Annotated in this window: 55 protein-coding genes and 2 pseudogenes (2 of these 57 only partly in view); 11 read left to right on the top strand and 46 right to left on the bottom strand. The window is 36.5% G+C overall.

Annotated features, from left to right (window positions below; translation table 11 throughout):
- Positions 1-291, bottom strand: the 5' end (the start) of a protein-coding gene (locus tag CUB63_RS14415; protein WP_109848353.1) for an acyl-CoA synthetase FdrA. The gene continues 1,377 nt to the left of window position 1, outside the view; the window shows 291 of its 1,668 coding nt (coding positions 1-291); it begins with the start codon at positions 289-291; its stop codon lies off the left edge, out of view.
- 1,057 nt (positions 292-1,348) lie between these two features.
- Here CUB63_RS14415 and CUB63_RS14420 point away from each other — a divergent pair.
- The gene (locus CUB63_RS14420; RefSeq protein ID WP_109400198.1) at positions 1,349-2,821 is read left to right on the top strand and encodes an anion permease; all 1,473 of its coding nucleotides are present in this window, start codon (positions 1,349-1,351) and stop codon (positions 2,819-2,821) included.
- Between the two features lie 96 nt (positions 2,822-2,917).
- On the opposite strand, the gene CUB63_RS14425 is transcribed toward CUB63_RS14420, so the two are convergent.
- The 8 genes from CUB63_RS14425 to CUB63_RS14460 form a co-directional block, all read right to left on the bottom strand.
- Positions 2,918-3,229 carry a helix-turn-helix domain-containing protein gene (locus tag CUB63_RS14425; protein ID WP_308340075.1) on the bottom strand — a complete coding sequence of 104 codons (312 nt, stop codon included), beginning with the start codon at positions 3,227-3,229 and terminating at the stop codon, positions 2,918-2,920.
- Between the two features lie 21 nt (positions 3,230-3,250).
- Positions 3,251-4,243: a fimbrial protein gene (locus CUB63_RS14430; RefSeq protein ID WP_109848354.1), complete on the bottom strand. Its 993-nt coding sequence runs from the start codon at positions 4,241-4,243 to the stop codon at positions 3,251-3,253.
- Positions 4,224-4,517, bottom strand: a complete 294-nt coding sequence (locus tag CUB63_RS14435) for a helix-turn-helix domain-containing protein (protein ID WP_082147392.1) — start codon at positions 4,515-4,517, stop codon at positions 4,224-4,226. The genes CUB63_RS14430 and CUB63_RS14435 overlap by 20 nt, the downstream gene beginning before the upstream one ends.
- Before the next feature lie 25 nt (positions 4,518-4,542).
- Positions 4,543-5,034: a fimbrial protein gene (locus tag CUB63_RS14440; protein ID WP_109848355.1), complete on the bottom strand. Its 492-nt coding sequence runs from the start codon at positions 5,032-5,034 to the stop codon at positions 4,543-4,545.
- A 12-nt stretch (positions 5,035-5,046) separates the two neighbouring features.
- Positions 5,047-5,562, bottom strand: a complete 516-nt coding sequence (locus tag CUB63_RS14445; protein WP_109848356.1) for a fimbrial protein — start codon at positions 5,560-5,562, stop codon at positions 5,047-5,049.
- 86 nt (positions 5,563-5,648) lie between these two features.
- On the bottom strand, positions 5,649-8,159 hold the full coding sequence (locus CUB63_RS14450) for a fimbria/pilus outer membrane usher protein (protein ID WP_109848357.1): 2,511 nt from the start codon (positions 8,157-8,159) through the stop codon (positions 5,649-5,651).
- Between the two features lie 24 nt (positions 8,160-8,183).
- Positions 8,184-8,852 carry a fimbrial biogenesis chaperone gene (locus tag CUB63_RS14455; RefSeq protein WP_109848358.1) on the bottom strand — a complete coding sequence of 223 codons (669 nt, stop codon included), beginning with the start codon at positions 8,850-8,852 and terminating at the stop codon, positions 8,184-8,186.
- A 66-nt stretch (positions 8,853-8,918) separates the two neighbouring features.
- On the bottom strand, positions 8,919-9,449 hold the full coding sequence (locus CUB63_RS14460) for a fimbrial protein (RefSeq protein ID WP_109848359.1): 531 nt from the start codon (positions 9,447-9,449) through the stop codon (positions 8,919-8,921).
- Between the two features lie 835 nt (positions 9,450-10,284).
- On the opposite strand from CUB63_RS14460, the gene CUB63_RS14465 reads away from it, so the two are divergent.
- Positions 10,285-11,109, top strand: a complete 825-nt coding sequence (locus CUB63_RS14465) for a VanW family protein (RefSeq protein ID WP_170110795.1) — start codon at positions 10,285-10,287, stop codon at positions 11,107-11,109.
- 144 nt (positions 11,110-11,253) lie between these two features.
- Positions 11,254-12,183, top strand: coding sequence for a Dyp-type peroxidase (locus CUB63_RS14470; protein WP_109848360.1), 930 nt, complete (start codon positions 11,254-11,256; stop codon positions 12,181-12,183).
- An 82-nt stretch (positions 12,184-12,265) separates the two neighbouring features.
- On the opposite strand, the gene CUB63_RS14475 is transcribed toward CUB63_RS14470, so the two are convergent.
- Positions 12,266-12,613 (bottom strand): hypothetical protein, encoded by a 348-nt coding sequence (locus tag CUB63_RS14475; protein ID WP_072065135.1) that lies wholly within the window; start codon positions 12,611-12,613, stop codon positions 12,266-12,268.
- Between the two features lie 954 nt (positions 12,614-13,567).
- Between CUB63_RS14475 and CUB63_RS14480 the strand changes: the two genes are divergently transcribed.
- A complete protein-coding gene (locus CUB63_RS14480) occupies positions 13,568-14,185 on the top strand; it encodes a Fic/DOC family protein (RefSeq protein WP_109848361.1) in 618 nt (205 codons plus the stop codon).
- Here the strand turns inward: CUB63_RS14480 and CUB63_RS17595 are convergent.
- From CUB63_RS17595 to CUB63_RS14515, 9 genes are all read right to left on the bottom strand, one after another.
- Complete coding sequence (locus tag CUB63_RS17595) at positions 14,182-14,346, bottom strand: hypothetical protein (protein WP_170110796.1); 165 nt, start codon at positions 14,344-14,346, stop codon at positions 14,182-14,184. The genes CUB63_RS14480 and CUB63_RS17595 overlap by 4 nt on opposite strands.
- Before the next feature lie 223 nt (positions 14,347-14,569).
- Positions 14,570-15,325: a DUF6602 domain-containing protein gene (locus CUB63_RS14485; RefSeq protein WP_109848362.1), complete on the bottom strand. Its 756-nt coding sequence runs from the start codon at positions 15,323-15,325 to the stop codon at positions 14,570-14,572.
- Entirely contained in the window at positions 15,322-16,074 is a 753-nt protein-coding gene (locus CUB63_RS14490; RefSeq protein ID WP_109848363.1) for a nucleotidyltransferase family protein, read from the bottom strand. Before CUB63_RS14490 ends, CUB63_RS14485 begins: the two co-directional genes overlap by 4 nt.
- Before the next feature lie 43 nt (positions 16,075-16,117).
- Complete coding sequence (locus CUB63_RS14495; RefSeq protein WP_109848364.1) at positions 16,118-17,245, bottom strand: helix-turn-helix domain-containing protein; 1,128 nt, start codon at positions 17,243-17,245, stop codon at positions 16,118-16,120.
- Positions 17,246-17,251: 6 nt separating this feature from the next.
- Positions 17,252-17,863 (bottom strand): hypothetical protein, encoded by a 612-nt coding sequence (locus CUB63_RS17795; RefSeq protein ID WP_232240017.1) that lies wholly within the window; start codon positions 17,861-17,863, stop codon positions 17,252-17,254.
- A 191-nt stretch (positions 17,864-18,054) separates the two neighbouring features.
- The gene (locus CUB63_RS17800; protein WP_170110797.1) at positions 18,055-19,560 is read right to left on the bottom strand and encodes a hypothetical protein; all 1,506 of its coding nucleotides are present in this window, start codon (positions 19,558-19,560) and stop codon (positions 18,055-18,057) included.
- Positions 19,561-19,931: 371 nt separating this feature from the next.
- On the bottom strand, positions 19,932-21,038 hold the full coding sequence (locus CUB63_RS14510) for a hypothetical protein (protein WP_109848365.1): 1,107 nt from the start codon (positions 21,036-21,038) through the stop codon (positions 19,932-19,934).
- The gene (locus tag CUB63_RS17605) at positions 21,025-21,225 is read right to left on the bottom strand and encodes a hypothetical protein (RefSeq protein WP_170110798.1); all 201 of its coding nucleotides are present in this window, start codon (positions 21,223-21,225) and stop codon (positions 21,025-21,027) included. The genes CUB63_RS14510 and CUB63_RS17605 overlap by 14 nt, the downstream gene beginning before the upstream one ends.
- Positions 21,201-21,398, bottom strand: coding sequence for a helix-turn-helix transcriptional regulator (locus tag CUB63_RS14515; protein WP_004910583.1), 198 nt, complete (start codon positions 21,396-21,398; stop codon positions 21,201-21,203). The genes CUB63_RS17605 and CUB63_RS14515 overlap by 25 nt, the downstream gene beginning before the upstream one ends.
- A gap of 267 nt (positions 21,399-21,665) precedes the next feature.
- Between CUB63_RS14515 and CUB63_RS14520 the strand changes: the two genes are divergently transcribed.
- Positions 21,666-22,259 (top strand): hypothetical protein, encoded by a 594-nt coding sequence (locus tag CUB63_RS14520; RefSeq protein WP_109848366.1) that lies wholly within the window; start codon positions 21,666-21,668, stop codon positions 22,257-22,259.
- An 11-nt stretch (positions 22,260-22,270) separates the two neighbouring features.
- Here CUB63_RS14520 and CUB63_RS14525 read toward each other — a convergent pair whose 3' ends face one another.
- From CUB63_RS14525 to CUB63_RS14545, 5 genes are all read right to left on the bottom strand, one after another.
- Positions 22,271-22,792, bottom strand: coding sequence for a hypothetical protein (locus tag CUB63_RS14525; protein WP_109848367.1), 522 nt, complete (start codon positions 22,790-22,792; stop codon positions 22,271-22,273).
- Positions 22,793-22,862: 70 nt separating this feature from the next.
- Entirely contained in the window at positions 22,863-23,297 is a 435-nt protein-coding gene (locus tag CUB63_RS14530; protein WP_109848368.1) for a DUF2787 family protein, read from the bottom strand.
- 280 nt (positions 23,298-23,577) lie between these two features.
- Entirely contained in the window at positions 23,578-23,889 is a 312-nt protein-coding gene (locus CUB63_RS14535) for a hypothetical protein (RefSeq protein WP_109848369.1), read from the bottom strand.
- Positions 23,890-23,904: 15 nt separating this feature from the next.
- The gene (locus CUB63_RS14540) at positions 23,905-24,246 is read right to left on the bottom strand and encodes a hypothetical protein (protein WP_109848370.1); all 342 of its coding nucleotides are present in this window, start codon (positions 24,244-24,246) and stop codon (positions 23,905-23,907) included.
- A gap of 98 nt (positions 24,247-24,344) precedes the next feature.
- Entirely contained in the window at positions 24,345-24,629 is a 285-nt protein-coding gene (locus tag CUB63_RS14545; protein WP_109848371.1) for a helix-turn-helix domain-containing protein, read from the bottom strand.
- Positions 24,630-24,766: 137 nt separating this feature from the next.
- Between CUB63_RS14545 and CUB63_RS14550 the strand changes: the two genes are divergently transcribed.
- The 3 genes from CUB63_RS14550 to CUB63_RS14560 all read left to right on the top strand — a co-directional run bounded on the left by CUB63_RS14550 (position 24,767) and on the right by CUB63_RS14560 (position 26,538).
- Complete coding sequence (locus CUB63_RS14550) at positions 24,767-25,183, top strand: hypothetical protein (protein ID WP_109848372.1); 417 nt, start codon at positions 24,767-24,769, stop codon at positions 25,181-25,183.
- A gap of 61 nt (positions 25,184-25,244) precedes the next feature.
- Positions 25,245-26,042 carry a DNA translocase FtsK gene (locus CUB63_RS14555; protein WP_109848373.1) on the top strand — a complete coding sequence of 266 codons (798 nt, stop codon included), beginning with the start codon at positions 25,245-25,247 and terminating at the stop codon, positions 26,040-26,042.
- A gap of 85 nt (positions 26,043-26,127) precedes the next feature.
- A complete protein-coding gene (locus CUB63_RS14560; protein WP_109848374.1) occupies positions 26,128-26,538 on the top strand; it encodes a hypothetical protein in 411 nt (136 codons plus the stop codon).
- A 185-nt stretch (positions 26,539-26,723) separates the two neighbouring features.
- Here the strand turns inward: CUB63_RS14560 and CUB63_RS14565 are convergent, their stop codons facing one another.
- The 4 genes from CUB63_RS14565 to CUB63_RS14580 all read right to left on the bottom strand — a co-directional run bounded on the left by CUB63_RS14565 (position 26,724) and on the right by CUB63_RS14580 (position 33,812).
- Positions 26,724-27,743, bottom strand: coding sequence for a restriction endonuclease (locus CUB63_RS14565; protein WP_109848375.1), 1,020 nt, complete (start codon positions 27,741-27,743; stop codon positions 26,724-26,726).
- Between the two features lie 44 nt (positions 27,744-27,787).
- Complete coding sequence (locus tag CUB63_RS14570) at positions 27,788-31,030, bottom strand: type I restriction endonuclease subunit R (protein ID WP_109848376.1); 3,243 nt, start codon at positions 31,028-31,030, stop codon at positions 27,788-27,790.
- Positions 31,031-31,095: 65 nt separating this feature from the next.
- A complete protein-coding gene (locus CUB63_RS14575) occupies positions 31,096-32,268 on the bottom strand; it encodes a restriction endonuclease subunit S (RefSeq protein WP_109848377.1) in 1,173 nt (390 codons plus the stop codon).
- Positions 32,265-33,812, bottom strand: a complete 1,548-nt coding sequence (locus tag CUB63_RS14580; protein WP_109848378.1) for a type I restriction-modification system subunit M — start codon at positions 33,810-33,812, stop codon at positions 32,265-32,267. Before CUB63_RS14580 ends, CUB63_RS14575 begins: the two co-directional genes overlap by 4 nt.
- Before the next feature lie 213 nt (positions 33,813-34,025).
- Here CUB63_RS14580 and CUB63_RS14585 point away from each other — a divergent pair.
- A pseudogene (locus CUB63_RS14585) lies at positions 34,026-34,109 on the top strand (IS1595 family transposase); the annotation flags it as partial.
- Between the two features lie 64 nt (positions 34,110-34,173).
- Here CUB63_RS14585 and CUB63_RS14590 read toward each other — a convergent pair.
- Positions 34,174-35,454, bottom strand: coding sequence for a tyrosine-type recombinase/integrase (locus tag CUB63_RS14590; protein ID WP_109848379.1), 1,281 nt, complete (start codon positions 35,452-35,454; stop codon positions 34,174-34,176).
- Positions 35,455-35,684: 230 nt separating this feature from the next.
- On the opposite strand from CUB63_RS14590, the gene mutS reads away from it, so the two are divergent.
- On the top strand, positions 35,685-38,249 hold the full coding sequence (gene mutS / locus CUB63_RS14595) for a DNA mismatch repair protein MutS (RefSeq protein ID WP_109848380.1): 2,565 nt from the start codon (positions 35,685-35,687) through the stop codon (positions 38,247-38,249).
- An 80-nt stretch (positions 38,250-38,329) separates the two neighbouring features.
- Here mutS and CUB63_RS14600 read toward each other — a convergent pair whose 3' ends face one another.
- The 17 genes and pseudogenes from CUB63_RS14600 to cysJ form a co-directional block, all read right to left on the bottom strand.
- The gene (locus CUB63_RS14600; protein ID WP_109848381.1) at positions 38,330-39,484 is read right to left on the bottom strand and encodes a hypothetical protein; all 1,155 of its coding nucleotides are present in this window, start codon (positions 39,482-39,484) and stop codon (positions 38,330-38,332) included.
- Complete coding sequence (locus CUB63_RS14605) at positions 39,481-40,740, bottom strand: hypothetical protein (protein ID WP_109848382.1); 1,260 nt, start codon at positions 40,738-40,740, stop codon at positions 39,481-39,483. Before CUB63_RS14605 ends, CUB63_RS14600 begins: the two co-directional genes overlap by 4 nt.
- A 164-nt stretch (positions 40,741-40,904) precedes the next feature.
- Entirely contained in the window at positions 40,905-41,888 is a 984-nt protein-coding gene (gene rpoS, locus CUB63_RS14610) for an RNA polymerase sigma factor RpoS (protein ID WP_006534072.1), read from the bottom strand.
- A 678-nt stretch (positions 41,889-42,566) separates the two neighbouring features.
- Positions 42,567-43,685 carry a murein hydrolase activator NlpD gene (gene nlpD, locus CUB63_RS14615; protein ID WP_109848383.1) on the bottom strand — a complete coding sequence of 373 codons (1,119 nt, stop codon included), beginning with the start codon at positions 43,683-43,685 and terminating at the stop codon, positions 42,567-42,569.
- Between the two features lie 153 nt (positions 43,686-43,838).
- The gene (locus CUB63_RS14620; RefSeq protein ID WP_109848384.1) at positions 43,839-44,465 is read right to left on the bottom strand and encodes a protein-L-isoaspartate(D-aspartate) O-methyltransferase; all 627 of its coding nucleotides are present in this window, start codon (positions 44,463-44,465) and stop codon (positions 43,839-43,841) included.
- Entirely contained in the window at positions 44,459-45,223 is a 765-nt protein-coding gene (gene surE, locus CUB63_RS14625; RefSeq protein ID WP_072065141.1) for a 5'/3'-nucleotidase SurE, read from the bottom strand. The genes CUB63_RS14620 and surE overlap by 7 nt, the downstream gene beginning before the upstream one ends.
- Positions 45,201-46,253 carry a tRNA pseudouridine(13) synthase TruD gene (gene truD, locus CUB63_RS14630; RefSeq protein WP_109848385.1) on the bottom strand — a complete coding sequence of 351 codons (1,053 nt, stop codon included), beginning with the start codon at positions 46,251-46,253 and terminating at the stop codon, positions 45,201-45,203. Before truD ends, surE begins: the two co-directional genes overlap by 23 nt.
- On the bottom strand, positions 46,250-46,735 hold the full coding sequence (gene ispF, locus CUB63_RS14635; RefSeq protein ID WP_006534077.1) for a 2-C-methyl-D-erythritol 2,4-cyclodiphosphate synthase: 486 nt from the start codon (positions 46,733-46,735) through the stop codon (positions 46,250-46,252). The genes truD and ispF overlap by 4 nt, the downstream gene beginning before the upstream one ends.
- A 4-nt stretch (positions 46,736-46,739) precedes the next feature.
- Positions 46,740-47,486 (bottom strand): 2-C-methyl-D-erythritol 4-phosphate cytidylyltransferase, encoded by a 747-nt coding sequence (gene ispD / locus CUB63_RS14640; RefSeq protein ID WP_006534078.1) that lies wholly within the window; start codon positions 47,484-47,486, stop codon positions 46,740-46,742.
- A gap of 39 nt (positions 47,487-47,525) precedes the next feature.
- A complete protein-coding gene (gene ftsB, locus CUB63_RS14645; RefSeq protein ID WP_036913758.1) occupies positions 47,526-47,816 on the bottom strand; it encodes a cell division protein FtsB in 291 nt (96 codons plus the stop codon).
- 330 nt (positions 47,817-48,146) lie between these two features.
- Positions 48,147-48,761, bottom strand: a complete 615-nt coding sequence (gene cysC / locus CUB63_RS14650) for an adenylyl-sulfate kinase (protein ID WP_082147393.1) — start codon at positions 48,759-48,761, stop codon at positions 48,147-48,149.
- Complete coding sequence (gene cysN, locus CUB63_RS14655) at positions 48,761-50,212, bottom strand: sulfate adenylyltransferase subunit CysN (protein WP_109848386.1); 1,452 nt, start codon at positions 50,210-50,212, stop codon at positions 48,761-48,763. The genes cysC and cysN overlap by 1 nt, the downstream gene beginning before the upstream one ends.
- Positions 50,213-50,223: 11 nt before the next feature.
- Entirely contained in the window at positions 50,224-51,132 is a 909-nt protein-coding gene (gene cysD / locus CUB63_RS14660) for a sulfate adenylyltransferase subunit CysD (protein ID WP_109848387.1), read from the bottom strand.
- Between the two features lie 11 nt (positions 51,133-51,143).
- Positions 51,144-52,568, bottom strand: a complete 1,425-nt coding sequence (gene cysG / locus CUB63_RS14665; protein WP_109848388.1) for a siroheme synthase CysG — start codon at positions 52,566-52,568, stop codon at positions 51,144-51,146.
- Positions 52,569-52,772: 204 nt separating this feature from the next.
- A complete protein-coding gene (locus tag CUB63_RS14670) occupies positions 52,773-53,504 on the bottom strand; it encodes a phosphoadenylyl-sulfate reductase (protein ID WP_109848389.1) in 732 nt (243 codons plus the stop codon).
- A pseudogene (gene cysI / locus CUB63_RS14675) lies at positions 53,501-55,232 on the bottom strand (assimilatory sulfite reductase (NADPH) hemoprotein subunit). The gene CUB63_RS14670 and the pseudogene cysI overlap by 4 nt, the downstream one beginning before the upstream one ends.
- Entirely contained in the window at positions 55,233-57,044 is a 1,812-nt protein-coding gene (gene cysJ / locus CUB63_RS14680; protein WP_109848390.1) for an NADPH-dependent assimilatory sulfite reductase flavoprotein subunit, read from the bottom strand. It abuts the pseudogene before it with no gap.
- 298 nt (positions 57,045-57,342) lie between these two features.
- Here cysJ and queD point away from each other — a divergent pair, with 298 nt between their 5' ends.
- Positions 57,343-57,671, top strand: the 5' portion of a protein-coding gene (gene queD / locus CUB63_RS14685; RefSeq protein ID WP_109400217.1) for a 6-carboxytetrahydropterin synthase QueD. The gene runs 37 nt beyond the window's last position; only the first 329 of its 366 coding nucleotides appear in the window; its start codon is at positions 57,343-57,345; its stop codon lies beyond the right edge, outside the window.

The following is a 57,671-nucleotide window of genomic DNA, read 5'->3' on the forward strand; positions in this document are numbered from 1 at the left end:
TTTTTGACCACTTGCAATTTCTGCAAGAGCTTCTTCTAATGCCGTAGAGATCATATCGATAATGGCAGGATCGTCTGATTCCGCTTTAATCGAAACACAAATGTCATTCGGTGTTGCTTCGTTAAACATGTCATGCCAGAAACCGGTGACATCGAGAAGAGATTTATTCGCTGGTGTTCCCATCATGACGGAAATTTCTTCCACCTCTGGGGCTTCACTTAATTTTCGGGAAATAATCATCAGGCTTACTGAATCCTGAAAGCTCCCTTTTTTAATAAAAGCATGGATCATTATGATATCCTTAACGCATTTAATATATGTAACAGCACATATCTATTTGCATTTCGTTTTTTTGATAATAAGAAGCCTATTTGCTTAAATTATTAAGCAATATAAATAAATGTCTGATTTATTAATTTCTAATCTCTGCGTATAAACATACTGAAGAAATATTGAAAAGTAGAGTGACAGAAGTCACACTTATTTATTGTAAAAAATTTTTATTTAATCGAACGGTATTTATTAAATAAATTATGATGAGAAAAGTTTATTAATTCAGGAATAGAACCTAAAAACAAAGAGATGAATTTAACAATAAGGAAACATTTGTTGCAATAAAAAGCTCATATAAAACAAATATAAACGATAATGAGTTTACAATTTTACAACATACAATAGTAAGAAATTATTATCAACAAATAAAAAAATATATTTTTATTTTAACTTTTTAAATTATCCATTATTTTTAGTTTCATTTAAATCCATAAGATAAAACCTTGTATTTAACATGGGTTTAAAATAAAAAGAATATAAATTTTATGATTTAAGTTACTGCTTAATAGTTTTAAATTAAATTCTTAATTTCATATTGTTAGTAAAACATTCACAGACAAACTGTATAGCTTATTCTTTTAAAAAAGTTAACTTAGTTACATCTTAATTATTTTGGTAAAATAGCGTTGAAAAATATTATGTAAAACAATAAATCAGCAACCCAATGACTTTCAAAAATAGTAGAGACCATTCATTGTGTATCACCTATTAGGTTATTTTCAATATTTTGCTGAATTGTTTCAGGTGCCGATATTACGTCAAAAAATAGTAGAAAATATTATTTCCGATTATTCATCCATTGTTAATAACATTATAATCACCCTATATTTTAATAACATTAAGTTACATAAACCTGCTTATTTTAAAATTAAGTTAATAAATAATTTTGTTTTTATGACACCAGTCAATGAATATTTAATAATATGTTAATAAGATTATCTTTAATAAAATACTTATTAACTTTACTTTTTACTTCTGATTATTTATTTAACCTGCAACTTAATGGAATAACCTGATGAATAAATTAACTCCATTACGTCCCATCTCTACATTAATCGCCGTTTCTATTACCCTCATTATCTGGTTTCTTATCCCCGTACCACAAGGTGTTGACCCCAATGCTTGGCATTTATTAGCACTCTTTGTCGGTACTATCGCTGCTATTATCGGTAAAGCACTTCCTATCGGTGCTGTTTCTATTATTGCTATTGCATTAGTGGCTGTTACAGGTGTTACTAATCCAAATTCAACTAAAGCTGCTATCGGTGATGCATTAAGTGGTTTTTCCAATGATCTTATCTGGTTAATTGGTATTTCCATTATGGTCTCTATGAGCCTAAATAAAACTGGGCTTGGTGCCAGAATTGGTTATTATTTTATTTCACTATTTGGCAAAAAAACGATTGGAATAGCCTATTCATTAGCCATTGCCGAAACAATATTAGCACCAGTAACGCCAAGTAATACTGCACGGGGTGGTGGTATTATTCACCCAATTATGCGTTCAATTTCAGACAGTTTTAACTCTAAAGTAGAAGATGGTACAAGTGGTAAAATAGGTCGTTACCTCTCTTTAGTGAACTACAATATAAATCCAATTACTTCTGCCATGTTTATTACGGCAACCGCCCCTAACCCACTTATTGTAAGTTTAATTATCAGTGAAACTGATCCTACACATGAGCTTAGTTGGTCTATGTGGGCAATTGCTGCGTTTGTGCCCGCTATTGTTTCATTAATATTAATGCCAATTGTTATCTATCTTCTTTATAAACCTGAAATAACCAGTACCCCGAATGCTCCTCATTTTGCTAAAGAGCGTTTAGCGCAATTAGGGCCTATTTCATTACCTGAAAAAATAACCCTTGCCGTCTTCGCCTTATTATTAATTATGTGGGCTGGTGTCCCAGCATTATTATTTGGTGATGGATTTAGCATTAATGCAACAACAGCAGCATTTATTGGTTTGTCGATTTTATTATGTACAGGCGTTTTAAACTGGGATGATATTTTAAAAAATAAAGGTGCATGGGATACCGTAGTTTGGTTCTCTGCATTAGTTATGATGGCATCCTTCTTAGGAAAATTAGGATTAATTAAATGGTTGTCACTCAGTGTTGGGGCAAGTATTGATAGTATGGGAATAAGTTGGGTCAGTGGCATGATATTACTGGTACTAATTTACGTTTATTCTCACTATTTCTTTGCCAGTACCACCGCGCATATTACGGCAATGTTTGCCGCCTTTTATGCTGCAGGTTTAGCCCTTGGTGCACCACCAATGTTATTAGGGCTGATTTTGGCATTCTCATCTTCATTAATGATGTCATTAACACATTATGGTACAGGTACGGCGCCCATTATTTTTGGTTCAGGTTATGCCACATTAGGTGAATGGTGGAAAACAGGCTTTGTAATGAGTGTAGTTAATCTTATCATCTGGATCACGCTTGGCAGCGTATGGTGGAAAGTATTGGGGTATTGGTAGGAATAAATTTCCCAAAATATATTAATGCCTAAGTATTCGTGATCACACCATTATTCAAATGATGAGTCACATCTTAGGCATTATTTTAAAAAAGCTTCATTGTATAAATAGCACTTCAGCCATGTAGCGATTCTTTTTACTATCGATTTTATCTTTCTCAAGCTTATTATCTTCAATAAGCAAATCACTTAAAAAGTATTCAGGTTCAACATCAAAAAAATAAGATAAACAATAGAGCGTTTCAGCGTGAATGTTCGTTTCCCCATTTTCATAACGTGATTGATGTTGTTGACTAATACCAAGTAATGCACCGAGTTCATCCCCAGTCATGCAATACATCTCTCTCAGACTTCGGATCTTTTTTCCAACTAATTTTGATATTTTCTTGTTCATAGCAAACGTCCTCATAAACAAATAAAATACAATATATTATTCATATAAAATATTGACTGTTGCGACTGAATTTGCTGTACCTGCAGTTATTTTATTGCCGGTCTTAATATAACGCGCCTTCCAGTTAAAAATATAATCACCAGAAGGAACATTATTTTGTAAATTAAGCTTTGTATTTAATTTAATTGGATTGTTATTACTATTAACTATTTGGATGCCAATACCTGTTGCACGGTTAGAACCCGATAAATTTAATTTTCCTGTATTTGCATCAATATATCCTGCACTACTTGTCACCGTTGCTTTAATATTTGTTCCAGCGGCACAACTCAACGTAATAGGAACATTAACATTTTGACTCACATCTCCAATATTTTTAAATTGTGTATCGTACCAAGTTCCTAAACTTATATTATAGTTATCTGATTTTGTTGTGCATTTTAAAGAATTTACTTTTATTGCACCAACTGGAATTCTTAATGTTGATAAAATCCATTGGTGATTAGCAGGTAAAGTATTATGTTGTATCATTCGTGCTAAATTTCCGCCCTTTAATACGGCCGATTGAGTTACCCTGCCTGTTTTTATTATTTCCACCGTCCAAGCAGGGTTAATAATCTGAAATTTCTCTATAATTGCATTGCTAGGCTGGTTAGCGCCAGTATATTTAAGATTGATATAACCCATATTATTCATTTTTACTTTTATTCCAATTCCTGGAATATTAGTTGCTGCTATCCGATTAGAATTAGGTATCCATCCATTAATAAAATCACCTTTAATAAAAGCATTTCTTCCACACTCACCACTATTTCCTTTAAATGAAGTTATATTAGCCGGCCTATAATTAAGTGTAATTGTAGCAAGTGTTCTTGTCGTCAAATCATCATGTTGAATATTAAAAACACGATTTGGTACATCAACTATCACATTATTGTAATTTGGATTTTGTATACATGCCGCTGTAGAATAAGCAGAGTAAATTAATATTCCACCTAATAATAATGGCTTAATTATTATATTTTCCATTTTTAGCCTCACTCTTTTTTAACAGGATAGTTTTAATTTCATAATCATCTTTTTCATCCAAAATAAAAAAATCTTTTATATGAATATTAAATATTTCTGCATATTGATTAAGCCTATCCAGATTAATTCTATTAACTCCTCTTTCATATCTTGATTGTTGTTGTTGGCTAACTCCAATTAGTGCAGCCAATTCGTCTAATGAAATCCCCTTCATTTTTCTATAATAAGTAATTTTTCTACCTATTGCTTTTGATACTGGATAGCGATTAATCACTTTCCACTCCTAGGTTAAGTAGTTTTTAATTATAAATTAATGTAAACTCAAGATGACTTTTAAATGTTCCCGTACTTATTCCATCACCGGTTTTAATTAACCTTGCCGCTAATGGATATTCTGCCATTTTTGTTTGACTGTTAATTATCGCCTCTAATTTACTACCATTCTTTATTATGGTTTTATTTCTATTTTCAACTAAATTTAGTGCGATATTTTTTGCAGTTCCATTATTAATAAAATAATTTCCATTATTAGGATCTGCTGTTCCCGCTATCGTTAGCGTCGCTTTTTGTGTGCTTATTGGACAATTTTTTAGTTTTATTGAAAAATTGATCCAATCTGTGTTCTGATTATTTTTTAAATCTCTAATATTTACTTTTTTAAAGTCGATTAAATAGTTCTTATTCTCGATCACACAAGGAGATATAGTTACTTTTCCATAAATATTGATATTAACTGAGCTAGCCATGGCCATAGATGAAAAAAACAAAAATAAAAAGATCGTGGTTTTCATATTATTTCTCTTCTATAAATAGACGATATTTGCAGTTACTTTCGCTGAGATTGTTCCTGGCATTCCTTTTCCTGACGGACTAAAAGCGCGGGTTCGTAACCATAATCTGACATCGTTTCGTCCATTTAATGTAACAACCAATGATTTTTTGTTTCCAAGCTTTATTGAACCGGGCCCATTTTCTAATTGCACTGCAATATTTTTAGCAGTTCCTTGATTTTTATATAAACTATTTATATCAGCCGCATCAGAAATACCTGAAAAAGTAACACTAATTTGATTAATCGCTGTAGAGCAATCTGTAAAAGTAATATAAAAATCATTCCAATTAGAGCCAGAATTTGCCTGTTCAAAATTAGCAGCCGGTATATTTTTTAAATCAACATTAACGTTATCTCCATTAGAAATGTTACATGTAGCAACTCTAATATTGCCTGTAAAATTTAAGTTAACGCTGTCTGAAGCCCACGATGTTGAGCTTATTATTAGAACATTTATCAAAAATAACTTATTGATTATATTTTTCATTTTCATTTCCTACGCGTAGCAGATATCGACAGCTATATTTAAATTAGCTGTAATAATGCAATTAATTAATAAAATATTTATATCATTTATTTATGACAAACTACGGTAGTTTTATAAAGTCCTAAATAATGAGAGACGCCTAATAAGTTATAATTTGCACTACATTGTTTATTATTATATTTAACAATAAATTGTCCTTTTTCACTTAACCCAGATAAATAAACTTCACCATCATTACCTACGATGTTATTTAATTGTGGGTTATCTTTAAAAATAACTTGTGCTCCAAAAGGAACTAATTCACCATTTTCCAACGTCAATGCAATTAATGCACGATAACCAACATTTGCAGAAAAATTTGCTTTTACTAATGCACCACGACTAGGAGAAACAGTCTGGGTCGTTAACGCCAATTCCGTATTTTCTGGTAATGCTGAAGTATCAATATCAATCGTATTTTTACGGTATGGTGTAATATAAGGCACTAAAGCATAACCATAACTGTTAGTTTCTACCCCAGCCTGATTTAAAACAGCAACATCAGAAGCTTCAGGAATGTTCACAATCGCCGAGGTTTCACCAAGCTGTTGACCTAAAACAACACCGCCAGAATGCGCGACTAAACTACCATTAACACCATAATATAAATTATAATTATCTTTACTATATCCACTCCCTCCCGTCATTTCACCGTACTTACCCTTATACGATGCATTTAAATTTCCAGAAGATCCTTGATCTTGGTTTGTAAATGCTTGTTGTAGACTCCAATTTAATCGATTATTTAATTGAGATGCAGAAAGCCCCACACTTCCTGTACTTGGACTTTGACTACTGCTATTAGTGTTGAAGTTATAATAAAACGTATCATCAAAAACACTAAAAGGTACACTTACCGATAGCGCTAATTGGTGGTCATCACTACTTTTAGAGTAACTGCTCGATCTATAAGAATAATTATTTGTATTTTTATTATAGGTATAATTTAAACCGTAACTAATACCCTGCCAGCTGTTGTTATATCCCACAGTGGCTGACTGCGTTTTTCTATCACTATTCCAGTAGTTTTCTCTGACATATCCGATAGAAAGAGAACCGTATTGCTCTCCCAAATTCTGATTAATCGTAATTTCCGCTCGATTACGACGGCGTTCTATTTCGGGTGCACTGATACCATTTCGATATTCGTCAAAAACCTCCGCCAAACTATAATATCCGTCAGTTGAATAACGGTAGCCTGCTAGGGCTATATTCGTTCCAATCGTATTTAGATTTTTGTTATATCTGAAACGATAAGACTGCCCACGCGATGTATCACCATTATTTAATTTTGAGTTTGCTTGAGTAACATCTATTGAAATTGCGCCTAATGCACCTAAGTTTTGTCCTACACCAATAGAATACGCTTGGTAATTGTTGCTAAGTTGGCTTCCACCATAAGCCGTTGCTCCATAAGGCAAACCATAAATTAATGTCAATTGACCAAATTTTTGTTTTTCAATTTCTTTATCATAAGCACGATATTCCCCTCCTGTAATACTATAAGAAACATAACCTTCACGTTGTAAAACGGGTAAAGAAGCAAAGGGTATTATTTGGTGTTGTTCACTTCCATTTGATTCTTTGATTGTGACATACAAATCACCGCTACTTCCTGTTGGATAAAGATCATTAATTTCAAAAGGGCCTGCTGCCACTTCTGTTTGATAAATGGTATAACCATTTTGTCTAATCGTAATCTGAGCATTACTACGCGCAATACCACGTACTACAGGCGCATACCCACGAACACTTTCTGGATACATATCATCATCAGTACCGAGTTGAATACCTCTAAAAGGAACACTGTCAAAAACAGAAGAAGGTGAGACTCCATCCCCTAAAACTAATTGGCTTTTAAGTTGATTGATGCTACGCGATAAATACGTATAAACAGTGTCCCATTTACTAGATTTATCATCACTATTAGACCAAGTTGTATAATTTCTCAAACGCCAAGGGCCTATATTGATTCCAGGTCTTAAATTAATATAGTTTGATGTTGTATTTGAGCCATTACTCTTACGATCATAATTTTTTGAACCGCTATAACTGTAATTTAATAACAGTGCAGTAATACCATTATCTATATTATTTAAATCAACAAATCCTCTAGGGTTTTTATTCATCGCTATTTGAGGAATACTTAAATACAAGCGTTGAGAATTAAATTTAAATTCACTTGTTGCATTAGGGATCGCTGACAAATTAACACAGTTATTTCCTTTTTCTTCTAACCCCTTGTATTCAATTGTTTTAATACCAAATTTAGTGAGATCGGATATTGATAAGCAGGGGATTAACTTGCCATTATCTATTTTCTCAAATTTTATATTTTCAGTACCAATTAAATTAGTATTAACATAAATATCAACATAATATTTACCGGGTAACTGCTCATTATTTTCAAACTGAGATAAATCAATTGAGCTTTTATTAGGTAATTCTAAAAAATCAGGATCAAAGTAAAGATTATCTAAATTAGACCCTTCCGCATACAGTGAGGCTGTATAGCCTAAATATAAAATTAGGCTAATACATATTTTATTCATTTTCATATTAAAACCTAAGTTTATAGAAGATTATATTTTGATCTCTGATAAATCAGTAACTGCACCATAATCATTAATAACTTCCCAATTAATAGTGCCATGTAGCTCCTCACTATTAATATCAAATGATTTTATTGAGTAAGGAGCAACATAAGAAACATCATCAACAGCCTTATTATTAAACTTAATTGTCTGAAAATTGAAAAAGTAAGGTGTTGGGTTTTTTACATTTATTTTATTTCCTACTTTTGACCACTCTAACTTTTTCTGTTCTTCAATAAAATTAACATTCTTTAATTCTTTAGGTCTAAAAATTAATTTCATCTGCGTTTTAAATGCGATTTGCAAAGAATTCTCTGTTCTCTCTGTTGCAGGAATTGTTTTTATATTTAACCAAAAAAGAGATTCTCTATCGCTAGGTAAATTATTTTCAGTTAGAAATATTCTTAATGTGTTAGTGTTACTACCATTTAATCTGAATAATGGAGGAGTTATAGTAAAATTTGATTGTTTTTTTTCATTAATATCATCTATCCAAGACTGAATTAAATAGGGAATATTATCTGGATTTTCGACACTAATACTGACGTCTTTTTTTCCTTCATCATAAATAACACGAGTACCACCAATAACAACCCCCGCATTTGCGGTATTTAAAAAAATAAACAAAGAAATAAAAGAATAAATAATAGCCTTCATATCCCCACCATTAATTGAGTAAAAAGGTTCAAATCCCTTTAAACCTTTTTATTTTTTAATTAATCTTTAATTATAATTGATAGTAAATGTTGCATTACCATTTGCAAGACCGGCGGTTACGGTATCAGATTTAGCAATATAACGCGCACGGAAGTCCAAATTATTAACAACATTAGTCCCTGTTTTTAATGGGTATTTTTTCGATTCAGTAAATAACGGAATAACCTTATTTGTATCATCTGTAATTTGAATACCAACACCTTTTGCTACGTTAGCTTCATTTTTCAGAGCAATAACAGTATTATCACCAGAATAATTATCTGCATCAAATTTTACTGCTGCACTACTTGCTGTTGCAGGGCAATTAATTAGCTTAATTGTGAATTGTGTTGCCGAAGCCGTACTACCAGTAGTTGGTAATGCAGTTTTAGATACTTTACCTAAATTCACTTTTAACGCATCAGAACCCGATGCGAGTTCACAAGCGTTATCTGTAATTTCACCGGTAAAATCAATAGTACCATCTTCAGCTAAAGCGTTATTAACTGCAAAAATAGAACCACTAGCAATGAATATTGCAAGTAAATTTTTCTTCATTTATTTTTCTCCAAAGAGTCATTATTAATATATTTATTAATATTATTTTAATATATTGATTAATTTATTTACCAATTGAAAATCAGCAATTAACTCAATATATGAGTATTATTATATTATTTTTTAAAATAAACAAGTTTTGGTTATAGCGGTACAATATACGAAAAGAAAAAATAAAACAGGATTTAAACCTAGTTAAACACTTTATTAGTTAATAATTAAAACTTATTTTTAATTAATTGTATTATTCATATTTAGACACAACATTGTTAAGTAAAAATAAAATTTAAATACTATTTTTAATAATAAATAGATTTTTTATCTTATTTTATAACTCATATTGTGTAAACCAAATAAATCATCAATCTCTATTTTTACTCTCTTATATCAATTCATCACTTTAAAGAGCTAGCATGTGTTTTTTATGAAATTTCAATTAAATTATTAGTTGAAAAAATAAACATAAAATGGATAGAAAATATTGCATATGAAATATATGATTTTATTTTTCATTGTTATATACAAAAAAAGAGCAAAGTTTCCCTTGCTCTGATTTAGTATCGGAGTTTTTTAGATATCTTTATAGAATATTAAGATTAATTTAAAAATTACTTCTTATTAAATCTTAATCTGCGACATTCTTATCTGGCTGATAAGAGCCAATGTTATAAGTTTCTAATTTTGGTGCTTTTTCAGAATTAAAATCAATAAATAAATTTATTGATCAAATTCTTATCCCTATTATTTTAAAGATATCAGCATATCAATATTATCATTAAATCGTTATCATACTCACGTTTACCTCTTTCTATTCCCTATTGTTTAAAAGGATTTTATGCGTAGAACATTCTCGTCTTATCACCCTATTCTTTATACCTTGAGAGTGGCACAACGTCGTTTATTTCGTTCCCTTAGTTGGCGATTTTCAGGTCGAAAATACAGCAAAAATGTTCAACCAGAACAACGACTTTCATATCGTTACCTAAAACACACATCTAAATTAATTAGTCGCCGTGGCGAAAGTGATATTCAATTACAATACAATAAGATAACGAATCTTAAATTAGTTGAAAAAGCGTTAGATGGTATCGTAATAAAACCTGGAGAGTATTTCTCTTTTTGTTATTTAGTCGGTAAACCTAGCTATAAACGAGGTTTTATTGATGGTATGCAACTCTCATATGGTGAAGCAAGAAAAGGCGTAGGTGGTGGAATTTGTCAGGCCAGTAATTTAATACATTGGTTAGCACTACACTCTGAATTAAAAGTGATTGAAAAGGCAAATCATAGTTTTGATCCCTTTCCTGATGAAGGTAGAGTACTTCCTTTTGGCTCAGGAGCCGCTATTTTTTATAACTACGTAGATTTAATCTTATATAATCCAACGCCTTATAATTACCAAATTAGATTACATGTCGCTGAACATCAATTAGAAGGTGAACTCCTTTGTAGTGAAGAAAGAAAATACCGTTATCATATTTATGAAAAGTCATCCTCTTTTATCAAAAAGGGAGAGCATGTATATCGTTATAATGAAATTTGGCGAGATATTTACACTAAAAACAATGTAGGCGCTTTTCCTCAATTAATTACATCAGAATTACTTTATGAAAATAGTGTAGTTGTAAAATATGATATTTCAGATGAACAATTAAATTGATACATCACATTAACATACTAAAAATAGAGATAAAAATCTCACCCTCTCTTTGTAATAAAGAGGGTTTTGGTGTAAAACGAAAACAATATTTTGTATATATGACTTAATTACTATTCATCTATTGTTAGTCATTTAGGGATCTCTATGAAATACCAAGATGTTACTAAATCACCTTGTGAGAATGCTTATTTTTTAGTTTTTAACCTCAACTACTCACCTGAAAACCGCGATATTCTAATCGATTTTTGTAATAATTTTTCTGGCCTAATACGTAGTATGAGAACTCGTTTTCCTGAATTGGAAACAAGTTGTGTAATGGGGTTCGGTGCAAATGCATGGACTACGTTATTTCCCAACCAGCCAAAGCCTAAAGAGCTAAATACTTTTAAAGAAATTAAAGGTAACACTTATACTGCAGTTTCTACTCCGGGCGATCTTTTTTTCCATATTCGGGCTCTCAAAGTTTCGGCTTGTTACGAATTAGCATCTATTATCAGCCAAAAGCTAAAAAATATTGTTGTGCCCGTTGATGAAGTTCATGGATTTAGATATTTTGACGGACGTTCTATTATTGGTTTTGTCGATGGAACTGAAAACCCAGAGTATGAAGATGAGCGAGCTTCTTATGCCGTTATTGGCGATGAAGATCCTGAATTTACAGGTGGTAGTTACGCCTTTGTACAAAAATATATTCACGATATGGAAGCATGGGAAAAACAGCCTCTTATCGAACAAGAAAAAGTCATTGGTAGACACAAATTCAATGATGTGGAGTTAACCGATGAAGAAAAAGAACCTGGTTCACATAATGTTGTAACCAATATTCAAGATGAGAACGGCAATGATTTAAAAATAGTCAGAGCCAACATGCCTTTTTCTAATCCATCAAAAAATGAATATGGCACTTACTTTATTGGTTATGCACGTTATTTTTCAACAACTAATCGAATGTTAGAAAATATGTTTGCAGGCACACCTGAAGGTCATACGGATAAATTACTGAAATTCAGTACCCCTATAACAGGTACATTATTCTTTGTTCCATCGCCTGAATTTCTAGATGATATAGCGTAATTTATTAAAAGTAGATATATAGGCTTGCTACTTATATATCTACTATATCTACTTTTTTATGATAGATTTTTATCTAGAACAATTATAAGCCAAAAACATTAACGTAAAATTCTTTGCCATCATCTGTGCTTTCAATGGTATAAGTAATCGGAATTGAATTTTTGCCACCTTTACCTTCAAAAGAAAGTTCAGCAGCACATGAGTAAGTATCTCTTTTCTCATCATGTTCACGAGTGCGTACGCTTTCTACTTTGATCTTAATTTGATCGATCAATGCTGCCATTTTTTGATCGCGTAACTCATCTTTTGTAATATCAATCACTAAATTTTTGGCTTCAGTACTATTACAGTTAGGTGTTGCATCACTACATCCCACTAAAGGTAATGCTAATGCACCTAATAAAGTTAATTTTAGAATTCGAGTTTTCATATTGATTATTTCTTCCTTGCTCACAAGATAAAATAAATTTTTCAATATTTTACCTAATAATTACCTCGCAACAATATAGTGAGTGAACAGTCAGAATAAGATAACAATAGAATTTAATATTTTGGTATTAAGAGCATTATTAAGTAAAACCTACGAACGTTAACTCCGATATTAATATGCTTCGATTTTTTGTTTGTTAATATCACTATGGGTATTTCATGCACCCGATTGTCACTCGTCATAGAAAAAAATAGCTTGATTTTCTTGCTCATTATCATTCATCTCAAATATTAACTTCTCTGACTGAGCAAAATAGTTTTACTGACATCATTCAGGTTCCAATGGTAATAATCGTCTTCATCTTAGTGCATGTCAGTATTTTCTAATTCTAAATTGTAGTAAGACACTCACTCAATATACTATCTGCTTAAAATAACAGATTGCCATAATGTCCATATGATCATTTCCATTAGTGTAATAAAATATTATTTAAATCAATATGTAATAAATTAAAGCTAAAAAATTTTCAGAAAAAGTGCAGATTGTCATTAACGGTTAATCAACGATATTATAGTGAATAAAATTATTTCTCTTTTGGTCTAAAAAGATATTTGTATCATTAAAACAACAGACCGAAACCTTGTGATATGATCGAACAATGCTTGTGAAATAAAACGACATTCAGTGTAACAATAAATTTTCACAAATACCCAAAATTCAATACGTTAAGACAGACGACAACATGACTGACATTCAACATTTAGACTCCCACACACCAATGATGCATGGGTGTGTTAGCGTTGAAATATAACGATATTTATTAATTTTTCAGAAAAACCTATAATTTAACCTACACTTAATTAATCCGTTGATTTATAGGTAGTTATTATTTATTTGATGTTTTTAGCATTATAACGTACAAAATTCATACCCACACCACAAGAACACGCTTATATGAATAAATACGATGTGTTTAACAGCGAAGGAAAATTTGCTGATGGTTCTGATGAAGAAGTGCTAGCTAACAAGCTAGGGCTTTCAAACGTTGATGATATCAATGATGCTGAGCTTGTCCTGTTAGAAAAACTGTATCAAGTCATTTTTGAAAAACAATTTCCCACAGAACAAATTACCGTATCACTTATTCAGCGTTGGCATCGCCAATGGTTAGGAAATGTTTACGAGTGGGCAGGTCAGTTACGCACGGTGAATATTAGCAAGGGTGGCTTTATGTTTGCCCCTGCGGGTCGCGTTGCAAAATTACTTGCTCAATTCGAGAAAGAGTTTCTAGCGAAGTACACACCTTGCACCAATATGAGCCGAGAACAAGTCATAGAGGCTATTGCCACTGTACATGTGGAGTTGATTCTGATACATCCATTTAGGGAAGGTAATGGGCGCTTATCGCGCTTACTTGCCGATGTAATGGCAGTACAAGCTGGTTTCCAGCCGTTGGATTATGAAAGTTGGACTCAACACCCCGAGCAGTATATTGCAGCAATCCACGCAGGGTTAAACCTTAACTATGAACCCATGAAATATTGGGTTAATGAAGCCTTGAAAGCGAACTAAATCGCAAGTTTCAAATGTCCAAACTTCTCACGCTTAGCCTTCATCTCTTCTTCAAGACGGCGAGACTCCTGCCCTGTTTCAATAGCTGTAGAGGTTGCTACCGAACGAATAAGTTGAGTGCGGGTAGGTTTTGTGGCTTGAGTTAATTCATTTTTTTTCATGGTAGTCTCACTTCAAACTGGTGATAGTGCATTTTATCACCATTATTCTACCTAAACTAGATTTAATAAGATAAATCTTGTGAAAAGGCTTTCCTTAATAACTCAGTTTTTCAAAGCCACCATTTTCATAAAAGCTAAATTGTCCAACATTGGACAGTGATAATACGAGATTATACTCTTTAATCCAATATTTGGCTGAATATAGATAATTTTAAAATTATTATTAGATTAGCAATTCAGCATATTTATTCCAATCAATAGCAGGAACTGTGCCCAGTGATTGTAGTTTTTGAAGTAACCGAAAAAGAAAATATGCTAATGAGTTATCTGTTGGCCCTATTTTCAACGTATTGTTCATAGAAAATGTATCAAAACATCCACCTATAACAGATAACCCACAATCAATTTTTTTAATTCCAGTTAAAGATAAAAGATTTTGTTGAAATGAAGTAGCAAAACCATCAGCCCAATCAATTTTAGTTGCAATAATTCCTGCTATGATATCAAATGATGGCTTAGCAGGGTAAACTCCACCAGCATGTTGAATTGGAATACTAGTTCGAGTTAATACTCTAACTGATTCAGCCTTTTTACCCGCATAATCAAGATAGTTTTTATTAATTGTAGGTTTAACTTCAAATACAGCATACACTGATTCAGCCGGAATATAACGATGAGCCATTTGATCCAATAACGTTGGTGTATACTGATTATCAAAAATAACAACATCTATCTGATCACTTGTTTTTCCTTCTGAATCAATAATAATACCAGTATCAACTGCATAACGGGCAGGTAAGTACTTTCTAATCATTTCAATAAAGTACTTTTCATTCACCTCTCCCATCGTTCCATTATGAGTAATAGTTGCTGCTGACATTTCTAATTGATGCTGAAGAATTTTTTGTTGCATCGAAAAAGATTGCCTTAAAAAAATTTTACCATCTAAATTTGATAGTTCTTTAGCTACACATGTCATGAAATAATATCTTCCCAAATTTTTTTAGATAAACTATCAGTAGCTTGAGATGCTATCTGTTTTTTTGTTTGCATTGAAATCTGGTCAGAAATACAATTATTCGTATTTGCCGGATCTATATACGAATTGACTTCTATATTATTTGAAATATAACTCAAAACACTAATAAAATTATTGGGTAAATCATTTATACGATGGTTTTTCAAGGCATCAATGACCAACATTTCCAAATAAAATGATGGAAAATCAAGATGATAAATATTACGCCATATTTTAATTAATTTTATTTCATTTACACGACCAGAGTTTTTCACTTCATAAATATGTTTATTTATATTTGTTTTAGTCCAAGACCCTTTTTTATTCAAATATAAACTATGATCATTTCCATATTGGTCTTGTCTTTTAGCAGGAACTAAATCAATCTGATAGTTGCTATAATTTATTCCGATTGAAACATTTTGTTTGCGAACATAAAATCCATTTTTTTGCATAGCAACGAATAATGAATTATAAATATCGCTTAAACTATCTTTTGTAGACGATGATAACGAAATGAAAAGATCAACATCTGTACCATTAGATACTGCTGTTCCCTTTGATATTGAGCCAGATAAAGTTAAATCCACTAAGTTACCATTAGCCCAATTATTTATAAATGGCTTAAAAAACATCCTAAGATATTCGGCATTATATAAATTTACACTATATTTATTTATAATATTTTCTAAGTATTGATGCCCATTCATTATTCAGCCTAACTCCTTTATTCATACGAAAAACTTAAATCAATTAAAATTTAAACGGAACAACTATCGAATCAGACTCACTTTTGTCAGATTGAATATAACTAACCCCAGAAATTTCAGCTAATAACTCAGGTTTAATATTTAATTTACTAGCTAACATATCGAATGATATTCCCAACTCATCTCTCAGAATATCTAAACTTTCTTTCAATACATTAGGTTCCTCTAAGGGTATTTGTTCATCTAACTTTTCTTTTTTAGTTTGTCTCGTTTGGCTAAACCATACATTTGCACTTCTATACTGTTGAGCATTAATAAAACCTAAAAAATGCGCCCTATAAATAATTGCTCTGGCGCTTACTTTCCAGCGAGCTTTCAAAGCATAAATTTTCTTCCAGTTAATTGTGCCATCTAATCCTAAACACATAGGAAACTCTCTAGCAAAAGATTCTCTAGGGAATAAAAAAGCACTAGCAAAAGCATCTGCTTCTCGCTCAGTCTGCTTACAACCAGTTTCTATGCCATCATGCATGATTAAATGCCCACATTCATGTGCTATGTCAAAACGCATTCGGCATGCGCTCTCCTTAGCTGTATTACGGACTATAATAGGGAATCTTCTATTGACTGATAAGGCATCAACCTTATCAGATATTCCATCAAAACAAGTAATGATAGCTCCCTGATTTTCAACAACATTGACCATATTATCTATAGGTGCATCTGCCGTTAATCCCCAACGAATACGAGCTCCTTCCGCTATTTTTTCAATCATTGGTGCAGACAACGACACTATTTTACTATTGTCGATCAAATTAAAGCCATTTACTGGTAATTCTAAGTGTTCGTGAAGTTCTGCAACTAACTGTTCTAAAATAGTACTATATGCTTGCACTCTCTCTTTAACACCTGCAGGTGTAGTTTGTCTTTTTCTGAAATGACATTGCTCTGGTTTAACATCACCAGAAAGTGGAACGCTAAAAAACTCAGTAGACACTTGAAGAAATTCAGCTAATGCATTCCGTACATCTTTAGCTGGGGCTCTAATACCACTTTCATACTGATGAATACTCTGACGGGTGACACAAACAGCATCACCGAGCTCCTGTAAAGTATATCCTTTTAATAATCGAGCAAGCCGAAGCCGCTCACCATAAAATTCTATAGACATGATTTACTAACCATTATTTGAATCATCATTTTCAGCTTTTTTGTCTTTCCTTTTAACCGAAATAGGCGCTTTAGGTGTCTTAATAGATTCAGGTAATTTGGCATCAATAGAACCAAGTGCAGGTACTCTTTCATCTAAAGGAATCTCCCAACTAGAAACCTGTGATCCATCTAAGAAGCCTGTAATGCTTACTCGTTCAACATAACGAAATTCATCAACTTCAACTGCAAACAGCCAGATTATTGATGCAGCGTCACCTATTTCTGTCGGTAATAAGCTCATCTGACTTAACGCTTCGACACAAGGAATAAGTCTACGTTCCTCAGGACAACTAGGCCTACCTCTATACAAACGTACTGGCACCGATCCAATAGAAAAGGTAAATTTACCATCAACTTTAATTATACCAAGCCACGGCCACTCTTGTTGCTGTGCCGCTGCCCTAATAATTCTTACTCGACAACATTCATAAGCTCTGAGACCTGTCGAACGAGAAGTATCACCGAGGTCATCATTGTGCAGATCGACAACATCATCTCTAACATCTCGGATTAATGATGCTAACTGCTTTAGACGTTCTGCTGTTAAAGCAGGATTAAGCTCCCAAGGTTGTTCCATTGTAATAATTTACCTCATAGATAGGTTGTGTAGCCCAAAAGGAATAAGGTGAAATACGCAGTAATAATCCTGCGTTTTTTTGTTTTTGTCAAGCTAATAAAAAAAAGTAACCAAAATGAATAAATGTTAACCATACTCATAAGGTTACTTATTACTCGCAAGTTTGAATTATTTTTTATAACTTCAATTGACTAATCATCATGCTTCAACACTATCTTCAAATACTCGTGTTTCCAATCACCATCAGACAGCTTATGTAAGCTCACAAAACCATCATGTTCTAGTGCACAGACACCGTCGTGCGACCTTACATAATCATAAACTGCCCTACTCTCTAAGCCTTGAATCATGTGAGCGAGTAGCTTACGTCGCATCACATCACGACGCCATTTCTTCCACTCCCCATTTTTTGTTTTTCGCTTTGTGGTATTGAATGGCTGCCCAACCGCATTCACGACAGAAAGCCCATGCCTATTTTTCTTTCCTATTTTTAGATACTCGTCAATGAGTTGATTTATGCTTTCGCGTAGCTCTGTTGTTTCTAATTTCCAATGTTCCAGTATTTCTGATACATAATCGTCGGAATAGAGCTTTTGTAGCTTTTTCACCATACTTCCCTTCGCTGACAGACTAACAGAGCCTGCGTTAAATATAGTACCGTAGCGGATAGTTTTAACGAGATTATCATCTACCCCTAGAGTATCTTTGATAAAGTCAGTTTCTAGTACAGATAGTGAATCAGTGCTAATTCCATTTTCCTTGAATTCTTGCGCTAAGATAGCTAACTGACAGCTTTTAATATCATAATTATACCCGTTGGCTAAACATGCCCATTTCATCTTACTGGGTAAATATTGAAAGCCTGTCCCTATTTCAAAAGAACGGCTACCCACTTTGGCAGTTTTATACGCTTGTCGATACTCAACGATTAGCGGCATTTCACTAATCACCTTAACGCCCACATCCATCAAATGAGAGATAAAATTAAAATAAAAGCTCTTATTCTTCGCTGTAGGATGGTCATTACAATATTCTTGTAGTTTATCAAGGTTGATCGGTAATGCTTCGAGTTGTTGATACACACCGATAATGCGCTGTCTGAAATTGGCATTTTCGATGGCTCGTTTCGATGTTTTATGTTTAGGCGGCTTTACATTATAAGAGCTTTTTAACATCAGTTCATACAGTGTTTCGGGTTTCTTACGCTTATCAAAAATATTCGTCAAATAGGTATAGCGATCTGTACGTTTAAGATAATCCTTTCGTTTACCGGGAAATAAGGCTTTAAGGACACTTTTAGATAAAGCAAATTCTCGGCACTTATGGGTTCCATAGCTATGTTGGATAATTTTAATAATTTTAGCTTGTTCTAAGCACTCTAAACCGCGTTCTAAGCCTAAATCGCGACTTTGCTTAAAAATCATAGGGAATTTCTCTTTCCCCAGTTCAGCGGAAAATGGCACAGAGTACGTCCACTTTTTATCTCCTTTAAACCTCGCTTTTTTCTTCGTATTTTTGCTAACCGTCGCACTACAGATAATATGCTGTAAGAATAAGGCAATTTCACTGTAATATTGAGGTTTATGACGTTGATCGACGGTATTATCAAAAGGAACGCTCAAAACAATCGCTTTATAGGCTTCAACTGTAGCTTCTGTGACAAGAATGTTATCTTTGGTGATATATGCTGCTGTCATTTCAATTTACCATGTTGTTAATAGTAAATTGAATTACGCAAATGCATTTTTAATGGGGTTACCGCTACCCCCATTTTTTAGTAGATGATTAGAAAAACCGAGAAAGCGTCAAATACCCGTGCCAGCTACTCAAAACGATCCGTTAAGACGAACAACTCACGGTCTAGGCGAAAATAGCTACCCCCCAATATCCCCATACTATTGCCATATATAGATAACGTTATATTCATAGCCATTATGCTTATGATGCTTGCTAAACTTGCTGTTATGCTGGTAACCAGCATTGATATATATTCATAATATTGTTATATGTTGAGCCGCCACACTATACTGCCGCAGCGACCCAACACCATCACCCTAAATGCGGGTTATTAATACCCGTGCTTGAGAGCCCACTTTTCACGTAAACTCTTCTGCCAAAGAGCTGGAACTCCGAGAATGCCGAGCTTCTCAACCAATAAATGAAAGTCGCACCAAATTTCATCTTTATCGAAAAGATCAAATTGATTGCTTTTCAATCTATTGTCTAGACGTTTAAAGATTTTTTTAACCTCATTTGGGTAGGTTTCCTTCACATAATCGCGTAACTCAGGTAATGTCATGCCCGACAGTAGTGACTCCCAATCTAAATCCCCTTTTTTGGTGCGCAATGGCTTTTTATAGAACCCAATACGTTCCAGCAAATTGTGAAGATTGCGAATATCTCGTAATAATAGCGCTTGACTTCTCGGTTTATAACGAACTTCTAAGCGCAGGAAACGACGGTAATTCTGTATTTCGCGCCAATTAGCGGTTATCAGTTGTATGTCGCCTTTACTAAGAGAGTCTAAATCATCACCAACATCCACCTTCTCATAGCACGCGGCATGATACTCAGATTTACCGCTACCAAGACGTTGCCCTTGAAACTCGCCTTCACTTGAGTAACGTTCGCCACAACATGCCCCCTTAAAACCAATATGATAGTCTGAGAGACGCATATCATATATGTCTAAAGCATAATCAATGCGAGTCACCCATGCGCTTTTCAATATTTTATATAGATACTTACCTAGGCGCTTCTTCTTTCCTAAATAAAGAACTAATTTATTAATATCATCAAAAGAAAAATGTTGAGGACTGAATTCAAATCTAACAGCACCTCTTCCTTGATATTTATCTGTTTTCTTGAAATCGATTTCAGTCGGCATATAATAAATCATAAATGCTTGCTTCGGATTATATTTGTTTTTTATTTTAATTTGATAGCGATACAATTTCTTAATATATTTACTTTTCGTTTTTCTTCTTCTAATTGAATAAAAACGACTGCCTTTCATCTTATTTAATCTATCGAACAATTCATCGGTATCATCAATTTCAAGATCACCTACAATACTAAGTTTATCTATTCTATGCATCATTTCGTAATGACCTAATTCATGAGGAATAGCAATTGATTTCTTCAAATTATCAAGCTTCTCTTTAGAGATAGACATAGCTACCCCCATCACTTACTTGAATATTATTATTCTCTATATAATCATATAAAGGGGTCATAGCAGGCTTATAGACATAGCTACCCCCATCACTTACTTGAATATTATTATTCTCTATATAATCATATAAAGGGGTCATAGCAGGCTTATAGAACCACATAATTATTGCCCCTCCTTTTTTACGCATTTTTCACACCATTGAACTATTTCGCTCGCTTTCCAACGAACCGAGCGTCCAGATGCGGTCAATGAATATTGCGCAGGAAAATCGCCTGCCTTTATCCAACGGTATAAGGTCGCGCGTGAAACCTGAGTGATTTCTAAAACTTGTTTAAGAGTCAAAAATGTATCTTGTTGCATAACTAATCCTTAATCGTAATGCATCACGACGATGCGATTAGGGATTTACAACTTCCAATACGTACCTTATGACGGTCACAACAATCAAAAAGTTAGATTAAGTGACGGTCATAGTGATTTTCTGGAATAAATTTGCTAAAATTTTTTAAAACTTTAGTGACTGTCACAAAAACATTAAGTCTTCTATAAATTATGACAGTCACAATTACTGATGTACTTTTAGTAAGTCACTGAAGTATTGAGTGACTGTCACAAAGAGGATTCGTTATGGCAAAACCAAGAAAAGGCAAAAAGAATGATGATCGTGAAAGAGCAAAAACAAGCAGAGAAAAAAGGAAAGAGGATTTAGGCGCACCATTCACCATTAACATGCATGATAAAAATAAAAAAAGATTGAGAGAAATATGTGTTCATTTTGGTCATGACGGAATGATGGAAAGAGAAAAAGGCACAGGAAGAATTTTCAGCCAAATAATTATGAATGTTGTCGATTACTATTATATTACCACAGTTATTGAACCTAAAAATGACAATGTAAAATTATTAATAAAAACATTTAAGAGAATCTGGAAGCTTTTCAATTTAAAAAATAACAATTTAATTCTTAAACACAAACACTTACTTATTAAGGATAAAAATCTTGATGGAAACATCAATCTCATAAAAAAGGAAAAAGAGAGAGAAAAAGTTGAAGAAATACTGAAATCAATCGCAAAATACATGACTGAAAATAAATATTACATCCCTCCATATTTATTTAATAATAAGTTTGATGCAAGAGATAAAAAAAAATGGGAACCTAAAGATGTTTTATATTTATTAGATACTCAAGGTGTTATCAGTAAAATACAAAAAATGTAAAAGCAATCTACTTATAAAGGTGATATTTCAACCCAATATATTGATTCACTATACAACCGCCGTACCTTGTTACCTCGTAAACCATAACGGGTGCGGCTTACCCTGTCTTGCTGGTGGCTATCAAAGAAATAGAGATAGTCACTGTCGATACGCTCCACCAGCGACCAATGCCACTGGTCACCCAATAAAATAAGCCGACGTGACGTTGTATGAGCACCGAGGAATGCCTGACAAGCAGACAGTATTTTTTGTGTGGTCAATCCATCTTTGTAACGAAATGGCATGCTGATGTGTAGAGGGGCTTGTGATGGGTATTTTGAGGCTAGTCGCTTAATCAAGTAATCCATTTCTGGAATATCAATACCTTGGGTTAAACACTTGTACAGTGACCAGTATTCGCTGTATTCACGCAAAAGATAATTAAATAACGGGCGGGGCTTAATGCGGTCGCCATAGAACCATTTACTCATATTCACCAGACTGTAAATCCCACAGAGGCAATCTAAATCCCCTTGCTTGGACGGTATCAACATCAACTCAAACCTTCTATTGATTGTACTGTACTTAATGGAATCACCAGCGCTGGTATTATTTTTTACTTAATTAGTGGGTTTCCCACTGAATACTGACTTCATAACATTTCATTTTGTGGTATTGAATAAAATTACGTTGCCACAGTTCAAACATTGCTCCGCCCTCTTCTTCATCAATATCACCCATCATAAAATGATAAACATAACCTTGCGACCAACAAATATCGAGTTCCTTTTCAAGCTCAGGATAATAGTTCCCCATGAATGAAAAATCAGTCACATAATCAAACTGCCATTGCTCATGGAGCCGCAACAAGCGTATTTCGACAGGATGGAAACCACCTGTTTCAGCACTATACAATGGGTCTCGAAAATTCATTGTAACCGCCTGAACAAGGCTTAAATCAATCTCTGAGTTAATCACTGAATTATTCAGTTCATGTAATAACAATTGGCTAAAAGCTTGTGCGATAGGCAAGCGTAGCCCTGACTGATGAATAGTCATATAAAGTTGCCTTTAAATAAAAAAGTAAAAATAAACTGTTAAGCAAAACCCAATCATATTTTGGGTATAGTGCCATGCTAATATTTTACCATAACCACTAGCAAAGTAAAGCAATTTATTATTAATAATCAGGTAGTTACATACATTTAGCCATCATTGCTATTTTGATATATCTACCGTAATTTTTATTTATGGCGGGGAATATTGATGTGGAAAGTGAATGAAATAATAGAAACGTCAAAGGGAAAAATGCCAACCTAATAATAGGCTGGCATAGCAATTAACCGTTGAGTAACGTAACAACAAAACTTTTTTTATCATCCGTGAGCTGCACAGAATAAATTACCGTGACGGAGCCTGCTTTTCCCGTTGCTTCGGCAGCACAAAGATAAACGCCTCGTTCTGCATTTTGGCGTTGAGTTCGCACATTCTCAAGCTGCTCATACATCGCCCAACCGACATGTTGATTGACCACTTGTAACGCTAATGCTTTTGCACCATCACTGTTACAATTAACGGTGCTCTCATTACATCCCGTTAAACCAACCATCGCCGTTAATACGCTTAATTTCATCCACTGGTTAAGTTTCATTTTTACATTGTCACCTTACAGCAGAAAATTTACGGTTATTCCTGCTAATATATCGAGTGCAATCACAACCAACGCCGCGTAATACCAAGCACGACGATTCTGTATTTTCACGATAAAGTAAAAACAGCAAACATCCCAAATAAGAATCAATGCTTCTACTTTATTCAATGTCACCTTTTTAGTAATAAAAAATTCAACGATATTTAAGAATAAAATCGGTAAAAACCAAAATAGCCAAAAGGTTTTAGCTAATCCAAAGCCACCGTTGAGCAAACGCTGTTTAAATAAAGCTGGATCATTTAATCCTTTTGCTTCGTTTTCTTCTCGGATTTTTTGCAATTTATTTTTGATAGACATGACTGTTCCTTCAATTAAATGAATTAAGGTTTTTTTCCATGATGTTGACGCCAGAATCGGTGCAATGCCTTACCGGTAGGCAAGGGTAAATATTTAGGCTATTTCAATGACCTTCTATGATTATTAGAGGGTGATTTACTGGCGTAACGACTCGGCCATATTGTTTCAGGAGCCGTGCCAATCACATCCGCAATAATCTGTTCAGCTCTTGGGTACGCTCTCTCTAGCGCATTATTCAACGTCCGAGAAGAAAGCCCATACTCACGAGACAATTGCGCTAGTGTGACCCCTTTTTTATGCAAAGCCGCCACAATATCCGCACGGTGCCAATCCGCAGCGCTTCCTTTTCGGGGCTTTTTTTGAGATGCTACAGGGTTAGACATAGTAATAACTCCACTGTTTAATTCCTCGTCTATTAAAAACCAATTAAAGGGAATTATCAATAGATATCTTTATGATTTTAACATCTTTCTAGTGCGGTTATTTTATCCTTTTGATATGTATGGAATTTATAAAAATCATGACTGATAAAAAACAACTAACTGAAATGGATAATGCACCCAAGCTCTGGTTTACCAGTGGGGAGCTAGCTGCTATAGGAAAAGAAAAAGCTGACGATCCAACACGTTACCCTGAATATAAAGATATGGATATCCCGACGACAGCGAAAGGCGTTAGAGTCCGTCTAGAGTCAATCACAGCTCTTTATCCCCACTTTCGCAAGAAGAACCCTAATAAGCGTGGCGACCTCTATCATATTGATGCCTTTAAGGTGATCCTAAATACCGATGAAAAAGAGTTCATCAAGCAGAACACGCTATCTTCTGAAAGTGCAGATCTTAACCTTTTACTTGAAATCTACAAATCACTGTCAGTTGAGAAAAGAAAAGCGTTATTAAAAAATGCACTCACAATGAAACAGGAAGAATTGGATTAGTATCTTTTGATATCTTTTGTTATTTTAATAACTGTATTTTCGTCACTAACTCAGAGGCACTATGCAGTTATCTCACCACAACACGCTAGACAGCAGTTATGACCCATTGACAGCTAAAGCCATTGATTATGTCATTCTCATTAACAGAGCTTCACTGAGACGTTTACAGCGCCATTTTAGGATAGGTTTTCATCGTGCTGAGCGCATTATTCATCAACTTGAGTATTTGGGTGTGATTACGCCGTTGAATCAATACGATTATCGTGAGGTTCTAGGGTATCCGACTCACCACCGCTCTTTCGATGCATCAGCCTTTGCAGAACATATTGAGACAGCACAAACCCCATTATTCATTGAATTACCAATCGATACACAATCCCTAGAATATCGTTGCTTGATTCAAGCTATCGTCTGGCAGCGTATTGTGGTCTGGGTTGAAGAAATCGAGATCGAAGGTGGTACAACCAATATTTTGAAATCTGTCTCACCGTTTGAATACCTGATTGATACCCACAGCGATGACATTTATCAGGATCCCCTCCGCAACAACGCCAGTTCTTATCGCTTCCTTGCCACGTTACGTCCTGAAACTCCATTGGACGTGTTACGACAACATGGGCGCATTAGCTATCAGCCCTGCTGGAAGCTACCTCGAATAGCACAAGAAGAATGGCAAGGTTTATGGGTGCCAAATGAAGCAGGATGGGAAAGCCTAAGTGAAGAAAATATTCATCAGCCAAGAGGGATTGGCGAGTGGCCTGATTTACCCCATAGAAGCATGAAACCATTGGTACATGGGCTGCAAGAGGATGGCGGGGATTATTTGCGATATCTAATTTATTGGAAAAGCCAGTTTTAATAATTTTGAGTCTAATGTATTAATAATCGTAATCTGCAAGGCATAAATCACCTTGTATAACCGCATTAATATTTAGAGGAATAATATGAAATATTCATCACTAGTCATTGCCACTGTAATCACCTTCTTATCAACAGCACAGGCAGCAAACTCACCTTTCCAAAATCCTGCAGAATACAAAAGCAAACATGGAATACTAGAAATAACACCAAGCCAAAATGATGCGCCAAAGTTCGATTTCCAGATTAATGCCAATGTTGATATGTATGTCTGCGAAGCTGAAGGAACAGCCTATATTACAGAAAGAGACTTATCGTCAAATACTTGGAATGCTACAGCGCTAGTCAGCACAGATAGTGACTATGGAGACCAATATTGTAAAATGGAATTTTCTATGGATAAAGCGGGAAAGATAGCAATCAAAACAAATTTTGGTTGCTCGGCTCAATGCGGTATAGGGGCTGTCGGGGCAATGGATGGTACATACAAAAAATAGCCGTCTCAAGATAACGCTAAGTAAACAATGTATGAATACATTACGATAAATAAGCGATTTATGATGGGAGCATTTTGCTCCCTATATTCAACACTAGCAATGGTAAATCTATATTTTCTCTAAGTGATTAACTTGACTCTTACTGATAAAAATGGACTTCTTAATCTAAAATTCTGATTGCTAAATTAATCAGATAACGCAGGTAAAAAGACTTTCCTCAATGGCACAAGCAATTTAGTCTCAATATCAACCTGTTCATAATGTTCAATCAAAGTGCGAACTAAATCATCAAGAGTCCAAAGAGATAACGGAATTTTTGAACGTTCAGCTTCATAACGAGCATCCTTTGTGAAGCCGCCAGTACTGACATATAAGCCACGATCATCGTGATGACGCCCACCGATAAATCCTCTTAAATCTTGGCTACCTATTTGCCCTTTGCGATGCTTAACTTCAACTACAATTCTTGGGTTTTCAAATCCAAAACCGTCAGGAGATGCAATAATATCTTTGCCTCTATCTGAACCACTATTTGGCGAAACTTGGGTTTTATATCCCATCCCTCGCAGAATACCGGCAACTAATAATTCCATTTCATCTGCATCAAGCGTAATGATTTTATCTTTAATACGTTCTAACGCTTGAATTTCCATATCCTTTAATGGATCAGATATCATTTCTTCATCTTCTGCATGTGAAATATTAGCGTTTTTTTCGCTGTCAGATAATGGTTTATTACCCAATAATTCTTTCACTGCAAAATCAGGAAGTTTAAAAACGGTCAATGTAGAACCTAGGGTATTTTTGGTTTTAGTTGATAAGGTATCCCGATCAATTTCATCAGTATTCCATTTAATCTGACGCGCAATTCCCATCCCCATAGAACAAAGATCAGCACGATATTGAAACTCAGAAACAACCTGCCCTAATAAATAGGTACGGTTAGCAGGTGAGTAAGTGATTACCCAATCGCTAACTTTAATTTCATTAACAAAACGCCACACTTGAGATGCGCCTGAACGTGCTGTACCGAGTTTCGCTGCTGGGTCTACTTGACGGTATAATTTCAGTATCTCTTTTCTAGGTTGCCCAATTTTCAATAATGGAGCTAAGCCAGACCAGCCTAAACCAACCAGTTCTTTTTCTCGAAAATCATCATATAACTTCCCTGAATCACCACGAACCATCCACATTTTTTGACTCATCAATTTTTTCCTAATTAAAGATCAATCAGTTAAAGTAAAACCCACTAATTTGATTTCAACAATTCATTCGATAGCTGCTCCGCTTGTGCCAAGACGGTTTCTGTTGCCAATGTAGACATATCAGGCGGATAGCCATAACGGTTAAGTAGCCGCTTAACGATAACGCGTATTTTTGCTCTTGCAGACTCTTTGATAGTCCAATCTAATGTGACGTTATTACGGATCATTTCAGTTAATACAACCGCTAATTCCCTTAGTTTTGATTTTCCGATTAGTTCTTGAGCACTATCATTTTCAGCCACAGCCGTATAGAAAGCATATTCATAAGGTGATAAATTCAGGTCATTCGCTTCGCTATCAACCTTATTGATATCTTTCGCTAATTTTATTAGCTCATCAATGACTTCAGCTGCCGTCAAAATTTTATTTTGATAGCTTTTAATCGCCCCAGTGAGCATATCCATCAACTTTTTACCTTGAATAACGCTCATTTTTGTTCGCACATTGATTTCATCTGCTAACAATTTTTTCAAGGTTTCCAACGCGATATTTTTATGTTGGTAATCCTGCATCTCCATTAAAAAGTCATCCGAAAGGATCGATATATCTGGTTTTTTAATCCCCGCAGCATCAAACACATCCACCACCGTATCGGTCACTAAGGCTTGATCAATGGTCTGTTTAACGCGAACTTCCATGCTGTCATCACCGATAATGCCACTTCCTCCAGTTGAATTAAACTTGTTCAATCTGGCTTTTACCGCTTGGAAAAAGGCAATTTCAGGTGCTGCCTCCATCGCTTCAGGGTGTGGCGTTGCTAACGCAAAGGCTTGAGATAAAGCGGTGACCGCAGTTAAAAAACGCACTTTCCCCTGACCTTCATCAATCCCTAAAATAAAATCTTCTGCTTCTAAAATTATGGCTAGTTTACGAGATGTGGATGCGGTGAAATATTCACGATAATCAAAACCAAAGAGCATTCCGTCAAGGACATCTAATTTTTCTTTCATGACCTCAACGGCTTTTTCTTGGGTAAGGGCAGGATCACCTTTACCCCCCGCATCTGAGTAAAATGATAATGCTGATTTTAAATCTGCCGCAATTCCTAAATAATCGACAACCAAGCCACCTGATTTATCTTTATACACACGGTTAACACGAGCGATCGCCTGCATCAGGTTGTGCCCTTTCATTGGTTTATCGATATATAACGTGTGCATACTCGGTGCATCGAATCCCGTTAACCACATATCACGCACAATGACTAATTTCAGTTTATCATCTTCATCTTTCATGCGATTAGCGAGTACTTGCCTGTCTTTCTTCGTTGTATGGTGTTTCGCTATATCAGGGCCATCAGATGCGGAAGACGTCATCACGACCTTAATCACACCATCATTAAGATCATCGCTGTGCCACTCAGGTTTGAGTGCCACAATTTCCTCATACAATGCCGCAGCAATACGCCGAGACATAGCAACGACCATGCCTTTACCGTGATTAGCATTCGCCACTAACCGTTCTTCAAAGTGAGTGACTAAATCTTTAGCGATCGCTTTGATTCGCTCTTTACTGCCAATAATACTTTCAACTCGCGCCCATTTAGCCCGTTGTTGCTGAGTCTGTGTTAAGTCTTCATCTGTGAAGCTTTCATCAAATTCCTCGATCAGCTCTCGTCCTTCATCGCTAATTTGGACTTTTGCTAAACGACTTTCATAGTAGATAGGCACTGTCGCCCCATCTTCTACAGCCTGAGCGATATCATAGATATCAACATAATTACCAAATACCGCGGGAGTATTGACATCTGTTTTTTCAATGGGTGTGCCCGTAAAACCTAAGTAAGTCGCATTTGGTAAAGCATCACGCATATATTTGGCAAAACCATAGACAGTGCGCTTACCGACAACGTTACCTTGCTCATCTTTCACATCGACTTCTTTTGCTGAAAAACCATATTGAGAACGATGCGCCTCGTCAGCAATGACAATGATATTACTGCGATCAGACAGTAATTCATAAACGCTACTGCCATCATCAGGTTGGAATTTTTGAATAGTGGTAAATATCACGCCACCTGAACCAACTTTCAGTAATTCTTTTAATTCTTCTCTATTTTCAGCTTGTTTCGGGGTTTGGCGTAACAGTTGTACCGCAGAAGAAAAAGTGCCAAATAATTGATCGTCTAAATCATTACGGTCGGTGATCACCACAACCGTTGGATTATCGAGGGCTAAAACAATCTTACCCGTATAAAAGACCATGGAAAGAGACTTACCCGAACCTTGGGTATGCCATACCACACCTGCTTTTCTATCTCCTGCTTTTTGTTCTAAAACAAGGTGCTGTTGGTTCCTACCTTGTAGCCGTAACGCTACTTCCGCAGACGGTGAATTCGCATTGACATTCGAGGCACGAATGGTCGAAAGTACCGCCGCATTCACCGCATAGTATTGGTGATAGGCTGCCATTTTTTTGACAGTTTTAATAGAAATGATACCGTTGCTATCTTCCTGTTTACTGGATTCAAACACGATAAAATAGCGGATCATATCCAATAGCGTAACAGGGTTAAGCAAGCCTTGAATTAACACTTCCAGTTGTGGCTGAGTATTTTTAGCCTCAGTCATGCCATTATGGGTTTTCCATGCCATAAAGCGGCTAAAATCGGCAGAAATAGTACCTGATTTTGCCTCTAATCCATCAGAAATCACGCTAAAGGCATTGTAAGTAAATAATGAAGGGATTTGTTGCTGATAGGTTTTAATTTGATTATATGCCCCTTCAATGGTGGCATTTTCATCAATCGCATTTTTTAGTTCAATCACGACCAATGGTAAACCATTAATATAGATAATCACATCAGGACGACGTTCTTTGCGATCTTCCCGAATAGTGACCTGATTGACGACTAGAAACTCATTATTATCAGGCTGATTAAAATCCACCAGCCACACATATTCGCCTTGAGTATTGCCATCTTTACTGACTTCAATGTTAATACCTTCCGTCAGTAAACGGTGAAAGCTAAGGTTATTTGCCATTAAATCTGGCGAGTTAATTTGTGTGACTTGTTTTAAGGCTTCCTCACATTTATCTTGTGTTAAATGCGGGTTTAGGCGTCGTATCGATTCTAATACTTTTTGCTGAAGAATGACTTGATGATAAGCACGCAGGGGATTTGTCCCCGATGGCTCAATGTCTGGACCATACACATATTCATAACCTAAGGCTTGTAACTGCTCAATGGTCATGGTTTCGATATCGGATTCTGTCATTTTTGACATTATTTTGTCATCCTTTAGCTAAAGGGAATAAAAAAGCAGCGCCAAAGATACGCTGCCTAATTCGATTATTGTTTTATTTCTTCTGGTGTATAGTTAACGCGCACTTCTCCACTCATTAATTTAGGGAGTAAGGTGTCACGAAGGTTTTCTAGGGTTTGGATTTGCAATGCATTACTAATTAATTTTGGTTCTATTGAAGCTAAGATTTCATTGAATTGCGTAATAACATCATCATGTGGCAAGGTAAGTGTATACATTGATAAATGAGATACATTGACTCGTTGTCTTCCACTTGAGCCTTCCATACAACTTTCTGCGTACTCTTTAAACTCATTATTACGACATAGGATATATGAAAATAATGGATGAAATTTAGGCTTTGGTCTTAAAACAATAAATTCAGTTGAGCCCCAGCCTACTTGTTCTGGGGATAAAAAATGAACATAACCTGCTTTACCATTCTCAAGGCAAGGCGTTATACGGGCTAATAATGTATCTTGTTTTATAAATTTTTGCCCCGATGTAAAATCTCTTTCATAATAACCAGAAGCAGCAAATGTGTTTGTATTCAGCCCAGCCATCTCTAAATACATAGCTTTAGAGCCTTTAGATAAAACCCTCTTAGGATTAAATTCTATAATTTCGTGTAATTCAACTTCTGTACCACTACCATTTGAATCATCTACAAAACACTGGCGAAAAAGTGTCTCAGCGATTGATTCTAAGGTTTTATTTTGACGATGGAGTAAATCGATTTTGTTATCTAAGGAAGCAAGAATGGAAGCAATGGCTTTTTGTTCCGCTAATGAAGGTAATGATATTTCGTAATTTAAAATAGCTTCCTTATCTCCTCTCGGCATCTTTGCGCCACGAGAAGTTAATACTGTAAACTCTGTAAATTGAGGCTCACACATCATATAATACAAATATTGAGGCTCACAATTTTTCATTGCACTAAAAATAAGAACATCAGGTGACGCAACACCATCAAAAGTAGCAATCCACACTTTTTTAAAGTATGTTCTTATGTTTGAAAAAAGAACGTCCCCATACTTAAAAGTATTTAATTTCCCAGTTAAAGGGATATTTTTTGCACTCTGTACTCCCCCAAAATTAGGTAACATATTTTCAGTTGATATATAGGTTTGTATATCACTTGAATCAACTGTTACTTTATCGCTTTTTAATCTACAGATGTCTTTAAATTGCAATGTTTTCCATTCAGTAAACTCATTCATACCATCACCTTTGCCAAATTCTCAGCAATAGCTTGATTAAGTTTTGCTTCTTCCTCTAGTTGTGTTTCGAACTCAGCTTTCAGTGCAGTAAAGCGTTCTTTAAAATCAAAGTCATCTTCTTCATCAGCAAGACCCACATAGCGACCTGGTGTAAGCACATAATCCAGTTCAGCCACTTTATCGATAGCGACAGATGCACAAAAACCTGCAACATCTTCATATTCGCCATCTTTATTACGCCAATTATGATAGGTATCTGAAATCAGCTTAATATCTTCATCCGATAACACTTTAGTGCGGCGGTTAATTAAATGACCAAGATTTCGTGCATCAATAAACAGAATTTCACCGCTGCGATCTTGATAAACCGAAGAGTTATTACGATCACGGCGCATAAACCATAATGCGGCAGGAATTTGCGTATTTAAGAATAATTTAGCAGGCAGGTTAATAATACAATCAATCACGTTAGCATCTTTCACTAATGCAGCACGGATATCGCCTTCACCCGACGTTTTCGAGGTTAACGCGCCTTTAGCTAGCACCACACCCGCTTGCCCTTTTGGTGACAAGTGGTATAAAAAGTGCTGCATCCACGCAAAGTTTGCATTCCCTGCTGGTGGCGCGCCGTATTGCCAACGGGCATCTTTACGTAATTGTTCGCCAGACCAATCAGAAACGTTGAACGGTGGATTAGCAATAATAAAATCCGCACGTAAATCTTTATGGGCATCGTTTAAAAACGAGCCTTCATTGTTCCATTTTACTTGCTCAGAGTTAATACCCCGAATAGCCAAGTTCATTTTCGCCAAACGCCATGTGGTTTGGTTAGACTCTTGACCATAAATCGAAATGTTATCAATATTCCCTTGGTGGGATTCAACAAATTTTTCTGATTGAACAAACATACCGCCAGAACCACAGCACGGGTCAAAAATACGCCCTTCATAAGGCTCTAGCATGTTAACCAGTAAGGAAACAATTGACTTTGGCGTATAGAACTGGCCGCCTTGTTTACCTTCTGCTAACGCAAACTCACCTAAGAAATATTCAAAAACATGACCTAGTACATCCGCAGAACGTGATTTAGCATCACCTAGTGCAATATCACCTACAAGGTCAATTAATTCGCCAAGTACGGTTGCATCAAGGTTTTGACGTGCATAAACCTTCGGTAATACCCCTTTTAATTGCGGGTTATCTTCTTCGATGGCTTCCATAGCGTCATCGACTAATTTACCGATATTGGGCTGTTTTGCATTATTGAGTAAATTTGTCCAACGTGCTTTTTCAGGCACAAAGAACACGTTGTAAGCAAGATACTCATCACTATCTTCGGGATCTGCCCCTACAAACTCGCCTTGACCCGCTTTAAGCTTTTCATAGTGAGACTCAAACGAATCAGAAATATACTTTAAGAATATTAACCCCAGCACAACATGCTTGTATTCTGCTGCATCAATATTCTTACGCAATTTATCGGCGGCTTTCCACAGGATAACTTCTAACTGTTCAGATTTGGTTTCTTTCGGTTTTTTAGCCATAGTTCCATTACTTACATCAGTAAAAATAATGCAACTATTCTTACCTATTTATAGCCAAAAATCTAATAGAACAGACCGATAACTTGCGATAGTTATCAAAAGGATCGATTACCAGCAAATACCATATTTAATACTTCAACATTGCTTTCAAATTATGAGTATTAGATATAATTAGAGCTGTCCTAGATAACTAAGATCATCTAGGATAGTTCCATGAGAAAAAGTAGACTCAGTCAATACAAACAAGAACGGTTACTTGAACTGTTTATTGCAGGCTCCACAGCTCGTATTGCCGCATAGTTGATTGGTGTCCACAGAAATACAGCCGCTTACTATTATTATTAATTCACAGTTTAATATATCATACCAAACTCCCCATATGATCCGCCCACTTCTGCAACCACACTTTGCATTCACTCTCATAACCATATAAATCATACGTTCCTTCGATACCACTACGTGAGTGCCCAAGTATCGCCTCCCCCACTTCATTGGGGCAACCTAGTTTAGCTAGCCCAGTACGTACTGTTCGACGTAAATCATGAGGTGACCAATCAGGGATATCTAGCATCTTGCCTTCTTTGCGTAAACGCCACGCACATTCTGTTAGATATTTTTGTTGAATCGGCAACTTGGTTACTTGAGATGGGAAAAGATATTTATCGGAGTTCATGCGCATTGATTTCAAGTAGATGACTGCTTGCTCAGGTAATTGCACGTATCGTTCAATTCCTGTCTTGGTTTCTTTCAAATGAATAGTTCCTTTTTCAAGATCCACATCATCCCAAGCCATTGCGCACACTTCACCAGTTCGGCAGCCCGTCCAAAGCGTCAGACGGAAAACATTTTTCATAACATTGGTGTAAGCTGAACTAGGCAACCATGCTAAAAATTTCTTGAGTTCATTATCATCTAGAAAACGAGTGCCTTTATTACTTGTTAGTTTAAACTTAGCTTGCTGCAAACTCGATTTCGCCAATAATGCTGGATTAGCGAAATTATCATCAAAATACTCGAGACCAATTGCAAACTCATAGGCTGCTGACAATTCACGTAATACATTACCCGCTTGAACCTTAGCACCTCGCCCATCAATTTCACGTACAAGTTCAATGACATCTTTTCGGGTCACTTCATGTGCCATTCGTTCACCTAAAACGCGAATAACATCCGCTTCAAGCATACGACGGACTTCTATTTGCCCTTTCTTCTTTCTTGCTCCTGCAATGATTTTACCGTCTTTTCCCTTGCGATCTTCGATACGTTCAACAAGGTAGAGCTCGATAAGCGCCTTTACCGCTAGCTTTGTTTCTTGAGGCTGTAATTGTTTCTGCTTTTTATGCTGTTTTTCTTCTTTTAGCTCTGTCGCGGGACATCGTCCTAATTGACGTAATTGTTTTAATTCTTGTAGCTTAACTCTCGCTTCACTCAACGATATTTGAGGAAAATTACCAATTTTTATCTGTACAAGTTTATGTGTAACTGGGCTACTATATCGATAAATAAATGTCTTAATGCCTGTTGCGCCACAAAATACACGTAAACCTGTATTTTTACCTGTATCAGACCTATCTTTACTATTAGGTTTCATTGCCTCAATGGCTTTGGTTGATAAGGGTTTTGCTGGCTGCTTTTGGCTCATAAGTGTTACCTTGTTTAGCGCTGACTATAAGATAATTAAAGATTTTTAGTGAAAAGTGTAGGTTGTCAGTTTTGTTATGTCCATTATACCATATCACCACCAAAAACCTACACTTTAACCTACACTTATATATGGGATTCTGTGATATTTTATAAGATATAATGAGATCTTATGAGACAATGAAAAAACATAGAATCAAGTTAATTCAATAAGTTAATATAGATAACCCCATGACTGACAGCCAAAATTTTGAATCCCACACACCAATGATGCAGCAGTATCTGAAAATTAAAGCAGAGCATCCTGAAATTTTACTGTTCTATCGTATGGGTGACTTTTATGAACTGTTTTTTGATGATGCTAAAAAAGCCTCTCGCTTATTAGATATTTCATTAACTAAACGGGGCCAGTCCGCAGGCCAACCGATCCCCATGGCAGGGGTTCCACATCATGCTGTTGAAAACTATCTCGCTAAATTAGTTCAATTAGGGGAATCCGTGGCTATTTGTGAACAAATAGGCGACCCTGCAACCAGTAAAGGCCCAGTTGAACGCAAAGTTATTCGTATTGTTACACCGGGTACTGTCACTGATGAGGCCTTACTTGAAGAACGCCAAGACAATCTTTTAGCCGCTATTTGGCAAGATAAAAATGGCGCATTTGGCTATGCAACATTAGATATCACATCAGGACGTTTTTGTGTTACGGAAATGCCCGATAGTGAAAGTATGCTTGCTGAATTACAACGCACCCATCCCGCTGAATTACTCTACCCAGAAACTTTTGAATCAATGGCACTGATTGAGCGCCAGCAAGGCTTGCGTCGCCGCCCTATTTGGGAATTTGAACTAGAAACTGCAAGGCAACAACTGAATCTGCAATTTGGTACTCGTGATTTAACGGGCTTTGGTGTTGAGAATGCATATTTAGCACTCTGCGCTGCTGGATGCTTATTACAATATGTGAAAGATACACAACGGACTGCATTGCCTCATATTCGTAACATCACTATGGAACGCCCTCAAGATTCAATTATTTTAGATGCGGCAACTCGTCGTAATCTAGAATTAACACAAAATCTTGCTGGAGGTACTGATAACACGCTGGCATCTGTACTTGACCTTTGCGTTACCCCAATGGGAAGCCGTATGCTAAAACGTTGGATACACACACCATTACGCCAATGTGAACAACTCGTTAAACGACAAGATGCAATTAGTGCATTACAACCTCTCTATTTTGAGTTACAGCCTTTTTTACGCCAAGTCGGTGATTTAGAACGTGTATTAGCTCGTTTAGCATTACGTTCAGCACGCCCTCGTGATCTTTCTCGTATGCGTCATGCTTTTCAGCAGTATTACGATATTCATCAAGTACTTGAACAAACTGATATGCCTTATATTAAAGAATTACAAAAGCGTATTAGTCAGTTTGATGAATTATGTGAATTACTTGAAAATGCCATTGTTGAAACACCACCTGTATTAGTCCGTGATGGTGGCGTTATTGCCTCAGGCTATAATGCTGAATTAGATGAATGGCGAGCATTAGCCGATGGCGCAAGTGATTACCTTGATAAACTTGAAATTCGTGAACGAGAAAAATGGGGTATTGATACACTTAAGGTTGGCTTTAATGGTGTACATGGCTATTACATTCAAGTCAGTCGTGGGCAAAGTAATTTAGTACCTATGCACTATGTTCGTCGTCAAACATTGAAAAATGCTGAACGTTACATCATTCCTGAATTAAAAGAGTATGAAGATAAAGTATTAACTTCTAAAGGTAAGGCATTAGCTATCGAAAAAATGCTTTATGAAGAGATTTTTGAAAAGCTATTACCTCACCTTACGGCATTACAAATTAGTGCTGAAGCTTTAGCAGAAACAGATGTGCTCGCGAACCTTGCTGAGCGTGCAGAATCATTAAATTACACACGCCCAGAATTAAGTGAAAAAACAGGTATTCAAATTATAGGGGGACGTCACCCTGTTGTTGAACAAGTTCTTAGCGAACCCTTTATTTCTAACCCATTACAATTGGCACCTCAACGCCGCTTATTAATCATTACTGGCCCGAATATGGGCGTGAAAAGTACTTATATGCGCCAAGCTGCATTAATTACCTTACTTGCTTATATTGGTAGCTTTGTTCCCGCAGAAAAGGCATTAATTGGCCCTGTTGACCGTATATTTACCCGTGTGGGAGCTTCTGATGATCTTGCTTCAGGTCGTTCTACCTTTATGGTGGAAATGACCGAAACAGCCAATATTTTGCATAATGCGACGGAAAACAGCTTAGTCTTAATGGATGAAATTGGTCGAGGTACATCAACTTATGACGGATTATCTCTAGCTTGGGCTTGCGCTGAAAACTTAGCAAATCGCATTAAAGCAATGACACTCTTTGCAACCCACTATTTTGAATTAACCACACTGCCTGAAAAACTTGAAGGTACTGCAAACATTCATTTAGATGCTGTTGAACATGGCGATACCATTGCCTTTATGCACAGTGTTCAAGAAGGCGCAGCAAGTAAAAGCTATGGTTTAGCTGTGGCATCGTTAGCAGGTGTCCCAAAAGAGGTGATCCGCCGTGCTAAACAGAAGTTAAAGGAGCTTGAATTGCTATCAGGTCACACTGGCGCTGGTCATGTTGAAACTTCACAACTGATGTTATTAACAGAAGCTGAACCCTCTGCTATTGAATTAGCGTTAGATAAAATTGATCCTGATGCCTTAACACCACGACAAGCGTTAGAACAACTCTATCGTTTAAAAGAGATGGTCAAATAAGACATAAATATGAAAAATGGCGCTATGTTTATTTTCTCAGCGCCATTTTAATAACAGTTCAATCAAAGATAAATATAACTCTACTTAATTAAAGCATGGCTATATTTCAGTCGTTCACCCAATAACAGTAAAGTGTCTTCATCGCTGTAATTGTCAAATAAACGAATAAATGAAGATAAAGCTGGATTAAACATCATGTCGTCATTAATTTTCTCATAAGAAGTATACTTTTTTGTTTTTAATGCAAAAACTAGCGTAACTTTATCATCGTTATGACCTTTATTTAAAATTAAATCATCATTACTTATTATCAAATCACTCAAATATTTATAACCACTTTCATAGAAAGTTTCTAAATTTCCATCAGCTTGACGTTGAACAACAGAATAGAGATCACGAGATGCTTGTTGAGCAATTAAATAAATCTCACCTTTATCATTTTGAGCAACCTCTTTAACACGCAATGGAAGCCAGCGTGTTTTTGTTACTTCTTTATTCACTAAATTTAACGTAATTTCTAACGTGTTTGTTGTGTAATGATGATTATAAAAAATAATAAGAGAATCCCCTGAAAGAGCATAGTGAAATTGTGTAAATTCACCGAAATCTTCAGCGTAATACTGCTTTACCAGATCTTCTGTATTAACTGAGTATTCCCAACTTTCACCTTCATCTAAACTTGTCAGTATCGTCTTATTATCAACTAAAATTAATTGTGATGTAGTTTGTGAAAAGAGTAATTTTCCGCCAATTAATGCTAAAGGGAAACGATAATAACCATCATTAGTCTCTTGCCAAGGAATTAAATCTGCTACTGTAAACTCTGCTAAATCTATATGTTGACGTCCCTGCTCTGTAAATAAAACACATTTATCAAAAGCACAATAAGCATTGTAAAAGCTACCTTGCCCTTGTAATACAAATCGTACGCCTTCTTTATCAGAATAGTACAGCGTATATTTTCTCTGATTATCTTGGCGATAAAGTCGACCATAAATATCTACATCATATCGCCCACTATCAGATTCAGTTTTAATTAGGATACCATTTGATGAATTAAAGGTTTTACGCCAATCATAACGAGAATAGGGGTATGACGATAACGCCGAGGCGTTTTCATTTTTCCATTGCCACTTAGAGGCAAAACCATGAAAAAGTACACCATAAAAAAGTACTAAGCTTAAAATAAATAAGCTAGTGATAATAATAAAAGGCTTACGGAAAAAAGGATTCATTGACTTAACTCCGTAATATAAACCGCTTTGTTATTTTCAATACATTGCTGTTGAAGCAAAAAATAGGTTTGATAACTACTATTACCTTTTTTTGATAACAAAATATAAAGATTTGAAAATAAGGCAATTAAAAAAGCAAATCCAGTGATAATTAAGCTGAAGATAATCCCCATTCCTAAAAAGGTATCACCAATAAAGAACCAATCCCATTTATCCCAATAATTACCATTATCGTAAACATCCGAAATAGATAAAATGGCAAAAATAGAAAAAATAAAGGCACTGATCAAGCCTGTAATTAACAACGATAATCGCTTAGTACGTTGATGCCCAATATACATTTGTCCTGAAATTGAATAAGCGCCATTATCTGTATGATTATAAACCCCTAAGACAACAGGCCCAGAGTTCTTATCTTCTGCTTGCCAAAAGAACAATTCAATATCATCACCATCAGTCAAAAATAAATTATGATCAGAATAAAATAAACGTTCTTTATAACTAAATATAAAAGGATGTTTATCAATCTGACAAGATATTTGCATCACCACACTCTCTGCATTACGGGTGTGTATTTTAATTCTATCAACATGATGAAGTTTTATTTTCCCTCGTACTCGCTGTACTTTACTTTGTTTGATATGAAAGGTTGGAGTTTTACGTGTTATATGCTTTAACAGTGGTATTGTTTTTATTTCGGGAATAATCAGTTGTTCACCATCTGGAGCAATAATATCTTGTTTAGCAATGACTTTATCTAACGCCTTTATTCTCTTTCTATGTTTAGGTCTGATACGCTGAAAGTAACGATAAGCCTTTTCTCCGATATAACTAATACCCATCATCATTGCACCAAATGCAATAACCGTAGAAACAACGATAAAAAAATTCACGTCAAGATGAAGAATCGAAAAATAACTCCAATAACTGCCAACAAACGTCAGAATAAATGCAAGCAATAACCATTTTTTCTGTTTAGTGGTAAGTTTAAAGGTTCTTTCTGGCTCAAGCCTTCCTTTGCTATTATGATAAATCCATTGCACCCATAAACTGCCATCTTTCAATAATTCGGCACAAATTTTAAGCTCATCACCTTGTTTTAAACGCTTCAGAAAATCATGAGAGTGAGTGAAATCATCTTCATTAAGATAAAACACTTTGCCTGATGCTATTAATCTCACCATTCCTTTCGGTGAGGTTTTATTTTGGTCAAAATGGCAACTCTCTAATTTGACGTTTAAAAAATAATCTTTCATATCTTCCTTTATCTTTTTTACCCAATTAACAAGATGCAACACCACGCGCTTGTTTTATCTTGTTAAATGACATAATACAAGATAAAGAAAAGCCGATTAGCAACTTACTAATCGGCTTTGGTAATAACAGTAGATCGGAAGCTGTAGATAGAAATAAAGGCTAGTTATGCTTTGAAAAGAGCTTCAATACATAACCCCTGACTTTGTAGAATGTCTTTTAAGCGACGTAGCCCTTCAACTTGAATTTGACGAACTCTTTCTCTTGTCAGACCAATCTCTCTACCAACATCTTCTAAAGTTTCTGCTTCATAGCCTAATAATCCAAAACGACGTGCCAATACTTCACGCTGTTTTGGATTCAATTCAAATAACCACTTTATAATATTTTCCTTGAGGTTATTATTTTGAATTGTTGCTTCCGGCCCTTCTTCATTTTCGTCAGAGATAATATCGAGTAATGCTTTATCTGAATCACCACCAATTGGAGTATCAACAGAAGTAATGCGTTCGTTTAAACGTAGCATCTTACTCACATCTTCAACGGGTTTATCAAGTGATTCTGCGATTTCTTCAACACTCGGTTCATGATCGAGTTTATGTGCCAACTCTCTTGCCGTTCTTAAATAAACATTCAGCTCTTTAACGATATGAATGGGAAGACGGATAGTACGAGTTTGGTTCATAATGGCACGTTCAATAGTTTGACGTATCCACCATGTCGCATAAGTTGAAAAACGGAAACCCTTTTCAGGGTCGAATTTTTCAACAGCACGAATAAGTCCTAAGTTCCCTTCTTCAATTAAATCAAGCAGGGCAAGACCTCGGTTTGTATAACGACGAGAGATCTTAACAACTAAACGTAGGTTACTTTCTATCATTCGTTGTCTTGAAGGAATATCACCTCGCAACGCTCTACGAGCAAAGAAAACTTCTTCTTCAGCAGTCAGCAACGGAGAATAACCAATTTCTCCTAAATAAAGCTGAGTTGCATCGAGCGCACGCTGGTTGACTCCTTCAATAAGTTCAATTTCATCTTGAGCATCAGACTCACTTTCTTCCTCTTTTGCAGCAACTTCATCGAACTCTTCCATGTTCTCTTCAATTTCATCTGTATATAACTCGTCTACTCTTAGCGTACTTTGGCTCATCAGCTGCTCCTACCCTTGATAATTTAGGTAAACGACTCATCACTAAAGTCTATTTACCAGTTTATCGCTGTGTCACGACACAACGGGTTTACTGATTTTCCCTTGTAACGAATTACAAAATAAAAGATAACATAATCTATTTTACTGTTAATTTATTCTTTCTTTACTCAATATATAACTTAACTATTGAGTGTAGGTTATTAACAGTTTTTTTTTATTATATTCCACGTATATTTATCTATACGTGAAAGTACTCTATTTGATGTACTATTTGTGACTATTTACATCTAAAAAAAACAAACAAAAACCCATGATAATATCTAATAATTAATATTACATACCATTATTAAAAAGATAATCGAATAAAAAAACACCACCTAAACAAAGGGTTATTCTATAGTCCATCTTTTAATAACAGTAAGTCTTTATTCATTTTTTATATAACAATTTTTAGCATACGCATTCATTGGTTGATAATCAACTGTCTAATTTTACGTTATCTATGATTTTATATTGACCTCTCATTTTTAATAACCTTCAAATAAGCAGTTGTACTTAGATTAAATTTATTTTTTTTCAATATATTAATTAATTACAGATAAAAAAAGCCCTCTTCTTTTTGTAAAGAAGAGGGCTTAACTTTAGGATTATTCGCTATACATGTAAAAAAACACTTATCTATTTCTTAGGTAAATAACTCATTGGGTTAAGTGATTTTTCTTTATAGCGTATCTCAAAGTGTAATCGGACAGAACTGGTTCCAGAGCTACCCATTGTGGCAATTTGCTGACCCGCATTCACATTCTGTTGTTCACGCACCAAAATAGTGTCGTTATGTGCATATGCACTGAGGTATTCGTCATTATGTTTAATAATAACGAGATTGCCATAACCACGTAATGCACTACCCGCATAAACCACTTTACCCGCAGCTGTTGCAACAATTGGTGAGCCTTTTGTACCACCGATATCGATGCCTTTATTGCCACCAGGAGCACTTGAGTAGCTTTCGATGATCTTACCTTGAGCAGGCCAAATCCACTTACCAGTAGACGCAGTTGGTGCCGGCGTTGCCGAAGTTGTAGTATTCGTATTTGTTGTTGGTGGCGGAGTTGTTGCCTTTGGTTGTGTTGTTGTTGGTTTAGTAATCAATGGTCCCATAGCACCATTGTTTGTTGGTTTGGTGTGTGCCGTTTGAACACCCGCACTACTTGATTGATTAATAACTGATGTGTTGACATTAGTATTAGTGCCCGTGTTGACCTGACGGTTACCGATATTCAACACCTGCCCTACGTTTAAGCTATAAGGCTCTGGGATGTTATTCATTGATGCTAGTTCTTTTACATCACTATCTGTTATCCAAGCGATATAGAACATGGTATCACCGCGTTTTACTGTGTACGTGTTACCATTGTAGTTTCCTTTCGGAATACTGTCATAGTTACGGTTATACACAATGCGACCAGAACCATCAGTGCTCACATTTTGAGTCGCTACTGATGTTTGTGGGCGAGGCTGATTTTGAGGCTGATATGTGCCTCCATTAGATGAAGCACTATTCACCTTAATTGAAGGAGGAGGTGACGATTGTAAAGGTGTCGTTCTTTCAATCGGTGTCGCATTACTGTTAGTCATCACAGGCGCGGTTGAAACCGTGTTATTTGAAGAGCTATCATTTACAGAGGTAATGGGTGCAGGACGATAAGGTGTATCTGCACAGCCTGTTAATGCAAATCCAATTACCGAACACATGATTGCCCAGCGGACATGCTTAATTGGGCTTTCTGAATTCATACTTCCTTCTCCCTTTAAAAAGGCATTAGCGTCTAGCAATTTGTCGAGTTAAACAAAAAGACTGCAATTTTTTGAAAATGTTTCATTTATTAGTGCAGATTACGACAAGCTATTAAAAAGCAGTAATAAAAAACGGTCAGATTTATCTGGAAGTTATGCTAACTCACCTGCGATTAAAGGAACAAATCTAACAGTTTCTATAGATTGATAGTGAAAATCATTACCTAAACGACGGATAAACTTCAGTATTTGTTGTTGTTCACCAACAGGTATTATCATCCTGCCACCATCGGCTAACTGCATCAATAACTGTTGAGGTACTTCTGTTGCACATGCAGTCACTATTATGGCATTAAAAGGGGCTTTTGATGACCACCCTTCCCATCCATCACCATGACGTGTTGAGATATTATGTAAATCAAGATGTTTAAAACGTCGTTTAGCTTGCCATTGCAATATCTTTATACGCTCAACGAAACTAACATGATGGACTAAATTTGCTAATACTGCCGTTTGATATCCCGAGCCTGTACCAATTTCTAATACAGAATCGGTGCTTTGTAATTCCAATAGTGCTGTCATTTTAGCAACAATATAAGGCTGTGAAATAGTTTGCCCATTGCCAATAGGCAAAGCCGTATTTTCATAAGCCTTATGAGAAAGTGCTTCATCAATAAAAAGCTCTCTTGGTACTTTACTCATTGCTTCCAGCAAGCTCTCATCCTTGATGCCATGCTGTTTTAACATTGTCAGTAAGTCTTTCATTGACCGACTTAACATGTTTTTTTGACCTCTGCTTTATTTAACCAATTTTGTAATAAATCGAGTGCGTTATAGGCTGTTAAATCGACATGTAATGGAGTTATCGAAACATAACCTTCGTCAACAGCAGCAAAATCTGTATCAGGACCTACATCATTTTTTTCACCTGGAGGCCCAATCCAATAAAGACTATTTCCTCTAGGATCGGTATGTGTATAAACATGTTGTGAAGCATGACGACTACCACAACGCGTAATACGAAAACCTTTTACTTCATTAAGAGGAATATCAGGTACGTTAATATTGAGAATATTTCCTGCTCTTAAAGGTACTTGTTGTAACATTGCCAAAACGTCACAAGTCACTTGAGCGGCAGTCTCAAAATGCGTTTCACCATCAAGTGAAACAGCAATGGCAGGTAAGCCTAAAAAACGCCCTTCTGTTGCCGCAGCAACAGTACCTGAATAAATAACATCATCGCCCAAATTAGGGCCATGATTAATACCAGAAACCACAATATCAGGACGAGGACGTACTAAATGGTTTACCCCAAGATAAACACAGTCTGTTGGTGTCCCTTCAACAATCGCAATATCCCCATTCTCAAGTTCTTGCTTACGTAGAGGTCTGTCAATTGTTAAAGAATTAGATGCAGCACTACGATTGCGATCGGGTGCAACAACTTGTACATCATAACGCTGGCGCAATGCTTTAGCGAGGGTCTGTATCCCCTTCGCCATCACACCATCGTCATTACTCACCAATATTTTCAGCATCATCATTCCCTAATAAAATTAATTCACGTACAACGCTAGTTGCAAAGCTCCCTGCGGGTAAAAAGAATGACAGAGTAACAGTGGTGTCGTCTAACCAATTCCATGACATATTTTCTGGTAATACATTGATGGCGCGTCTTGTGTTATCAACTCGTTCTTGTCTAGCTAACGACCAGAAGGCTTCATATTCTGCCAGATTTTTAGTCTCAAAATCCAATGCTTGTGATTGTGTACCTAAATCACCTTTACCTGGTAAAGGAGCCGTAATATGAACATCATGCTCTTCATAACGAGTTTGTGTTTGAGCCAGTTCAGCCTCATCAACAACAAACCAGCTACCTCTTCCATGAAGTTGCATTGCATCACCGAGTATCACTTTTGAATATAAATCACATTCTAATCTTTTGCTGACGATATGATTAAACATCGCACTGCGTGCTGCTGAAAGATAAAAACTGCGTTTACCACGCTCTTTAACACGAATTTCATCGGTTGCCCAACGCATCGCTTGGCGTAAGTTTTCACCATTACGCCCAAATCGTTGAGCACCAAAGTAGTTAGGAATACCTTTCGCTTTTATTTGCGCTAATCGAGCATCAACAAAATTGCGATCAGAAATTTCTCGTAACACCAATGTAAAATGATTACCTTTTAGCGTTCCTATGCGTAGTTTACGTTGTTGACGAGTTGTTTCTAGAATTTCACAACCGTCTAAAACAAACTGACTAAAATCGGGCATCTCTTTACCCGGCATACGCAGACAAAACCATTGTTCGGTGACAGCATTTCTGTCTTTTAGTCCAGCATAGCTTGCATCTCTAGGGTGAATACCCACAAATTTTGCCAGTTTTTCAGCAACAAAAGCCGTGTTACAACCTGTTTTTCTGATTTTTACCATGACATGCTCGCCTTCACCATCAAGCGTGAAACCAAGATCTTCACAGACAATAAAATCTTCAGGAATTGACTTTAATAAGCCTGTTGCTTGTGGTTTTCCATGTAACCAGTAGAGTTCAGGTAAATCACTCATTCAGATAATGACTCTTTCATTAATAAAACAACCGCTTCACAAGCAATGCCTTCTTTTCTACCAACAAATCCAAGCTTTTCTGTTGTGGTCGCTTTCACATTGATATCATCAATATGACAATGAAGATCTTCTGCAATATTGACGCGCATTTGTGGTGTATGAGGTAGCATTTTGGGTGCCTGAGCAATAATCGTGACATCTAAATTACCAATTCGGTAACCTTTTGCTCTTACACGTGAGAACGCTTCACGAAGGAGTACACGACTATCTGCGCCTTTGTATGCTGGATCAGTATCTGGAAACAATGTACCTATATCACCCATAGCAACAGCGCCTAGAATTGCATCTGTAACCGCATGTAATACAACATCGCCGTCAGAGTGAGCTATCAGTCCTTGTTCATAAGGAATTCTAACGCCACCAATAATAATAGGGCCTTCACCGCCAAATTTATGTACATCGTAACCGTGTCCAATTCTCATTTTATTATGTGTTCCTTATACTGGTGATTTGACGTGAGAGGAAAAACTCTGCAAGCGCTAAATCTTCTGGCTGAGTAACTTTGATATTATCCGCACGACCTTTAACTAATAAAGGTTCATATCCTGCAAACTCCATCGCTGAGGCTTCATCAGTGATCATTGCTTTTTGTGAGAGTGCATTTTCTATATTTTGTTTTAATAAAAAGGCAGGAAAGAATTGTGGCGTTAAAGCATGCCATAGCGTTGTTCTTTCTACTGTTTGTTCAATATGATTATCTTGTTGATGACTACGTTTCATTGTATCGCGAACAGGGGTTGCAAGAATGCCACCACAAAATTGTGGGTCCATAACGTTTTCATCGATTAATTTAATAAGATGATCAAGATCGCCAAAATGCAGACAAGGTCTTGCTGCATCATGAACTAACACCCATGTATTTTCAGAAAAATGTTGTGTGACATACTCTAAACCTGACAATACAGAGTCAGCGCGTTCACCTCCACCATTAACCGTAATTATTCTTTCATCTTGCGCTAAAGGTAAAGTGTGGAAATAGCTGTCATTAGGACTGATCGCCACGATAATTTGCATTATGCGTGGGTGTTTTAATAGGGCATTAATGGTATGTTCAAGAATAGTCAATCCGCCAATCTTCAAATATTGTTTTGGGCGGACTGATTGCATTCGACTTCCAATACCGGCCGCAGGAATAACAGCAACAATAGGAAGAGTAGAGTTTATTATATTCATTATGATATTTGTATCAGGACACACTATTAATTCAATAAATTAACGACGTGGTTGAGATTTATCGCTCACAATACGGAAAAATGTCTCATTAGGCTTTATCATTCCTAATTCACTACGAGCGCGTTCTTCTAACGCTTCTTGCCCGCCATTGAGGTCATCAATTTCTGCAAATAGACGATCATTACGCTCTTTTAACTGCGTATTTTGCGCCAATGCAGATTCAACTTCTTGAGTTACTTTATTGTAATCATGGATACCATTTTTACCTAACCACAATGAATATTGTAGCCAGCCAAGTAAAATCAGAAGTAAGACTGTTAATTTCCCCATTACCACCCCCAAGATTAATGGGCTAATCATCCCACAACTCAACCACAGACGCCACAAAAGTGCTGGAATATATTACATTATTATTCCTATTCTCCTCACTATAAACGTGGGCAACTTCTGTAAAATTCAGACAAAGGTTTGATTTTTTCTTATTAAAAGGCAGTGCTACGGGGTTCATTTATCAATAAATGAATGCTCAATTAAAGCGTGATTTGTATTTTAAAAGGTATACCGAAATAACTATTTTTTCCTCTATTGCATACATTATCTCTACACATTCCCCCCTTTTATGGAGGGTTCGTGCAGAGATAATTTAATGTCATCATAAAATTAGCAGTAAATTTGTTTTTGCCGTAGATATGCGAGGATTTGTTGGATGAGTTCACTTATAGAAAGAGTGCCGTCTAAATGTAATTCAGGAGCAATAGGCTGTTCATAAGGCGAGTCTATACCTGAAAATTGCTTTATCTCACCCCGCCTTGCTTTTTGATAAAGCCCTTTCGGATCACGGGATTCACAAATAGAAAGTGGGGTATCAACAAAGATCTCAATAAATCTTCCTTTCTCAAAGCGATCTCTAACTTGTTGTCTGTCTTTTTGGTAAGGCGAGATAAAAGCCGTTAAGACAATAAGCCCCGCATCTACCATCAATTTAGCCACTTCCCCCACACGGCGAATATTTTCGTGCCTATCTTCTGCACTAAATCCAAGATCACAACATAATCCATGGCGTAAGTTATCCCCGTCTAATAAGTAGCTATGAATGGGAGAATGCTTTTGTGAATGCTGATAAAGCGCTTGTTCTAGCGCATCGGCAAGTGTGGATTTACCTGAGCCAGATAACCCCGTAAACCAAAGCACACATCCTTTGTGTGCTTGTTGTGATTCACGTTCACTTAATCCAATTTTATGAGGATGCCAAACAATATCGTTGCTAATTACCACTATTTTCCTCCAAGAAGATCTCTCGCTCCCCAATGGGGAAAGTGGCGACGAATAAGCTGATTTAACTCGACTTCAAAAGCATCATATTGCGTCATAGTTTGTATCGCGTTATCTCTCGTTTCTCGAATAAGACCAGCGCCTACGGTAACATTGCTTAGTCGATCAATCAGAATTAAGCCTCCAGTATCAGCATTAATTTGATAGTTATCCAGCACCTGCGGCTCTTCAAATGAGACTTCGACACTACCAATCGCGTTTAAACTTAAATTATCTGTTACTTGTTGAGTGAGTTTATTTACATCTACTTGATAATGAATATTCTCTATTTTGGCGCGGCTTTTTTTACCTGCGATCTTGATATCTAGAGTATGACCTTGGACTAAAGGTTGTTCTGACATCCACACCACGTCAATTAACGCATGAGTGCTAATCTTGGCGGTTGTATCGTTATCATCAACGATAATATCCCCACGACTAATATCAATTTCATCTGCCAAAACCAGTGTGATTGCTTGCCCTGCTTTGGCTTGCGTTAAATCACCATCAAACGTGACAATACGTTTAATCGTTGTATGTTTTCCTGAAGGTAATACTTTAATTTGCTGCCCCTGATAAAGCACACCTGAAGACACTGTACCGCTGTATCCTCTAAAATCTAAGTCTGGGCGATTCACATATTGCATAGGGAAACGCAGTGCCTGAACATCTGAACCCAATTTAACTGGTGCATCCTCTAATAATGAAAGCAATGTTTTTCCTTGATACCAAGGCATATTCAATGAGGGAGAAACCACATTGTCACCATCAAGAGCGGAAATAGGGACAAATTGAATAGTGAGATCCGTTGGAAGCTGCTCAGCAAAATGAAGGTAATCTTGCTGGATCGAATCAAAGATCGCTTGCTGGTAATCCATCAGATCCATTTTATTAATTGCAACAATCAAGTGACGGATCCCAAGAAGTGTACTGATAAAACTGTGTCGTCGTGTTTGTTCTTGTACGCCTTTTCGAGCATCGATCAACAGAATAGAAAGTGAACTTGTTGATGCACCTGTCGCCATATTACGGGTATATTGCGCATGTCCAGGTGTATCAGCAATAATAAACTTACGCTTTGATGTTGAAAAATATCGGTAAGCAACATCAATAGTGATCCCTTGCTCTCTTTCTGCCGCTAATCCATCCACCAGCAAAGCCAGATCGAGCTTTTCACCTTGGGTACCGATCTTTTTACTTTCATTTTGTAATGTAGAAAGCTGATCTTCATAGATCTGCCTTGTGTCATGAAGTAAACGTCCTATTAATGTGCTTTTTCCATCATCGACATTCCCACAAGTTAGAAATCGCAGTAATCCTTTATTTTGTTGAGTTTTAAGATAGCGCTCGACACCACCCTGTTGTGCGATTTCTCCCGCGACAAGTTGATTCGTTTTTACGGCTAAAAGTCCCATATTTCCTCCGATTAAAAATAACCTTGGCGCTTTTTCAGTTCCATCGAGGCAGACTGATCACTGTCAATTAAACGCCCTTGTCGTTCGCTGCTGGTGGAAATCAGCATTTCTTCAATAATGGCGGGTAGCGTTTCTGCTTGTGAAGGTATCGCACCCGTTAATGGCCAGCATTCTAAAGTTCTAAATCTCACTTTTTGCTGAGCGATCAATTCACCCGGCTTTAGATCAATTCTGTCGTCATCTACCATAATTAAGGTGCCATCACGTTCAATAACGGGTCTATTTTTGGCAAAATAGAGAGGAACGATGTCGATATTCTCTAAATAGATATATTGCCAAATATCGAGTTCCGTCCAATTAGATAGTGGAAATACACGAATACTTTCACCTTTATTAATCTGCCCGTTATAGTTTTTCCATAATTCAGGCCGTTGATTTTTCGGATCCCAGCGATGCTTTCTATCTCTAAACGAATAAATACGCTCTTTAGCTCGTGATTTTTCTTCATCACGGCGCGCACCACCAAATGCCGCATCAAAACCATATTTGTCTAAGGCTTGTTTTAGCCCTTCTGTTTTCATGATATCCGTATGTTTTGCACTACCATGAATAAACGGATTAATTCCAAGCTCTTCACCTTGTGGATTGCGATAAACCTTAAGATCAAAACCATATTCTTTAGCTGTTTTATCTCGAAACTCATACATTTCTCGAAATTTCCAGCCAGTATCAACATGTAGCAAAGGAAAAGGTAATTTAGCGGGATAAAACGCCTTGCGTGCTAAATGCAACATCACCGAGGAATCTTTGCCTATTGAATAAAGCATGACGGGATTTTCAAATTCAGCGACGACTTCGCGCAGAATATAAATGCTTTCTGCTTCTAATTGCTGAAGATGGGTTAATTGTGTTTCATTCATAGCAACCTCGTTTAGGCAAAATAAACCAAAGATGAATGGTGCGAAGGAAAAGACGGATATGCGTGTCTATCGCCAAACCACGCAAGTTGATGGTGTAATGCAGCCACCTCTCCCACAATCAATAGAGCTGGAGTCGGTGCTTTTTCTGCCAATTGCGCTAATTGCGTTAGATTTCCCGTGAAGACTTGTTGCTCACGACGTGTACCACAGCTAATCACCGCAATTGGCGTTAGTGGAGAACGTCCGAGTTTGATTAAACGCTGGCTAATAAACTCTGCTTTTGTCGTTCCCATATAAATCGCGAGAGTGTGATTAGCTTGCGCTAATGATGCCCAATCCGGTTCAATTCCATCAGCTTTACAATGCCCCGTCATAAAGGTGACACTTTGGGCATATTGACGATGCGTTAATGGAATACCAGCGTATGCACTTGCGCCACTTGCCGCAGTAACACCGGGAATAACTTGGAATGAAATGCCATGTTGTACTGCAATTTCTAGCTCTTCGCCACCACGGCCAAAAATAAAGGGATCGCCGCCTTTTAATCGGACAACACGTTTACCCAATTGCGCATATTTCACGATCAGTGCATTGATTTTTTCTTGAGAAACACTAGGGTGCCCCGCTCTTTTACCGACACAAATAGCGTCAGCATCGCGTCGTACAAGCTCTAAAACCTCTGGACTCACTAAACTGTCATACAGAACAACTTCAGCTTGTTGAATAACCTGTAAACCACGTAGTGTTAATAGACCAGCATCACCTGGGCCAGCCCCAACTAATGCGAGTTCACCTTGTTGGCTCTCTTTTTGTTTTAGTTGTTGTTCAAGTTGGGCCTCTGCTTGAACCAATTGATCACTCGCCACTAAAGTGGCAAATTTACCACCGAAGGCTTGCTCCCAAAAACGACAACGCGCTTGAAAAGTATCTAAGTGTTGTTTCACTTTATGGCGCCATTTTCCTGCTATTGTCGCCATTGTGCCTAATGAATTTGGTAATAAGGCTTCTAATTTCTCGCGGATCATACGCACTAAAACGGGTGCTTTTCCCGCAGAGGAAATCGCAATCAAAATAGGGTTTCTATCAATAATGGCAGGAAAGATAAATGAGCATTGAGGCTGTGAATCCACCACATTGACAAAAATATGTCGAGCTTGTGCATCAAGATAAACTTGCTGATTAAGCGCACTGTCATCAGTTGCAACAATCACCAGCATCATTCCTAATAAATGTTCAGATTGATATTTGGCTGATACCCATTCAATTTTCTCTTGCTGATAAGCAAGATGTAATTCATCACATAAATGAGGTGCAATCACTCTTAAGCGAGCGCCGGCTCTTAACAACAGCAAAGCTTTACGCGCAGCAACATGACCACCACCCACCAATAACACTGGGCGTTCTTTTAATTCCACAAATAAGGGTAGGTAATCCATACGCGCATTTCACCTTCGTTGTTCACTTTGTAACTAACGACTATAAAAGGTGCTTTAGGGGTTATGAAATGACAAAAAGCTATGTGATGGAACAGAAAGGAATAAGGGAAAAACAAATAATTTCAAATAGTTAATTTTTTAAAATGACAAAAAGGGCAATAGACAAGCGCTATTCCCCCTATTATTTATTGGTAAATAATAACGTTACTCGTGTAACCCACACTCACGTTTTAAACCAAAAAATCGTGTTTCTTCTTCGCTCATACCTTCTTCCCATTTTCGGGTTGTATGAGTATCCCCTACAGAGAGATAACCTTGCTCCCATAAAGGATGATAAGGTAAGTTGTTTTCTTTAAGGTATTGATGAATTTGCTTATTATCCCAATCTACTATCGGTAAAAACTTAAAGATCCCTTTTGCGATTGAAAGCACAGGTAAATGTTCACGACTTTTAGCTTGTTGTCGGCGAAGACCTGCAAACCATGTTTGAGCCTGTAATGTTTTTAGTGCCCTTTCCATTGGCTCTACTTTGTTTATCTGGTTATAACGCTCAATACCGTCAATCCCTTCTAACCAAAGTTTTCCGTAACGCGCTTCTTGCCAAGATGAAGATAATTCAGCTCGATACACCTTTAAATTAAGTTGTAACTGTTGCGTCAATGTATCAATAAACTGATACGTCTCAGGAAACAAATAACCCGTATCGGTCAAAATCACAGGAATATCAGGATATTGCTGAGTGATTAAATGCAGGCATACTGCGGCTTGAATACCAAAACTAGAGCTTAATACATAAGCTTTAGGCAAATGAGCTAAAGCCCAAGTAATACGTTCAATAGCGGTGAGTTTCTCAAGTTGTTGATTAATTTCAGCTAACGTTTTTTGTTGTTCTTCTATCGTTAATAACCTTAGTTGCTCAAGCTGAAATATATTCATACTGCCTCCTGTACTTCATAAAAATCAGTTGCTGAATTTAGTACAGGTTTAACAACATTAGTGCGAATAAGAAAATCACCGAAACCTTCATTGTTATGGCGAGAAATGGCCCAATCACCAATCAATGAATCAAGTATTGCTATAATTTCTTGCGAAGTAATATTTTCACGATACATTCTAGGGATACGTGTCCCAATACGATTACCACCTAAATGTAGGTTATAACGATCGGGGGCTTTACCCACCAGCCCAACTTCTGCCAACATAGCTCGACCACAACCGTTTGGGCATCCTGTTACACGAACAACAATATGCTCTTCACTCACACCATGTTTTGTCATTAAGCTATCTAGTGTGTCGGTGAATGAGGGTAAAAAGCGCTCAGCTTCTGCCATCGCCAATGGGCATGTTGGAAAAGAAACACAGGCCATTGCATGTTCGCGCAGTGGGGTCACCTTGTCATCAATTAATCCATATCGGCGAGCAATAGCTTCAATATTTGCTTTCTCATTTTCAGGTACACCCGCCACAATTAAATTCTGATTAGCTGTAAGGCGAAAATCACCTTGATGAATTTTAGCAATTTCAGCAACCCCCGTTTTTAACTGAGCATCAGGTTTATCAATTAATCGGCCACTTTCAATAAATAAAGTAAGATGCCATTTATCATCAACACCTTTTAACCAACCAATTTGATCACCTCGATGGGTAAATTCATAAGGTCGAATAGCATCAAAAATAACACCAGAACGACGTTCAACTTCCTGCTTAAATGTTTCTATTCCAACACGTTCTAATGTGTATTTTGTTTTTGCATTTTTACGCTCAGTACGATTTCCCCAATCACGCTGGGTCGTCACAATCGCCTCAGCAATTGCTAAGGTTTTTTCAATAGGGATATAACCAAACTCACTGGCTAAGCGAGGAAAGGTATTCTTATCGCCATGCGTCATTGCAAGACCGCCCCCCCACCAGCACGTTAAACCCAACTAGATGCCCGTTTTCAGCAATTGCAATAAAATTCATATCATTAGCATGAAGATCAACATCATTATGAGGCGGGATCACCACCGAGGTTTTAAATTTCCGCGGTAAATAGGTTTCTCCCAAAATAGACTCTTCATCTGTTGTTGTAACTTTCTCTTTATCTAACCAAATTTCTGCATAAGCACGGGTGCGCGGTAATAAGTGTTCTGATATTTTTTTCGCCCACTCATACGCTTCTTGATGTAATGAAGACTGCACTGGGTTTGAAGTACATAACACATTACGGTTTACATCATTCGCTGTTGCTAGAGAATCTAGCCCTGTTGCTGCTAGCATTTGATGTGCGGGTTTTACATTGCCTTTTAAGATGCCATGAAATTGAAATGTTTGACGATTAGTAATACGAATGCTGCCATAAAGTGTATTTTCAGTCGCAAACTGATCAATGCGAAGCCACTGTTTAGGGGAAATAATGCCACCAGGTAAGCGACAACGTAGCATCATGGCATGACGCGGCTCTAACATTTGCTCTGCACGTTCAGCACGAATATCTCTGTCATCTTGTTGATACATGCCATGAAAGCGGATCAATAGAAAGTTATCACCTTCAAACCCACCCGTTAAACCATTTTGTAAGTCTTCTGTAATAGTGCCGCGTAAAAAGTGACTCTCTTTTTTCATGCGTTCACTATCAGCCAGTTTCCCTTCAACCACTAAGGGCGCTTGAGTCTGTGATTTCATTTAATAGACATCCCTCTGATAACGCCGTTCTAGGCGTAGCTCACTTAAATATTCATCTGCTTCTTCACTATTTTTATTGCCATACTCCATCACAATCTCTAACAACGCCTGTTCAACATCTTTTGCCATATGTGATGCATCACCACAGACATAAAGATAAGCGCCTTGTTGTAACCATTGCCAAATCTCATTACCACGCTCACGCAATTTATCTTGTACATAAATTTTATGTGCTTGATCCCGTGACCATGCTAAATCGATATGAGTTAACAAACCGCTTTTGACATAGCGTTGCCATTCCACTTGATAGAGAAAATCTTCAACAAAATGAGGATTACCAAAAAATAACCAGTTTTTACCTGTTGCACCGTCATTTTCGCGCTGTTGCATAAAGGCTCTAAAAGGTGCAATACCTGTACCTGGGCCAATCATAATGACGGGTGCTGTGTTATCTTTAGGCAAGCGAAAATGTGCATTTTTTTCGATAAAGACATTGATGCTATCGCCTTCTTTTAAGCTATCCGCTAAAAAACCAGAGGCTCCACCAGTATAAGCACGTGAGTTAACGTCATAGCGCACAACCCCTAAAGTAAGATGTACTTCGTCTTCTACTTCTTGTTGTGATGATGCAATAGAGTAAAGGCGAGGAGTTAGTGGACGTAAAATATCAACAAAATCTTGTGCAGTGGGTTGAGCACAATATTGGCGTACCATCTCATTAATAGGGTATTTATCTGCATATTGCTGAAGCTTTATTTTATCAGACACTAATGACAATAAATCTTCATGGCGCGTCAATTGCGCATAGGCTTTTACGATAGGTGCGCTATTTTGAGTCAATTCACAATGATGTAATAAGGCTTCTTTTAAGGTGAATGTTTGAGATTTTAATGTGACAGGTTCATCACCTTTTAGCCACAATAACGCAATAAGTTCATCGACTTTTTCAGGCGAGTTATTAAACCAAACGCCCAGCGCATCGCCCGGTTGGTATTGCAAATCAGAACCTTCAAGGCTGATTTCAATATGGCGAATATCTCTATCTGAATTTCTACCTGTAATTTTTTGATTAGTCAGTAATGTGGCAGTAAAAGGCGCATCTCGATGATAAATAGAGGCCTCAATCGTATCCGTCGTACCTGACTGTGTTTGTTGTAAAACTTGTGTACTTTGTGCTGGTACTTTTGCTTTTAAGAGTTCAGTAAGCTGTTTTATCCATTCATCTGCAACGGCTTGATATTCAACATCGGCATCAACTCTTGGTAATAAACGTGTTGCGCCCAGTTGTGCTATTCGCTCATCAAAATCTTTACCTGCTTTGCAGAAATGTTCGTAAGAGGTATCGCCTAAACTGAATACCGCATAAGACGTTTCCTTCATTTCAGATGCTTTTTTAGAGTGCAGGTATTTATAGAAAGCAATCGCTTCTTCAGGAGGATCACCTTCACCTTGCGTCGATGCAATGATGATCAAGGTTGTTGTTTTATGGATCTGCTTAAATTTATATTCACCTGCAGAATATAGTTCTACATTCAATTTATGAGCAACCAGATGATCTCGTAACTGTTCTGCAAGGTGACGTGCATTACCGGTTTGAGAAGCAGAGATCAAGGTAATAGTTTCCTGTTCTGGTACTTGCACTGGCGTAACCGTTGTCGATGCAGATACGACAGAAGGATTAAGTTGCCCCCACAAATAGCCAGATAACCACGCAATTTGCGCTGTTGAGAGATCTTTTGTTGCGTCCTGTAATTTACTCAATTGCTCCGGTGTTAATGGAAGCATTGATAATAATGGAGGTTGATTGCTCATTTATCCTGCCTTAAAAAAGCGAAGCACTTATCTGTGCTTTATTGTTCTTCGATAATATTTCTAATATTGAGAGGGTATCCCACGACTAGAAGGTGAATTAAAGACCTGTTAGCTCTATCTAATAACCTTAAATGCTAAATTTATTTATTGGTTTCCTTTATCAATATAATGAATAAGCAAAAAGGAACATAATAAGCCATTAAGATTAAGGGGGATTAGGCGTGATACGCTAAATCAGCTACACTGGTAGCCTTCGTTCTATTTGTGTCTTTTTTTTACTAATTAAGTCAAGAGAGTTTTGATGACAACCACCATCTTTAAAGATTTTCAGTTTGAAGCCGCCCACCATTTGCCACATGTTCCTGAGGGCCACAAATGTGGACGTCTTCATGGGCACTCTTTTCTTGTTAGATTAGAGCTAACAGGTGAAGTTAATGCACATTCAGGTTGGCTTATTGATTTTGCTGATGTGAAAGCCGCATTTAAACCTACTCTTGAGCGTCTAGATCACTACTATCTTAATGAAATTGAAGGCCTAGAAAATCCGACCAGCGAAGTGCTGGCAAAATGGATTTGGCAACAAGTAAAACCGTCATTGCCATTATTATCTGCGGTGATGGTGAAAGA

Origin of the sequence: Proteus penneri, from assembly GCF_003144535.1 — a bacterium.
GTDB lineage: Bacteria > Pseudomonadota > Gammaproteobacteria > Enterobacterales > Enterobacteriaceae > Proteus > Proteus penneri.

Coding starts and splice junctions, on each gene's coding strand:
- CUB63_RS14510 (WP_109848365.1), bottom strand. CDS start 21,038: ATGTCTATCTCTAAAGAGAAGCTTGATAATTTGAAGAAATCAATTGCT.
- CUB63_RS14485 (WP_109848362.1), bottom strand. CDS start 15,325: ATGACATGTGTAGCTAAAGAACTATCAAATTTAGATGGTAAAATTTTT.
- surE (WP_072065141.1), bottom strand. CDS start 45,223: ATGCTGAAAATATTGGTGAGTAATGACGATGGTGTGATGGCGAAGGGG.
- cysJ (WP_109848390.1), bottom strand. CDS start 57,044: ATGAGCAATCAACCTCCATTATTATCAATGCTTCCATTAACACCGGAG.
- CUB63_RS17595 (WP_170110796.1), bottom strand. CDS start 14,346: ATGAAAAAAAATGAATTAACTCAAGCCACAAAACCTACCCGCACTCAA.
- rpoS (WP_006534072.1), bottom strand. CDS start 41,888: ATGAGCCAAAGTACGCTAAGAGTAGACGAGTTATATACAGATGAAATT.
- CUB63_RS14490 (WP_109848363.1), bottom strand. CDS start 16,074: ATGAATGGGCATCAATACTTAGAAAATATTATAAATAAATATAGTGTA.
- CUB63_RS14570 (WP_109848376.1), bottom strand. CDS start 31,030: ATGTCAAAAATGACAGAATCCGATATCGAAACCATGACCATTGAGCAG.
- CUB63_RS14605 (WP_109848382.1), bottom strand. CDS start 40,740: ATGAAAGATTATTTTTTAAACGTCAAATTAGAGAGTTGCCATTTTGAC.
- CUB63_RS14465 (WP_170110795.1), top strand. CDS start 10,285: ATGCGTAGAACATTCTCGTCTTATCACCCTATTCTTTATACCTTGAGA.
- CUB63_RS14440 (WP_109848355.1), bottom strand. CDS start 5,034: ATGAAAACCACGATCTTTTTATTTTTGTTTTTTTCATCTATGGCCATG.
- CUB63_RS14475 (WP_072065135.1), bottom strand. CDS start 12,613: ATGAAAACTCGAATTCTAAAATTAACTTTATTAGGTGCATTAGCATTA.
- cysD (WP_109848387.1), bottom strand. CDS start 51,132: ATGAATGAAACACAATTAACCCATCTTCAGCAATTAGAAGCAGAAAGC.
- CUB63_RS14525 (WP_109848367.1), bottom strand. CDS start 22,792: ATGTTGATACCGTCCAAGCAAGGGGATTTAGATTGCCTCTGTGGGATT.
- CUB63_RS14600 (WP_109848381.1), bottom strand. CDS start 39,484: ATGAATCCTTTTTTCCGTAAGCCTTTTATTATTATCACTAGCTTATTT.
- CUB63_RS14515 (WP_004910583.1), bottom strand. CDS start 21,398: ATGCAACAAGATACATTTTTGACTCTTAAACAAGTTTTAGAAATCACT.
- cysN (WP_109848386.1), bottom strand. CDS start 50,212: ATGGGACTTTTAGCCGTAAAAACGAATCAACTTGTCGCGGGAGAAATC.
- CUB63_RS14555 (WP_109848373.1), top strand. CDS start 25,245: ATGCAGTTATCTCACCACAACACGCTAGACAGCAGTTATGACCCATTG.
- cysG (WP_109848388.1), bottom strand. CDS start 52,568: ATGGATTACCTACCCTTATTTGTGGAATTAAAAGAACGCCCAGTGTTA.
- CUB63_RS14620 (WP_109848384.1), bottom strand. CDS start 44,465: ATGTTAAGTCGGTCAATGAAAGACTTACTGACAATGTTAAAACAGCAT.
- CUB63_RS14520 (WP_109848366.1), top strand. CDS start 21,666: ATGGCAAAACCAAGAAAAGGCAAAAAGAATGATGATCGTGAAAGAGCA.
- CUB63_RS17605 (WP_170110798.1), bottom strand. CDS start 21,225: ATGCGTAAAAAAGGAGGGGCAATAATTATGTGGTTCTATAAGCCTGCT.
- ispD (WP_006534078.1), bottom strand. CDS start 47,486: ATGAATATAATAAACTCTACTCTTCCTATTGTTGCTGTTATTCCTGCG.
- CUB63_RS14550 (WP_109848372.1), top strand. CDS start 24,767: ATGACTGATAAAAAACAACTAACTGAAATGGATAATGCACCCAAGCTC.
- CUB63_RS14420 (WP_109400198.1), top strand. CDS start 1,349: ATGAATAAATTAACTCCATTACGTCCCATCTCTACATTAATCGCCGTT.
- CUB63_RS14430 (WP_109848354.1), bottom strand. CDS start 4,243: ATGGAAAATATAATAATTAAGCCATTATTATTAGGTGGAATATTAATT.
- CUB63_RS14540 (WP_109848370.1), bottom strand. CDS start 24,246: ATGTCTATCAAAAATAAATTGCAAAAAATCCGAGAAGAAAACGAAGCA.
- mutS (WP_109848380.1), top strand. CDS start 35,685: ATGACTGACAGCCAAAATTTTGAATCCCACACACCAATGATGCAGCAG.
- CUB63_RS14670 (WP_109848389.1), bottom strand. CDS start 53,504: ATGAATATATTTCAGCTTGAGCAACTAAGGTTATTAACGATAGAAGAA.
- CUB63_RS14580 (WP_109848378.1), bottom strand. CDS start 33,812: ATGGCTAAAAAACCGAAAGAAACCAAATCTGAACAGTTAGAAGTTATC.
- CUB63_RS14535 (WP_109848369.1), bottom strand. CDS start 23,889: ATGAAACTTAACCAGTGGATGAAATTAAGCGTATTAACGGCGATGGTT.
- truD (WP_109848385.1), bottom strand. CDS start 46,253: ATGAGTGATTTACCTGAACTCTACTGGTTACATGGAAAACCACAAGCA.
- CUB63_RS14530 (WP_109848368.1), bottom strand. CDS start 23,297: ATGACTATTCATCAGTCAGGGCTACGCTTGCCTATCGCACAAGCTTTT.
- CUB63_RS14565 (WP_109848375.1), bottom strand. CDS start 27,743: ATGAGTCAAAAAATGTGGATGGTTCGTGGTGATTCAGGGAAGTTATAT.
- ispF (WP_006534077.1), bottom strand. CDS start 46,735: ATGAGAATTGGACACGGTTACGATGTACATAAATTTGGCGGTGAAGGC.
- CUB63_RS14545 (WP_109848371.1), bottom strand. CDS start 24,629: ATGTCTAACCCTGTAGCATCTCAAAAAAAGCCCCGAAAAGGAAGCGCT.
- CUB63_RS14575 (WP_109848377.1), bottom strand. CDS start 32,268: ATGAATGAGTTTACTGAATGGAAAACATTGCAATTTAAAGACATCTGT.
- CUB63_RS14495 (WP_109848364.1), bottom strand. CDS start 17,245: ATGTCTATAGAATTTTATGGTGAGCGGCTTCGGCTTGCTCGATTATTA.
- CUB63_RS14460 (WP_109848359.1), bottom strand. CDS start 9,449: ATGAAGAAAAATTTACTTGCAATATTCATTGCTAGTGGTTCTATTTTT.
- ftsB (WP_036913758.1), bottom strand. CDS start 47,816: ATGGGGAAATTAACAGTCTTACTTCTGATTTTACTTGGCTGGCTACAA.
- nlpD (WP_109848383.1), bottom strand. CDS start 43,685: ATGAATTCAGAAAGCCCAATTAAGCATGTCCGCTGGGCAATCATGTGT.
- CUB63_RS14450 (WP_109848357.1), bottom strand. CDS start 8,159: ATGAAAATGAATAAAATATGTATTAGCCTAATTTTATATTTAGGCTAT.
- CUB63_RS14425 (WP_308340075.1), bottom strand. CDS start 3,229: ATGAGGACGTTTGCTATGAACAAGAAAATATCAAAATTAGTTGGAAAA.
- CUB63_RS17795 (WP_232240017.1), bottom strand. CDS start 17,863: ATGGAACAACCTTGGGAGCTTAATCCTGCTTTAACAGCAGAACGTCTA.
- CUB63_RS14590 (WP_109848379.1), bottom strand. CDS start 35,454: ATGAGCCAAAAGCAGCCAGCAAAACCCTTATCAACCAAAGCCATTGAG.
- CUB63_RS14455 (WP_109848358.1), bottom strand. CDS start 8,852: ATGAAGGCTATTATTTATTCTTTTATTTCTTTGTTTATTTTTTTAAAT.
- CUB63_RS14480 (WP_109848361.1), top strand. CDS start 13,568: ATGAATAAATACGATGTGTTTAACAGCGAAGGAAAATTTGCTGATGGT.
- CUB63_RS14560 (WP_109848374.1), top strand. CDS start 26,128: ATGAAATATTCATCACTAGTCATTGCCACTGTAATCACCTTCTTATCA.
- CUB63_RS17800 (WP_170110797.1), bottom strand. CDS start 19,560: ATGACAGCAGCATATATCACCAAAGATAACATTCTTGTCACAGAAGCT.
- CUB63_RS14445 (WP_109848356.1), bottom strand. CDS start 5,562: ATGAAAAATATAATCAATAAGTTATTTTTGATAAATGTTCTAATAATA.
- CUB63_RS14470 (WP_109848360.1), top strand. CDS start 11,254: ATGAAATACCAAGATGTTACTAAATCACCTTGTGAGAATGCTTATTTT.